56 protein-coding genes, 4 tRNA genes and 1 rRNA gene are annotated in these 46,731 nt (G+C 45.2%); 8 read left to right on the top strand and 53 right to left on the bottom strand.

The window, feature by feature from the left end; translation table 11 throughout:
* Window positions 1-318: 318 nt before the first annotated feature.
* From FS373_RS30940 to FS373_RS30925, 4 genes are read right to left on the bottom strand one after another with little or no spacing between them, the layout of a single operon-like run.
* A complete protein-coding gene (locus FS373_RS30940) occupies window positions 319-900 on the bottom strand; it encodes a TlpA disulfide reductase family protein (protein WP_152831471.1) in 582 nt (193 codons plus the stop codon).
* On the bottom strand, window positions 897-1,376 hold the full coding sequence (gene nrfF / locus FS373_RS30935) for a heme lyase NrfEFG subunit NrfF (protein WP_144048488.1): 480 nt from the start codon (window positions 1,374-1,376) through the stop codon (window positions 897-899). Before nrfF ends, FS373_RS30940 begins: the two co-directional genes overlap by 4 nt.
* Window positions 1,373-1,927: a DsbE family thiol:disulfide interchange protein gene (locus FS373_RS30930; RefSeq protein ID WP_144048489.1), complete on the bottom strand. Its 555-nt coding sequence runs from the start codon at window positions 1,925-1,927 to the stop codon at window positions 1,373-1,375. The genes nrfF and FS373_RS30930 overlap by 4 nt, the downstream gene beginning before the upstream one ends.
* A gap of 17 nt (window positions 1,928-1,944) precedes the next feature.
* Complete coding sequence (locus FS373_RS30925; protein WP_144048490.1) at window positions 1,945-3,924, bottom strand: heme lyase CcmF/NrfE family subunit; 1,980 nt, start codon at window positions 3,922-3,924, stop codon at window positions 1,945-1,947.
* A 417-nt stretch (window positions 3,925-4,341) separates the two neighbouring features.
* Here FS373_RS30925 and ccmI point away from each other — a divergent pair, with 417 nt between their 5' ends.
* Complete coding sequence (gene ccmI, locus FS373_RS30920) at window positions 4,342-5,589, top strand: c-type cytochrome biogenesis protein CcmI (protein WP_144048491.1); 1,248 nt, start codon at window positions 4,342-4,344, stop codon at window positions 5,587-5,589.
* A 142-nt stretch (window positions 5,590-5,731) separates the two neighbouring features.
* On the opposite strand, the gene FS373_RS30915 is transcribed toward ccmI, so the two are convergent.
* Window positions 5,732-6,025, bottom strand: coding sequence for a c-type cytochrome (locus FS373_RS30915; protein WP_144048492.1), 294 nt, complete (start codon window positions 6,023-6,025; stop codon window positions 5,732-5,734).
* A 381-nt stretch (window positions 6,026-6,406) separates the two neighbouring features.
* On the opposite strand from FS373_RS30915, the gene ccmA reads away from it, so the two are divergent.
* From ccmA to FS373_RS30885, 6 genes are all read left to right on the top strand, one after another.
* Window positions 6,407-7,042, top strand: coding sequence for a cytochrome c biogenesis heme-transporting ATPase CcmA (ccmA, locus tag FS373_RS30910; RefSeq protein ID WP_144048493.1), 636 nt, complete (start codon window positions 6,407-6,409; stop codon window positions 7,040-7,042).
* Between the two features lie 10 nt (window positions 7,043-7,052).
* Complete coding sequence (ccmB, locus tag FS373_RS30905) at window positions 7,053-7,739, top strand: heme exporter protein CcmB (RefSeq protein ID WP_144048494.1); 687 nt, start codon at window positions 7,053-7,055, stop codon at window positions 7,737-7,739.
* A gap of 1 nt (window position 7,740) precedes the next feature.
* Window positions 7,741-8,487, top strand: a complete 747-nt coding sequence (locus FS373_RS30900; protein ID WP_144048495.1) for a heme ABC transporter permease — start codon at window positions 7,741-7,743, stop codon at window positions 8,485-8,487.
* Window positions 8,487-8,684, top strand: coding sequence for a heme exporter protein CcmD (ccmD, locus tag FS373_RS30895; RefSeq protein WP_112351047.1), 198 nt, complete (start codon window positions 8,487-8,489; stop codon window positions 8,682-8,684). The genes FS373_RS30900 and ccmD overlap by 1 nt, the downstream gene beginning before the upstream one ends.
* Complete coding sequence (ccmE, locus tag FS373_RS30890; RefSeq protein ID WP_144048496.1) at window positions 8,684-9,169, top strand: cytochrome c maturation protein CcmE; 486 nt, start codon at window positions 8,684-8,686, stop codon at window positions 9,167-9,169. The genes ccmD and ccmE overlap by 1 nt, the downstream gene beginning before the upstream one ends.
* A gap of 106 nt (window positions 9,170-9,275) precedes the next feature.
* Window positions 9,276-10,262 (top strand): ABC transporter substrate-binding protein, encoded by a 987-nt coding sequence (locus tag FS373_RS30885; protein WP_152831469.1) that lies wholly within the window; start codon window positions 9,276-9,278, stop codon window positions 10,260-10,262.
* Between the two features lie 51 nt (window positions 10,263-10,313).
* Here the strand turns inward: FS373_RS30885 and rplQ are convergent, their stop codons facing one another.
* From rplQ to FS373_RS30665, 44 genes are all read right to left on the bottom strand, one after another.
* Window positions 10,314-10,709 carry a 50S ribosomal protein L17 gene (gene rplQ / locus FS373_RS30880; RefSeq protein ID WP_005502465.1) on the bottom strand — a complete coding sequence of 132 codons (396 nt, stop codon included), beginning with the start codon at window positions 10,707-10,709 and terminating at the stop codon, window positions 10,314-10,316.
* Window positions 10,710-10,748: 39 nt separating this feature from the next.
* The gene (locus FS373_RS30875) at window positions 10,749-11,738 is read right to left on the bottom strand and encodes a DNA-directed RNA polymerase subunit alpha (protein WP_013053398.1); all 990 of its coding nucleotides are present in this window, start codon (window positions 11,736-11,738) and stop codon (window positions 10,749-10,751) included.
* 24 nt (window positions 11,739-11,762) lie between these two features.
* Window positions 11,763-12,383 carry a 30S ribosomal protein S4 gene (gene rpsD / locus FS373_RS30870; protein WP_144048498.1) on the bottom strand — a complete coding sequence of 207 codons (621 nt, stop codon included), beginning with the start codon at window positions 12,381-12,383 and terminating at the stop codon, window positions 11,763-11,765.
* Window positions 12,384-12,419: 36 nt separating this feature from the next.
* On the bottom strand, window positions 12,420-12,812 hold the full coding sequence (gene rpsK / locus FS373_RS30865; protein ID WP_012327241.1) for a 30S ribosomal protein S11: 393 nt from the start codon (window positions 12,810-12,812) through the stop codon (window positions 12,420-12,422).
* A 14-nt stretch (window positions 12,813-12,826) separates the two neighbouring features.
* Entirely contained in the window at window positions 12,827-13,183 is a 357-nt protein-coding gene (rpsM, locus tag FS373_RS30860; protein WP_144048499.1) for a 30S ribosomal protein S13, read from the bottom strand.
* A 113-nt stretch (window positions 13,184-13,296) separates the two neighbouring features.
* Window positions 13,297-13,410, bottom strand: coding sequence for a 50S ribosomal protein L36 (rpmJ, locus tag FS373_RS30855; RefSeq protein ID WP_013053401.1), 114 nt, complete (start codon window positions 13,408-13,410; stop codon window positions 13,297-13,299).
* Window positions 13,411-13,433: 23 nt separating this feature from the next.
* Complete coding sequence (secY, locus tag FS373_RS30850; protein WP_144048500.1) at window positions 13,434-14,774, bottom strand: preprotein translocase subunit SecY; 1,341 nt, start codon at window positions 14,772-14,774, stop codon at window positions 13,434-13,436.
* 7 nt (window positions 14,775-14,781) lie between these two features.
* The gene (gene rplO / locus FS373_RS30845; protein ID WP_005503661.1) at window positions 14,782-15,216 is read right to left on the bottom strand and encodes a 50S ribosomal protein L15; all 435 of its coding nucleotides are present in this window, start codon (window positions 15,214-15,216) and stop codon (window positions 14,782-14,784) included.
* A gap of 1 nt (window position 15,217) precedes the next feature.
* A complete protein-coding gene (rpmD, locus tag FS373_RS30840) occupies window positions 15,218-15,403 on the bottom strand; it encodes a 50S ribosomal protein L30 (protein WP_005503660.1) in 186 nt (61 codons plus the stop codon).
* A gap of 6 nt (window positions 15,404-15,409) precedes the next feature.
* A complete protein-coding gene (gene rpsE / locus FS373_RS30835; protein WP_144048501.1) occupies window positions 15,410-15,913 on the bottom strand; it encodes a 30S ribosomal protein S5 in 504 nt (167 codons plus the stop codon).
* Window positions 15,914-15,926: 13 nt separating this feature from the next.
* A complete protein-coding gene (rplR, locus tag FS373_RS30830; protein ID WP_144048502.1) occupies window positions 15,927-16,277 on the bottom strand; it encodes a 50S ribosomal protein L18 in 351 nt (116 codons plus the stop codon).
* Between the two features lie 10 nt (window positions 16,278-16,287).
* Window positions 16,288-16,818 carry a 50S ribosomal protein L6 gene (gene rplF / locus FS373_RS30825; protein ID WP_144048503.1) on the bottom strand — a complete coding sequence of 177 codons (531 nt, stop codon included), beginning with the start codon at window positions 16,816-16,818 and terminating at the stop codon, window positions 16,288-16,290.
* A gap of 11 nt (window positions 16,819-16,829) precedes the next feature.
* The gene (gene rpsH, locus FS373_RS30820; protein ID WP_144048504.1) at window positions 16,830-17,222 is read right to left on the bottom strand and encodes a 30S ribosomal protein S8; all 393 of its coding nucleotides are present in this window, start codon (window positions 17,220-17,222) and stop codon (window positions 16,830-16,832) included.
* A 24-nt stretch (window positions 17,223-17,246) separates the two neighbouring features.
* On the bottom strand, window positions 17,247-17,552 hold the full coding sequence (gene rpsN, locus FS373_RS30815) for a 30S ribosomal protein S14 (protein ID WP_144048505.1): 306 nt from the start codon (window positions 17,550-17,552) through the stop codon (window positions 17,247-17,249).
* A 10-nt stretch (window positions 17,553-17,562) separates the two neighbouring features.
* Window positions 17,563-18,102: a 50S ribosomal protein L5 gene (gene rplE, locus FS373_RS30810; RefSeq protein ID WP_144048506.1), complete on the bottom strand. Its 540-nt coding sequence runs from the start codon at window positions 18,100-18,102 to the stop codon at window positions 17,563-17,565.
* Window positions 18,103-18,114: 12 nt separating this feature from the next.
* Window positions 18,115-18,429 carry a 50S ribosomal protein L24 gene (rplX, locus tag FS373_RS30805; protein WP_152831467.1) on the bottom strand — a complete coding sequence of 105 codons (315 nt, stop codon included), beginning with the start codon at window positions 18,427-18,429 and terminating at the stop codon, window positions 18,115-18,117.
* Window positions 18,430-18,440: 11 nt separating this feature from the next.
* Window positions 18,441-18,809 carry a 50S ribosomal protein L14 gene (rplN, locus tag FS373_RS30800; RefSeq protein WP_013053412.1) on the bottom strand — a complete coding sequence of 123 codons (369 nt, stop codon included), beginning with the start codon at window positions 18,807-18,809 and terminating at the stop codon, window positions 18,441-18,443.
* 178 nt (window positions 18,810-18,987) lie between these two features.
* Complete coding sequence (gene rpsQ, locus FS373_RS30795; RefSeq protein ID WP_144048507.1) at window positions 18,988-19,236, bottom strand: 30S ribosomal protein S17; 249 nt, start codon at window positions 19,234-19,236, stop codon at window positions 18,988-18,990.
* Window positions 19,236-19,427, bottom strand: a complete 192-nt coding sequence (gene rpmC, locus FS373_RS30790; protein ID WP_005503550.1) for a 50S ribosomal protein L29 — start codon at window positions 19,425-19,427, stop codon at window positions 19,236-19,238. Before rpmC ends, rpsQ begins: the two co-directional genes overlap by 1 nt.
* Window positions 19,427-19,837, bottom strand: coding sequence for a 50S ribosomal protein L16 (rplP, locus tag FS373_RS30785; RefSeq protein WP_076416790.1), 411 nt, complete (start codon window positions 19,835-19,837; stop codon window positions 19,427-19,429). The genes rpmC and rplP overlap by 1 nt, the downstream gene beginning before the upstream one ends.
* An 11-nt stretch (window positions 19,838-19,848) precedes the next feature.
* Window positions 19,849-20,538, bottom strand: a complete 690-nt coding sequence (gene rpsC, locus FS373_RS30780) for a 30S ribosomal protein S3 (protein WP_144048508.1) — start codon at window positions 20,536-20,538, stop codon at window positions 19,849-19,851.
* 9 nt (window positions 20,539-20,547) lie between these two features.
* Window positions 20,548-20,880 carry a 50S ribosomal protein L22 gene (gene rplV / locus FS373_RS30775; protein ID WP_012144645.1) on the bottom strand — a complete coding sequence of 111 codons (333 nt, stop codon included), beginning with the start codon at window positions 20,878-20,880 and terminating at the stop codon, window positions 20,548-20,550.
* A gap of 15 nt (window positions 20,881-20,895) precedes the next feature.
* Window positions 20,896-21,174 (bottom strand): 30S ribosomal protein S19, encoded by a 279-nt coding sequence (rpsS, locus tag FS373_RS30770; protein ID WP_006083596.1) that lies wholly within the window; start codon window positions 21,172-21,174, stop codon window positions 20,896-20,898.
* An 11-nt stretch (window positions 21,175-21,185) separates the two neighbouring features.
* Entirely contained in the window at window positions 21,186-22,013 is an 828-nt protein-coding gene (gene rplB, locus FS373_RS30765) for a 50S ribosomal protein L2 (RefSeq protein WP_152831465.1), read from the bottom strand.
* Window positions 22,014-22,029: 16 nt separating this feature from the next.
* Complete coding sequence (rplW, locus tag FS373_RS30760) at window positions 22,030-22,329, bottom strand: 50S ribosomal protein L23 (RefSeq protein ID WP_076416786.1); 300 nt, start codon at window positions 22,327-22,329, stop codon at window positions 22,030-22,032.
* Window positions 22,326-22,931 (bottom strand): 50S ribosomal protein L4, encoded by a 606-nt coding sequence (gene rplD, locus FS373_RS30755; RefSeq protein WP_144048510.1) that lies wholly within the window; start codon window positions 22,929-22,931, stop codon window positions 22,326-22,328. The genes rplW and rplD overlap by 4 nt, the downstream gene beginning before the upstream one ends.
* Window positions 22,932-22,947: 16 nt before the next feature.
* Entirely contained in the window at window positions 22,948-23,586 is a 639-nt protein-coding gene (gene rplC, locus FS373_RS30750; RefSeq protein ID WP_144048511.1) for a 50S ribosomal protein L3, read from the bottom strand.
* 15 nt (window positions 23,587-23,601) lie between these two features.
* Window positions 23,602-23,913, bottom strand: a complete 312-nt coding sequence (rpsJ, locus tag FS373_RS30745; protein WP_005503530.1) for a 30S ribosomal protein S10 — start codon at window positions 23,911-23,913, stop codon at window positions 23,602-23,604.
* A gap of 402 nt (window positions 23,914-24,315) precedes the next feature.
* Complete coding sequence (tuf, locus tag FS373_RS30740; RefSeq protein ID WP_144048512.1) at window positions 24,316-25,500, bottom strand: elongation factor Tu; 1,185 nt, start codon at window positions 25,498-25,500, stop codon at window positions 24,316-24,318.
* An 81-nt stretch (window positions 25,501-25,581) separates the two neighbouring features.
* A complete protein-coding gene (fusA, locus tag FS373_RS30735) occupies window positions 25,582-27,678 on the bottom strand; it encodes an elongation factor G (protein WP_322619591.1) in 2,097 nt (698 codons plus the stop codon).
* 75 nt (window positions 27,679-27,753) lie between these two features.
* Complete coding sequence (rpsG, locus tag FS373_RS30730; protein WP_144048514.1) at window positions 27,754-28,224, bottom strand: 30S ribosomal protein S7; 471 nt, start codon at window positions 28,222-28,224, stop codon at window positions 27,754-27,756.
* Window positions 28,225-28,301: 77 nt separating this feature from the next.
* On the bottom strand, window positions 28,302-28,676 hold the full coding sequence (rpsL, locus tag FS373_RS30725) for a 30S ribosomal protein S12 (protein WP_144048515.1): 375 nt from the start codon (window positions 28,674-28,676) through the stop codon (window positions 28,302-28,304).
* 189 nt (window positions 28,677-28,865) lie between these two features.
* A complete protein-coding gene (gene rpoC, locus FS373_RS30720; RefSeq protein WP_322619590.1) occupies window positions 28,866-33,092 on the bottom strand; it encodes a DNA-directed RNA polymerase subunit beta' in 4,227 nt (1,408 codons plus the stop codon).
* A gap of 80 nt (window positions 33,093-33,172) precedes the next feature.
* The gene (rpoB, locus tag FS373_RS30715; RefSeq protein WP_152831463.1) at window positions 33,173-37,204 is read right to left on the bottom strand and encodes a DNA-directed RNA polymerase subunit beta; all 4,032 of its coding nucleotides are present in this window, start codon (window positions 37,202-37,204) and stop codon (window positions 33,173-33,175) included.
* Between the two features lie 234 nt (window positions 37,205-37,438).
* On the bottom strand, window positions 37,439-37,807 hold the full coding sequence (rplL, locus tag FS373_RS30710; protein ID WP_144048518.1) for a 50S ribosomal protein L7/L12: 369 nt from the start codon (window positions 37,805-37,807) through the stop codon (window positions 37,439-37,441).
* Between the two features lie 46 nt (window positions 37,808-37,853).
* Window positions 37,854-38,354, bottom strand: a complete 501-nt coding sequence (rplJ, locus tag FS373_RS30705; protein ID WP_144049154.1) for a 50S ribosomal protein L10 — start codon at window positions 38,352-38,354, stop codon at window positions 37,854-37,856.
* Between the two features lie 265 nt (window positions 38,355-38,619).
* Entirely contained in the window at window positions 38,620-39,321 is a 702-nt protein-coding gene (gene rplA / locus FS373_RS30700) for a 50S ribosomal protein L1 (RefSeq protein WP_144048519.1), read from the bottom strand.
* A gap of 4 nt (window positions 39,322-39,325) precedes the next feature.
* The gene (gene rplK / locus FS373_RS30695) at window positions 39,326-39,754 is read right to left on the bottom strand and encodes a 50S ribosomal protein L11 (RefSeq protein WP_144048520.1); all 429 of its coding nucleotides are present in this window, start codon (window positions 39,752-39,754) and stop codon (window positions 39,326-39,328) included.
* A gap of 125 nt (window positions 39,755-39,879) precedes the next feature.
* Entirely contained in the window at window positions 39,880-40,431 is a 552-nt protein-coding gene (nusG, locus tag FS373_RS30690) for a transcription termination/antitermination protein NusG (protein WP_144048521.1), read from the bottom strand.
* Window positions 40,432-40,440: 9 nt separating this feature from the next.
* On the bottom strand, window positions 40,441-40,812 hold the full coding sequence (secE, locus tag FS373_RS30685; protein ID WP_144048522.1) for a preprotein translocase subunit SecE: 372 nt from the start codon (window positions 40,810-40,812) through the stop codon (window positions 40,441-40,443).
* Between the two features lie 263 nt (window positions 40,813-41,075).
* Window positions 41,076-42,260 carry an elongation factor Tu gene (tuf, locus tag FS373_RS30680; protein WP_144048512.1) on the bottom strand — a complete coding sequence of 395 codons (1,185 nt, stop codon included), beginning with the start codon at window positions 42,258-42,260 and terminating at the stop codon, window positions 41,076-41,078.
* 186 nt (window positions 42,261-42,446) lie between these two features.
* A tRNA-Gly gene (locus tag FS373_RS30675) sits at window positions 42,447-42,520 on the bottom strand.
* A 35-nt stretch (window positions 42,521-42,555) separates the two neighbouring features.
* Window positions 42,556-42,640 (bottom strand) — tRNA-Tyr (locus FS373_RS30670).
* 7 nt (window positions 42,641-42,647) lie between these two features.
* Window positions 42,648-42,723, bottom strand: a tRNA-Thr gene (locus FS373_RS30665).
* A gap of 232 nt (window positions 42,724-42,955) precedes the next feature.
* Between FS373_RS30665 and coaA the strand changes: the two genes are divergently transcribed.
* Complete coding sequence (gene coaA / locus FS373_RS30660) at window positions 42,956-43,906, top strand: type I pantothenate kinase (protein WP_144048523.1); 951 nt, start codon at window positions 42,956-42,958, stop codon at window positions 43,904-43,906.
* Window positions 43,907-43,920: 14 nt separating this feature from the next.
* On the opposite strand, the gene birA is transcribed toward coaA, so the two are convergent.
* The 4 genes from birA to rrf form a co-directional block, all read right to left on the bottom strand.
* Complete coding sequence (birA, locus tag FS373_RS30655) at window positions 43,921-44,883, bottom strand: bifunctional biotin--[acetyl-CoA-carboxylase] ligase/biotin operon repressor BirA (protein ID WP_152831461.1); 963 nt, start codon at window positions 44,881-44,883, stop codon at window positions 43,921-43,923.
* Window positions 44,876-45,907: a UDP-N-acetylmuramate dehydrogenase gene (murB, locus tag FS373_RS30650; RefSeq protein WP_152831459.1), complete on the bottom strand. Its 1,032-nt coding sequence runs from the start codon at window positions 45,905-45,907 to the stop codon at window positions 44,876-44,878. The genes birA and murB overlap by 8 nt, the downstream gene beginning before the upstream one ends.
* Before the next feature lie 264 nt (window positions 45,908-46,171).
* A tRNA-Asp gene (locus FS373_RS30645) sits at window positions 46,172-46,248 on the bottom strand.
* Window positions 46,249-46,343: 95 nt separating this feature from the next.
* A 5S ribosomal RNA gene (gene rrf, locus FS373_RS30640) occupies window positions 46,344-46,459 on the bottom strand.
* Window positions 46,460-46,731 lie beyond the last annotated feature (272 nt).

Here is a 46,731-nt window from a genome sequence, read left to right as displayed (position 1 = left end):
TTTAAAAATTAACTTTTTAACCGCTTACTTATTGCCCTGACTGGGTTTCAGCTTCGTTTAAGAAGACTGGTTTGCCGTGTCAGTGGATGCGCATTATAGGGATGTCAGCCCAGAGCGCAAGTGCTATTTACAAGTATATTCCAATTAACTTAATGACCGCATATTTATCAATCGAAACGGTGATTAATAGCACTCAGACCGCCTCTTTAACAGTCACTACTGGGTTCAAAACACAAAAAAGGGACCTAAGGTCCCTTTTAAAGAAGTGATAATGCCAACTCGTGCTTTATCAATACTGATATTTCTATAGTTCGTGGTCTATATAGGTTTATCTATAAAGCTCTGGATCAATTCAACCGCTTTCTCATCATCCCAGTCTACAAAGGTGCGTACAAAAGCAATTAGTTCACCTTCTTCATTTAAGATAAATGTCGCGGGAATAGTGTCGAGTGGGAACACCTGACCTAGCTGCTGCTTCTCATCATAATAAGACGTGAAACCTTCCATTCCTAACTCTTTAAGGAAAGGCTCAACTTTTTCTTTTCCATCAAGATCGATAGAAATTGGTAAGACTTCGAATTTTGCTTTATCGAACTTAGATGATAAGCGTTCTATTGCAGGTAATTCACGCACACATGGTGGGCACCAAGTCGCCCACATGTTAACCATGATAACCTTGCCTCGATATTGACTGAAGTCCACAGGCTTACCATTGCCATCACTGAACGGAACAACATCGATTGGATAGGTTTCAGGCAATACACTGATAAGGTCTATACTCGACTGAGCAACCCCTTCGTCTTTTTTGTGCATCCCTGGATACGCCATAGCCGCACCGATAGATAATGAAGTGAGTGCTAACAGAGAAACTGTTAGCACTTTAGTCAAACCTTTATTCATTGGTCGTCTCGATTGAGTAACCTGTCTAACTCTTTCTGCTCTTCGGCGCTGATATCTTGCTCTTCGACTTGAGAGATACGCTGTTTACGTACGAAGAAGAAACCGATAAGTAAGCCAACGACTAATAACCCGAAAGGACCTAACCATAAGACATATGTTTTGGGTTCCATTCTCGGCTTATAGAGGACGAAATCACCATAGCGACTAGTCATAAACTCTATCACTTCGTCATAGTCTTTCCCGGCATCAACCATCTGGTAAACTTCGAGACGAAGATCCTGAGCTACCGGCGAATTAGAATCGATTAAATTTTGATTCTGACACTGAGGGCAACGAAGTGAGTGCGCTAGTTCCAGCGCTCGCTTCTGGTTTTCTACTGACTTGAACTCATAGGTATCAACTGGCGTCGCATAAACTGATATCACAGTTAATGACAGGAGTATTGCTCCCATGAGTTTGAATACTGATTTCATCATGAAGCTCCCTCCTGCTTTGCAACGGCTTGCAGCTGTTTAATCATTGGCAGCAATGTCTCATTCCATACGCGCTGATCAATTGGGCCTGCATATCTGAACCTGATGATACCGTTGTGATCAACTAAGAAGCTTTCAGGCGCGCCATAAACACCAAGATCCAGACCGAGACGCCCGTCATGATCGAAAATATTCTTAGTATAGGGATCTCCCTGCCTATTCAATTCTCGAATCGCCAGTGCCCGTTCATCACGGTAATTAATACCATAGATAGGTAAAGTATTCTGTCTTGCAAAACGCATCAGATAAGGGTGCTCGTATTTACACGATGGGCACCATGTCGCCCATACGTTTAATAATGACACTTTACCTTTCAAGGTTTCATTTGTGATTATCTCGCTACTATCTTCCAAACGCTCTAACTGAAAAACCGGGATAGGTTTTCCTTCGAGAGCCGAATCTAATTGTTGTGGGTTGAGGAAGAGTCCCTTATAAAGGAACGCTCCCATACCCATCACTAAGATCAGTGGAATAAATAATACCAGCTTCTTCATACTTGCCCCAATTCAAGTTAGGCCGTAGCCAATTTCTCTTTTTCCGCGTCGAGCTTAGATGTTTGCGGTGCCTTCTTCGTACGATACCGCTTATCCGATGCAGCAAAGAAGCCACCTACCATCATAAAGATGCTTCCGAACCATAACCAACGAACAAATGGCTTATAGTTAATACGTACAGCAAACTCGGTACGACTAATTGGATCGCCCATGGTGACATATAAATCACGGAAGAGTCCCCAGTCGATACCAGCTTCTGTCATGTCCATAGTACGCACATTGTACTGGCGACGATCCGGCTTTAGCAAGGTGATAAATTCACCATCTTTAGACACTTCAATCTGTCCTTGTAAAGCCGTATAGTTTGGTCCAACAACATTCTTAGTTTCGATGTAATTAAAAGTGTAACCTGCCAGCTCTTGGCTAATACCAGGCCCCATGCGTACGCTCTTTTCGATCGAGTAGTTTGAAACAATAGTGCCGCCCACAACCGATACTGCTATGCCTAAGTGAGCAATGATCATACCCAGTTGGCTACGACCCAGTCGAGCCAAACTAAGAGAGCCATCTTTCGACTTAATCAGATCGTATCCCGCTCTAAGTGTCATGAGTGTAACCCAAGTAGCCGTACCGATTCCTAAAACGACCCAGATATTGAACTTACCATCCGCCAGGAATGGCGCCGCGACACCAACAGTAGTAGCAACGGCTGCAGGTACTAAGACTTTCGCTTTCATCGCGCCAGGCTTAGCTTTCTTCCAACGTATATTCGGACCTATGCCCATAAATACGAATAGCACTAGGATGATTGGTACGAACACGGCATTAAAATATGGAGGTCCTACCGAAATTTTACCCATATTCAAAGCATCTATGAGTAGCGGATAGAGGGTACCTAGTAGTACGGTGCCACATGCCACTGTAAGTAGAATATTACAGATAAGCAGCATAGTTTCTTTAGACCATAAATCGAAACGTGCCGGACTCTTCATTTGACTAGCTCTGAAAGCGAATAGTGTCAATGAGCCACCGACAGCCAATCCCAATAACAGCAGAATAAACATGCCTCGACTAGGATCTGCGGCAAAAGAGTGCACCGAAGTAAGCACTCCGGAACGAACAATGAAAGTACCTAACAAACTTAGCGAGAATGCGGTGATAGAGAGTAGTACAGTCCAGTTACGGAAAGCAGCGCGTTTCTCGGTCACGATAACCGAATGAAGCAGTGCAGTGCCGATTAGCCAAGGCATGAATGAAGCATTCTCGACTGGATCCCAGAACCACCAACCGCCCCAACCTAATTCATAATATGCCCACCAAGAACCGAGAGAAATACCACCAGTTAGGAATACCCAAGCAGCCAAAGTCCATGGTCGGCTCCAGCGTGCCCATGCTGAATCAAGACTACCGCCCATTAAGGCTGAAATAGCGAAGGCAAAACTCACAGAGAAGCCTACATAACCAAGATATAGCATAGGAGGGTGGAAAATCAGACCCACGTCTTGCAACATTGGGTTTAGATCACGGCCTTCCATAGGGATCGGGAATAAGCGCTCGAAAGGATTGGAAGTCAAGACCATGAATAATGCAAAACCGATCACGATGAAGGCCAGTACCGATAATACCCTGGCAGTAAACACCTCTTCTAGGCTTTTACTAAAATAGGCAACAGCCGCTGTCCAGCCGGAAAGTGCAAACACCCAGAAGAGTAAAGATCCTTCATGTCCACCCCATACTGCTGCTATCTTAAAGAAGATAGGCAACTGAGAGTTTGAGTGATGCGCTACATAAGCAACTGAAAAGTCATCAACCGCAAAGCTGTAGCCTAGTACAATAACGGATAGGAAGATAAAGAAGAACATACCGTAAGTTAGTGGCCAAGCATAGCGCACTAGGTATTGGTCTTTGCGTGCAACACCAATTAAAGGAACGCTAGCTAAAAGGAAGGCAAAAGCCAAACCGATTATCAGCGATAGGTGTCCTAATTCTGGGATCATGAGTTTTCCTCAGTACTTTAGATTATTTGTTAAGCTTACGCCCAATTCAATCACTCAACATACTTAAGCAAGTAATAATTTAGCTGCCTAAGGTTTAAAATTTGAGTCATTTTAGTATTTGCTGTTGTATCTGTCTGCTTCTTTCGTACAAATATGGGTGACCAGTCGCATTTATTGGCTAATCATCAAGTCTGTAACAGATGTAAAATGAACCTGATTCTATGATCAGACCCTTATGTGAAACTTAAGTTTCAGCCTCTTTTAAAAAATAGAATCGAACTGTGAACCAGTGCCCAACTATCACTATTTACCTGACTCATCTCCTTATATTACTGTTCAATGAATAATCTTTACGTATAATCCTATCCCTAGCCCAGCGGTTGATCCGCTTTTTATAACTAATGTGAAAAAGAAATAATGACCACTCTCTGGATTTTTATTGCGCTTTTTGTGTTAGTCAGCCTAGTGCTGATTTGGTTTCCTCATTTTCGTCAGCATAAGATGTTGCAGACGGAAGAAGCAGGTGTTCGTAAACAAACTAACCTTGAGCTGTTTAACAATCGTCTCATCATTCTAGAGAACGAACTAGAAGAAGAGCTTCTTGATCAACAGGAGTTCGACGTACTTAAGAAAGAGTTAGAGATAAGTCTGCTTCAGGATATGAAGCAAGGTGAAGATGAATCTCTGGTCAACAAAATTAAGCCAAAAGGTTTGATATGGCCTACCTTAATGTCTGTGGTCATTATAGGTCTTTCTGGTTATTTCTATGCCACACTTGGAGCCTACGCTAAATTAGATCAGCCAGCTCCAGCAAGTCCACATGCAGGAATGGATGCCGAGCAAATAATGCAGCAGCGTCTAGAGATGATGGAAGCTCAAGTGAAATCTGAGCCTGAAAATAGTCAGCTTCTCTTTAGTCTTGGCCACATATATATATCTGCGAGTCGTTATAACGATGCTATAGCAACCTTTGATCAAGCTATGGAGCTCGTTGGTACACATGCCGAGTTATTGGGTCCAAAAGCAACCGCCATGTATTACAGGGCGAATCAACAGATGACACCTGCCATCCAGGCTATTATCGATCAATCTTTAGCGCTCGACCCAGAAGATCCTTCGACTCTGTTGCTTAAAGGTATGGACGCTTTCTTTACGGCTCATTATCAAATTGCCATCGATGCTTGGCAAGTCATACTCGATAGCGAAAGAAAAGATGTCGATCGAAGTGCAATCATCAATGCTATCGATAGTGCCAGGATGAGAATTCAGGCCGAGACAAGTGAGATACCTGATGACGCAGCACACGCAAGTGTAAAAGCTACGACTAAAAGCGTTAACGTTGAAGTTTCTGTATCTGATGAGCTAGCGGCCCAAGTGGCTAGTTCAGATATGCTGTTCATCTTTGCCCGTAGTACTGAAGGCCCGAAAGTCCCTCTAGCGGCGATTAAGGTCTCGGCTAAATCACTACCAACCACTATCACCTTAGATGATAGTACTTCTATGGGTGGCGATGTGAAACTGAGTGGGGCTAAGAATGTCGAGATTATCGCAGTCCTCTCTAAGCATGGTAGCGTGAAACCGCAGTCTGGTGATCTTCAAGGTCGGCTTGCCATGGTGAAAGTGGGTGATACCGTCCAGCTTGTCATAGATACGCAAGTTAAATAGCGACATAAAAATTGAAGTGGGTCTGCAAACGCAGACCCTTTTTATTGCCTGATGTTCCGCTACGATTAACTAGAAAAGACAGACATAAAAAAACCGGCTAATTGCCGGTTTTTTTATGCTCAACTCTCGAGCTAGATAAAGATTACTTAGACATGTACTCGATAGCGTTCTTGTAATCTTCATCGGTACAATCAGTACACATGCCACCTGGTGGCATTGCGCCTTTACCAGTTTTGATTGTAGATACTAATGTATCCATTCCTTGAGCAAGACGTGGCTCCCAAGCAGCAGCATCATGTGATTTGGGAGCGCCAGCGACACCCATGCTGTGGCATATGTGGCATGCCTTGTCGTATACAGCCTTACCTTCTTGTGCAAATGCGTTTGCAGACAAAGTCAAAGCAGCGACCGCAGTCATAGCTAACAATTTTTTCATGTTCGATGTTCCTAATGCAAGTTCTAACAAAGCTCAACGCCACCCTTATTACTCTCATCAATGAGTAAGGCAGACTATTTTTATACCTGCTCTAGAATACATTAAACTTCAACAAAACTCACCTTTTTGTGATTCCTATCAAAGCTTGGACACTATAAACACAACTAATAGCACAAATTAGATATTATATTAGCAAGGGTTAAAAAATGTTTATTGAGAAAAAGAAAAAGTTCAAAAATTCTGTTAAAAGGTTTCAATTATTGGAAGCACATCAAATTGCTGACACATAGAGCAAAGCAGTACTAAACCCCCTATTGTGATTGTGTTAGGATCCCTTGTGATTACTTAAGGCTTGATGTAGAGGACTCAGTGGTAGAACAGATGACAAAGACCCTAATTTCAGCCAAGGAATTGACCTGCATTCGTGAGGAGCGCATCTTATTCGATGAGCTTTGTTTCGACATTACTGAAGGTGAGATCGTTCAAATTGAAGGTCCTAATGGCTCTGGTAAAACCAGTCTACTTAGGATTCTCGCAGGACTTTCACGCCCCTACGCAGGCGATGTTCATTATAAGAATCAAAATATAAATCGTTATAGAGACGAATATAATGAGGACCTGCTCTACATAGGTCACCTCGCAGGTGTTAAGAGTGAATTAACCGCAGAGGAAAATCTTAACTTCAATTTAAGCATTAGTGGTTATAATGATTTCAATACTCAAGATATTCTCGCCAAAGTAAATCTAGCAGGCTTCGAAGAAGCACTCGCAGGACACCTTTCAGCCGGGCAACATAGACGTACGGCCTTGGCTCGACTCTGGCATACCGATTGTAAAATTTGGTTGTTAGACGAACCTTTTACCGCTATCGACAAGAAAGGTGTCGAAGAACTTGAGTATCTATTCCTTGAACACGCTAAACGTGGTGGATGTGTCATCTTGACGACACATCAAGATATGGGAATTATCGGAGACGATATTCTGCGAAAGATTAGCCTTGAATATCGCTTTGTATAAAGGTCAAAAAATGAAAAAAGGCATCAGCTTCAGACAAGCATTTTTTACACTACTAAAACGCGATCTACAGATTGCAATTCGTCATAAGGGCGACATATTTAATCCACTATTGTTTTTTATCTTGATAGTCACCTTATTTCCATTGGCTATAGGACCCGAACCGAAAATATTATCTCGAGTCGCCCCAGGCATTATTTGGGTCGCGGCCTTGCTAGCCTCTATGCTGTCCCTAGAGAGGTTGTTTAAGGCCGATTATGTCGACGGTAGTCTTGAACAGATGCTGCTCAGCCCACAACCTTTGCCTTTGATGGTTCTGGCAAAAGTGCTCGCTCATTGGATATTAACCGGAGTACCACTAATTCTGGTCGCGCCGCTTTTAGCCGTATTACTTCATTTAGACGCTAATAGCTACGGCGCGCTGATGGCAACCTTAGCCTTAGGGACACCGGTGTTAAGTTTACTCGGGGCTATTGGCGTCGCGTTAACCGTAGGACTACATAAAGGAGGAGTGCTACTTAGCTTACTCATCTTACCTTTATATATTCCAGTATTAATCTTTGCCACGACAGCCATAGACGCTGCCGGGTTAAATCTACCTTATGATGGCCATCTCGCTATAATTGCAGCGATGTTGGTCGGTTCATTAACGTTAGCACCATTCGCAATTGGTGCATCTTTAAGAGTGAGTACTAACTGATATGTGGAAATGGCTACATAGTTACGCGGATCCAGAACGAGCGTATAACCTTTCTGGAAAACTCCTCCCTTGGTTCGCTATGTTAGCGATTGCGCTGATCGGTATAGGATCAGTGTGGGGATTAGCTTTTGCACCAAGTGATTATCAACAAGGTGACAGTTACCGGATCATCTTCATCCATGTTCCTGCAGCCTCTATGTCTATGGCCGCATATATGGGCATGGCAACGTCTGCATTTATCGGCCTGGTATGGCAGATAAAATCGGCAGACTGGGCCGCTGCAGCCATTGCACCAATAGGAGCCGTGATCACCTTTATCGCCTTAGTCACTGGCGCTACCTGGGGTAAGCCTATGTGGGGAACTTGGTGGGTATGGGATGCACGTTTGACAGCCGAACTGGTCCTCTTGTTTCTTTATCTGGGTGTTATTGCACTTTACGCCTCTTTTGAAGATAAGGTATTAGCTGCACGAGCCGCCGGTATTTTAGCTATAGTCGGTGTGATTAACATCCCGATTATTAAATACTCAGTTGAATGGTGGAGCTCACTGCATCAACCATCGACGATTAGAATTACAGAAAAATCGACTATGCCTACTGAGATGCTGTATCCATTGCTAATAAACATCTTAGGTTTCGGCCTAATGATAGGCGCTATAACCTTAATCCGTTTTAGATCTGAGGTTTTGGCACGCAACAGTATGCGACCTTGGGTTCGTACTCTAGCTAAAGCCCAAGGAGTTAAATAATGCAATTTGATTCATTGAGTGATTTTTTAAATATGGGTGGCTACGCCTTCTATGTGTGGCTAGCTTATGGTGTGACATTTGGTTCTTTAGGGATACTTGTCATACAGAGCATGGGACAGAAACGTAAAGTGTTGACTGAAATAGCAAAAAAGATTCAGCGAGAAGAACGCCTCAAAGAAAACCGGAGTAATAAATAGTGAACACAAGACGTAAAAAAAGACTCGCTCTAGCAGTAGCCTTAATTGGTGGTGTAGCCGCAATAGCATCACTATTACTGTACGCATTGAACTCTAACTTAAACCTTTTCTACACTCCGACAGAAATAGTACAAGGCAAAAAAGACACCGGCGTGTTACCTGAAATAGGCCAGCGCATACGCGTCGGCGGTATGGTGACTATGGGCTCTATGGTAAGAGATCCTGAAAGCTTACATGTTGAATTTGCCATCCATGATTCCTTAGGCGGTGAGATCATAGTAACTTATGACGATCTACTACCAGATCTTTTCCGTGAAGGCCAAGGCATCGTCGCTCAGGGTGTACTAATAGAAGGTGGCAAATTGCAGGCAACTGAAGTACTCGCTAAGCATGATGAGAACTACATGCCTCCAGAAGTAGCCGAAGCTATGGGACAGACCCATGAGAAGCTAGATTACAAAACAGAGCAAAAAAGCGGTTACTAAGACTTGCTGATTGAAAGGGCCTCTAACGAGGCCTTTTTTATACCTCTAAAACACCGTTAGAGAATAAATAGACTATAACTAGGTATATGCCTAGGAGATACTCAAGATGCGCCTGACAGTGCTCTTATTGCTTGTGATATATATCCTAGCTAGAGGAGAAGCCACTGCGGCATCGATTCTAATTATTGAGAGCTACCATAAAGAGTATGCTTGGGATGAAAGCTATAATCGTGGCATAAAGTCGATTGTTGATGAGAGCAACACCTTTTCACATTTCTACATGAATACCAAAACTATCCCTACTGAACAGTTTCCAAAGCAAGCCAGCTTAGCCTGGCAGGTATACATCGAACAAAAACCTGACCTGGTGGTACTCTGCGATGACAACGCGATAAGCCTATTATCCCAGAAATTTGGACAGACTGATGTACCAGTTGTCTTTCTGGGACTCAATAGCAACCCTAGAGATTATGGTTTGACTAAGCTGTCAAACTTTACCGGCGTACTGGAGCGACCGATATTTAAACGTTCGATTATTCTAGCCGATCAAATATTGCCTAAAAAATCAGACAGAAAAATACTTGTAGTATTTGATGACAGTGAAACCTCTAAGGCCTCTATCGAGCCGATAAGCCCAAAGTTGAGCACTATAAACATAGGCAAGATTAGTGTTGATTTCAGGCTGTTGAATAAATTTGTTGAATGGCAGCAGGCTGTCAGTAGCGCAAAAGAAGGTGGCTATGATGCGATCTTTGTCGGTCTCTATCACACCTTGCTAGATGCTGATAATCGGCACGTCTCCCCCGATGAAGTGATCCTTTGGACAAAGGAAAATTCTCCCCTACCCCACTTCGGTTTTTGGGATTTTTCAATCGGTGCACAGAGAAATATTGGCGGTTACGTCTTAGATGGCTATCTTCATGGCCAGCTAGCAGGGCAACTTATCTCACAGATCTTACAAGGCAAGAATCCAGATGATCTAACTTACGAATTCGATAGGAAAGGCAGCTATCTATTTAGCTTAGAAGGCCTTAAACGATGGCAACTAGTTTTACCCCCGAGAGTAAAAACCCAGAGTCACTGGACAAAATAAAGATATAAAAAAAGCCGGGCAAGCCCGGCTTTTTTGCAATGAAACCCTTAATTACTCAGCGTCGTCAGCTTCAACAGCTTCTGCAGCTTCAGGGCGACCTACTAGTTCAATATACGCCATAGGCGCTTTATCACCAGTACGTAGACCGCACTTAAGGATGCGGGTATATCCACCAGGACGTTCCTGATAGCGTGGACCCAATTCATTAAATAACTTACCTACGACTTCAGCGTCGCGAGTACGAGCAAATGCCAAACGGCGATTTGCAACGCTATCACTCTTAGCAAGCGTTATTAGAGGTTCAACTACGCGACGCAGTTCTTTCGCTTTAGCTACAGTAGTCTTGATCACTTCGTGACGGACTAAAGAGCTTGCCATGTTACGAAACATAGCTTGGCGATGACTGCTGTTACGGTTTAGTTGACGACCACTCTTACGATGGCGCATGACCTAATCCTTATTACCTTATCTGTACAAAATCTGGAGTTAAAGGTCGTCGACTAGGCTGGCTGGAGGCCAGTTTTCTAGACGCATACCCAACGACAGTCCGCGAGAAGCCAAAACATCCTTAATTTCAGTAAGAGATTTCTTACCTAGGTTAGGTGTTTTAAGCAGCTCAACTTCAGTGCGCTGAACCAGATCTCCGATATAATGAATCGCCTCAGCCTTCAAACAGTTAGCTGAACGTACAGTTAGCTCTAAATCGTCCACAGGACGCAACAGAATCGGATCGAATTCCGGCTTCTCTTCTTTCTGCTCTGGCTCAGTGACATCGCGAAGCTCCACAAACGCATCTAGCTGTTCAGCCAAGATGGTTGCAGCACGACGGATAGCTTCCTCAGGATCGAGAGTACCGTTTGTGGTCATATCGATAACGAGTTTATCTAAGTCAGTGCGCTGTTCAACACGTGCAGCTTCTACATTGTAGGCTATACGAGCGACAGGCGAGAAAGAAGCATCCACCAACAGGCGACCAATAGGACGATCATCGTCTTCGGTTTGTGCACGGGCAGAAGCCGGTACATAACCACGACCACGTTCTACACGGATACGCATGCTGATTTCATTGTTACCTGTCAAATGACAGACAACATGCTCAGGATTCATGATTGTAACATCACCATCATGGGTGATATCTGCTGCAGTAACAGGGCCTGCGCCTGACTTACTTAAAGTAAGCATAGCTTCGTCTTTCCCTTCGATCACTACTGCTAAACCTTTAAGGTTTAGTAGGATCTCAAGGATATCCTCTTGCACGCCTTCCTTGCTACTGTATTCATGCAGTACACCATCAATCTCTACTTCGGTTACCGCGCAGCCTGGCATAGACGACAATAGGATACGACGCAACGCGTTACCTAAAGTGTGACCGAAACCACGTTCAAGCGGCTCAAGTGTAACTTTGGCACGTGTTGGATTAACCTGCTCGATATCAACGAGACGCGGTCTAAGAAATTCTGTAACAGAACCCTGCATTGTGTCCTCTCTTTTGTGTTAACTTTACTTAGAGTAAAGTTCGACGATAAGCTGTTCGTTAATTTCCGCAGATAAATCACTACGCTCAGGTAGACGCTTGAAAGCACCTTCCATCTTAGTGTTATCAACTTCAACCCATGTTGGCTTTTCGCGTTGAGAAGCAACTTCCAAAGCAGCTACGATACGCGCTTGCTTCTTAGACTTCTCACGAATGCTAATTACATCATTCGCAGACACTTTGAATGATGGAATGTTAACAACGCTGCCATTAACCATAATTGACTTATGGCTAACTAACTGACGAGATTCAGCGCGTGTAGCACCAAAACCCATACGGTAAACAACGTTATCAAGACGGGTTTCTAAAAGAGTAAGCAGGTTCTCACCTGTGTTACCTTTTTGACGTGCAGCGTCTTTGTAGTAGTTACGGAATTGCTTTTCTAGCACACCGTAAGTACGACGAACTTTTTGTTTCTCGCGTAGCTGAACGCCATACTCAGACAGACGGGTCTTACGAGCGCCGTGTTGTCCAGGTGCAGTATCAAGCTTACACTTCGAATCGATTGCTCTCACGCCGCTTTTTAGGAAAAGGTCTGTACCTTCTCTGCGGCTGAGCTTGAGCTTTGGACCCAAGTATCTTGCCATGTTCTTTCTCCAACTATCCTATTTAAAAACGACGAATTAAACGCGACGTTTCTTAGGAGGACGACAACCATTATGAGGGATAGGCGTCACATCGGTAATGTTAGTTATCTTATAACCAACCGAATTCAGTGCACGAATCGCAGATTCGCGTCCTGGACCTGGACCCTTTACAAAAACTTCAAGGTTTTTAACACCGTAATCCTGAGCGGCAACACCTGCACGCTCAGCAGCAACCTGTGCAGCAAAAGGAGTAGATTTACGTGAACCACGGAAACCTGAACCACCTGAAGTTGCCCAAGACAGTGCATTACCTTGACGATCAGTAATGGTAATAATTGTGTTGTTGAAAGACGCATGGATATGAGCCATACCATCAGCAACCTGTTTACGTACACGCTTACGCGGAGAACGTGACGGACTTTTAGCCATATTGGATTACCCCGTTACTTTCTGATTGGTTTACGTGGACCTTTACGCGTACGCGCATTAGTCTTAGTACGTTGCCCACGAAGGGGCAGGCTACGACGGTGACGTATTCCACGGTAACAACCAAGGTCCATAAGACGCTTGATGTTCATAGAAACTTCACGACGCAAATCACCTTCTACTGTGTATTCGGCAACTGCTTCACGTAGTATATCAATTTGAGCTTCGCTCAATTCCTTGATCTTAGCTTCTTCAGCAATTGAAGTAGCCGCGCAGATTGCTCTAGCGCGAGTACGGCCAATGCCGAAGATTCCAGTCAATGCAATGACTGTGTGCTTCTGATCAGGAATGTTAATGCCAGCGATACGGGCCACTATGCACTCCTCAATAGTTAATGGTCATCTGTGAAAAGCCCGGTAGGATACTCGACAGACGACAGTTTTGCAAATAATATTTTGCTCAGCCCGGACAGGGCTGAGCAAATGTTTTAGCCTTGACGCTGTTTGTGTTTAGGTTCAACACAAAGTACGCGTACAACGCCCTTACGCTTGACGATCTTACAATTACGACAGATCCTCTTAACGGAAGCTCGAACTTTCATTTCATCACTCCGTAAAAGCTAGCTTAGCGTCCAAAGCGATCTAAATTCGCTTTGTTAACCAGATTAGCTTTCTTCATAACAGACTCATATTGATGAGACATCATATGGGTCTGAACTTGAGCCATGAAGTCCATGATTACGACTACCATAATAAGTAGTGAAGTACCGCCAAAATAGAACTGTACTTGCCACGTAATTAACATGAACTCCGGAATTAAACAGATAAAAGTAATGTACAAGGCGCCTGCTAATGTCAGGCGAGTCATTACTTTATCAATGTAACGCGAAGTCTGTTCTCCAGGACGGATCCCAGGAATAAACGCACCACTTTTCTTCAAGTTATCAGCCGTCTCGCGAGGGTTAAACACCAACGCGGTATAGAAGAAACAGAAGAAAATAATTGCCGTTGCATACAATAATGAGTAAAGCGGCTGTCCCGGTGACACGGCCAGAGCAAAATCACTCAACCATGAAAGGGACTCATTTTGACCAAACCACTGAGCCAGTGTACCTGGAAACAAAATGATGCTTGACGCAAAAATTGGTGGTATCACACCAGCCATATTAACCTTAAGCGGTAAATGTGTGCTTTGTGCAGCAAAAACCTTACGGCCCTGCTGACGCTTAGCATAGTTAACGACGATACGACGCTGACCACGTTCCACAAATACAACAAAAAAGGTTACAGCAAATACGATAACTACAATCAACAATAATACCAGCACGCTCAAGTCACCTTGACGCGCCTGCTCAGCCGTTTGGCCGATAGCAGATGGTAGACCAGCGACAATACCTGCGAAAATTAATATCGAGATACCGTTACCTATGCCTCGTTCGGTAATCTGCTCACCTAACCACATGAGGAACATAGTTCCCGTGACTAGACTCACAACAGCAACGAAGTAAAAACTAAACCCTAGATTTACAACTAAACCTGGGATCAAGTTAGGTAGACCCGTTGCGATACCGATTGCCTGGAATGTACCCAGGACCAATGTGCCGTATCGTGTATATTGACTGATCTTCTTACGTCCTGATTCGCCTTCCTTCTTGAGTTCAGCGAGTGCAGGATGTACCACAGTCAATAACTGCATTATGATTGATGCCGAGATGTACGGCATAATACCTAATGCAAAGATAGAAGCACGTTCAAGAGCACCACCAGAGAACATGTTAAACATGCCTAAGATGGTACCCTTCTGCTGATTGAACAGCTCTGCTAATACAGCAGCGTCAATACCAGGAATTGGTACAAACGAACCGGCTCTAAAGACGATAATCGCACCAATCACGAACAGGAGGCGAGTCTTCAGTTCAGAAAATCCACCTTTCGCGCTTTTTAAATTAAGTCCTGGTTTTGCCATCGACGTATTATTCCTCGATCTTTCCGCCGGCAGCTTCTATAGCTGCACGAGCACCTTTGGTTGCCTTCAGACCTTTAACGGTCACTGGGCGCTCAATGGTACCTGAAAGAACGATTTTAGCAAACTGAATGTTGCGAGTGACAAGATTTGCATCTTTCAACGCATTCAAGTCGACAACATCACCGTTAACTTTTGCAAGTTCGCTGATACGAACTTCCGCAGTTACCAAAGCCTTACGCGAGGTAAAACCAAATTTAGGCAGACGGATCTTAAGCGGCATTTGACCACCTTCGAAACCGATGCGTACGCCGCCACCTGAACGAGACTTCTGACCCTTGTGGCCGCGACCACAAGTTTTACCAGTGCCTGAACCGATACCGCGACCTACACGCTTAGCTGCTGATTTAGCACCTGCAGCAGGTGATAGAGTATTTAGACGCATCTTATACTTCCTCCACCGAAACCATGTAGTAAACCTTGTTAACCATACCGCGAACTGAAGGAGTATCTTCAAGTTCAACAGTGTGGTTAATACGGCGTAAACCTAGACCAGTCAAAGTTGCACGATGCTTAGGCAAACGTCCAATTGAACTTTTAGTCTGAGTAACTTTTAATGTTTTCTTAGCCATGGTGCATTAACCTCGAATTTCATTAACATTGAGGCCGCGCTTAGCTGCAATTTGTGCTGGTGACTTCATCAGTACCAACGCATTTACAGTCGCACGAACAACGTTAATCGGGTTAGTTGAACCGTATGCTTTCGACAGAACGTTATGTACGCCTGCTACTTCCAATACGGCACGCATTGCGCCACCGGCAATAATACCGGTACCGTCAGAGGCTGGTTGCATGTAAACACGCGAACCAGTATGACGACCCTTTACAGGGTGGTGCAGAGTACCATTGATCAATTCAACAGAAACGATGTTACGACGAGCTTTTTCCATCGCTTTCTGAATTGCAGCAGGCACTTCACGCGCTTTACCATAACCAAAACCGACCTTACCATTACCATCACCGACTACAGTTAGTGCAGTGAAGCTAAAGATACGTCCGCCTTTAACTACTTTAGAAACACGATTTACTGCAACTAATTTCTCTTGCAGATCGTCTTTTTGCTGAGCTTCAAATTTAGCCATTTTTCATCATTCCTTAGAACTTGAGGCCAGCTTCACGAGCGGCGTCTGCTAATGCAGCTACACGTCCGTGATACTTGAAACCGGAACGATCGAATGCAACTACAGTCACGCCTTTTTCGATAGCACGCTCAGCAAGGGTTTTACCCACTACTTTAGCCGCATCTACGTTGCCTGTGTACTTTAGCTGCTCTGATACTGCTTTCTCAGCAGTAGAAGCTGACGCCAAAACCTGTGAATCAGGGCTGATTACCTGAGCATAGGTGTGACGTGGTGTACGATGTACAACCAGACGGTTAACGCCCAGCTCTTGGATCTTCTTACGGGCGCGTAATGCGCGGCGTAAGCGAGATGTTTTCTTATCCATATCGCGTTACCTACTTCTTCTTAGCCTCTTTACGACGTACTTGCTCGTCGGTATAACGTACACCCTTGCCCTTATAAGGCTCTGGTGGACGATATCCGCGAATCTCAGCTGCTACTTGACCAACTAACTGCTTATCTGTACCCGTAAGTACGATTTCAGTTTGTGAAGGACAGGCTGCTGTTACGCCGTCAGGGAGTTTGTGTAAAACAGGGTGTGAGAAACCTAAAGTCAGATCGATATCTTTACCGACAAGCTTTGCTCGGTAACCAACACCAACTAGAGTTAGCTTTTTCTCAAAACCAGCTGTTACACCAACAACCATATTATTGATTAAAGCTCGAGCTGTACCTGCTTGAGCGTTATTTTTAACGCCTTCAACAGAACTACACTTGATTTCGTTGTTTTCAACAACAACAGAAACATCAGTGTTAATCACTCGAGTCAAACTACCTTTAGTACCTTTTACGGTGATAGTTTGTTCGTTTAAAGTCACTTCTACGTCTGCAGGGATAGCGACTGGTGCTTTTGCGACACGAGACATTTGCTAGCTCCTTATGCTACGTAGCAGATAACTTCCCCACCCATGCCATTTTGGCGGGCGGTACGATCAGTCATCAAACCTTTAGAAGTGGATACAATTGCGACACCCAGTCCGCCCATAACCCTTGGAAGTTCGTCTTTACCTTTGTAAATACGAAGACCAGGACGGCTGACGCGCTGGATAGTCTCAACGACTGGTTGACCTTGGAAATACTTAAGAGTGATTTCTAGAGTCGGTTTGACTTCATCTGCTACGGCGTAGTCAGTGATATAACCTTCTTCTTTAAGTGTCTGTGCAATAGCAACTTTCAACTTATTAGAAGGCATAGATACTGATACTTTGTTAGCAGCTTGGCCATTACGAATACGTGTTAACATATCCGCTATAGGATCTTGCATGCTCATATTAGCTTACTCCGTGACAAGTGCTTACCAGCTGGCCTTGCGTAGACCAGGAACTTCACCGCGCATAGTTGCTTCACGTAATTTGATACGGCTAAGGCCGAATTTACGTAAAAAACCATGTGGGCGACCAGTTTGACTACAGCGATTACGCTGACGCGCAGCGCTAGAGTCACGTGGTAGACCTTGCAACTTAAGAACGGCATCCCAACGATCTTCATCAGATGTAGTCGGGCTACTAATGATAGCCTTAAGAGCTTGACGCTTTTCAGCGAACTTAGCCACGAGCTTGGCACGTTTTACTTCACGTGCTTTCATTGAACTTTTTGCCATTTCGCTACCCTTATTTCTTGAATGGGAAGTTAAAGCCTTCAAGCAAAGCTCGGCCTTCTTCATCATTCTTCGCTGAAGTAGTGATCACAACATCCATACCACGGATTTTATCGATTTTATCGTACTCGATTTCCGGGAAGATAATCTGCTCACGTACACCCATCGCATAGTTACCACGGCCATCGAACGACTTAGCGCTCATGCCACGGAAATCACGGATACGCGGGATTGCGATTTCAACTAAACGCTCTAAGAATTCCCACATACGCTCACCGCGCAGTGTAACCTTACAGCCTATCGGGTAGCCATCACGGATTTTAAAACCAGCCACTGACTTACGTGCTACAGTCACTACTGGCTTTTGACCAGCAATAGCAGTCATATCACGGAGCGCATGCTCCATAACTTTCTTATCTGCTACAGCTTCGCCAACACCCATGTTTAGGGTGATTTTCTCAATCCGAGGGACTTGCATGACACTGGTGTAACCAAACTTTTTGACAAGTTCAGGACTCACAGTCTCTTGATATTTATCATGCAGTTTCGCCATCGTTTACTCCAATTACTTAATGAGTTCACTGTTCGACTTAAAGAAACGGACTTTTTTGCCGTCTTCAAATCGGAAACCAACGCGATCAGCTTTGCCAGTGGCAGAGTTGAAAAGCGCTACGTTTGATGTTTGTATCGGTGCTTCTTTCTCAACAATACCACCAGTCACACCCAGTTGAGGGTTAGGCTTCTGGTGTTTCTTGACAAGATTAATGCCTTCAACAATTAATTTACCAGTAGTAAGAACCTGAGAAACTTTTGCACGTTTCCCTTTATCTTTACCTGCTAGTACTATTACTTCGTCTTCACGACGGATTTTAGCTGCCATTTGAAGCTCCTTTACAGTACTTCTGGTGCCAGAGAAACAATTTTCATAAATTGTTCGTTACGCAATTCACGCGTCACTGGGCCAAAGATACGAGTACCAATCGGTGCATTGTTTGCATTAAGCAAAACAGCTGCGTTCCGATCGAAGCGAATGACAGATCCGTCTGGACGACGAACGCCTTTCTTAGTACGAACCACAACCGCTGTATAAACATCACCTTTCTTCGCTTTACCGCGAGGAATAGCTTCTTTAACAGAAACCTTAATGATGTCGCCGATACCGGCATAACGACGGTGAGATCCACCTAAGACCTTAATACACTGAACTCTACGAGCGCCACTATTACAGGCTACATCTAGAGTAGATTGCATTTGGATCATTGTAAATGCTCCGCTAAACGTTACTTCACATCCCTAATTGGGACTACTATTTCGCCACTTTTCGACTAACATTTAGTCTAAAAAGGCGCGCAAGTATACCACCCGATTTTGGGAATAGATAGTGTTAAAATAAAAACGGCTCCTATAGCAGGAGCCGTTTAACTAAACCTAAAATAAATTAGGCCTTTGTTACTACTTCAACCAGAGTCCAAGACTTAGTCTTAGACAGAGGACGACATTCGCTAATAGTTACGAGATCGCCTTCATTACACTGGTTTGTTTCGTCGTGTGCATGGATCTTAGTAGTGCGCTTAAGGTACTTCCCGTATAAAGGATGCTTAACCTTACGCTCAATAGCTACAGTGATAGACTTGTCCATCTTGTTGCTAAGTACACGACCCTGCAAAGTACGGATTTTATCAGACATTACGCACCCGCCTTAGAAGTAATAATGGTCTTAACGCGCGCAACATTGCGACGCACGATTTTCAGCTGATGAGTCTGAGTCAACTGACCAGTTGCGTGTTGCATGCGCAGATTAAACTGCTCACGCAGCAGACCAAGCAGTTCAGCGTTCAATTCTTCAACGCTCTTTTCTGTTAGTTCGCTCGCTTTCATTACATCACCGACTTAGTTACGAAGGTCGTTTTAAGAGGTAGCTTAGCGGCAGCAAGAGCGAAAGCTTCACGAGCTAGCTCCTCTGAAACACCATCCATCTCATAAAGAACCTTACCTGGTTGAATCTGGCAAACCCAGTATTCAACGTTACCCTTACCTTTACCCATACGCACTTCAAGAGGCTTAGAGGTGATCGGCTTATCAGGGAAAACGCGGATCCAGATCTGACCTTGACGTTTAATGTGACGTGTCATTGCACGACGCGCAGCTTCGATTTGACGAGCAGTTAGACGACCACGTCCAACAGCCTTTAAACCGAAATCACCGAAGCTCACTTCAGTGCCGTTCGCAAGACCACGGTTGCGGCCTTTGAACATTTTGCGAAACTTAGTTCGTTTTGGTTGCAGCATTGCCAGCTCTCCTATTTACCGCGAGGCTTACGCTTCGGCTGCTGTTTCGGCTCTTCATGTGCAGGTACGATTCCGTCTAGAACTTCACCTTTGAAGACCCAAACTTTAACGCCGATCACACCGTATTGGGTATGACTTTCTGCTGTTGAATAGTCGATATCAGCACGAAGTGTATGTAGAGGTACGCGACCTTCACGATACCACTCATAACGCGCTATTTCAGCTCCGCCTAAACGGCCACTAACTTGAACCTTGATACCTTTAGCGCCAAGACGCATTGCATTTTGTACCGCGCGCTTCATAGCACGACGGAACATAACACGACGCTCTAGCTGCGAAGCGATGCCATCGGCAACAAGCTTAGCATCTAGCTCAGGCTTACGGATCTCAGCGATGTTAATCTGAGCTGGAATACCAGTTAGCTTAGCAACTGCGTTGCGTAGCTTCTCAACGTCTTCGCCTTTCTTCCCAATCACAACACCTGGACGGGCAGTGTGAATAGTAACGCGAACACTCTTTGCTGGACGCTCGATAACTATCTTAGATACTGATGCTTGCTTAAGTTTCTTTTCTAGAAACTTACGCACTTCCCAGTCACTGTTCAAGTTGTTGGCATAGTCTGACTTGTCAGCGTACCAGGTCGAGATCCAAGGCTTAGTGATACCCAGACGGATACCATTAGGATGTACTTTCTGTCCCATTGCTAACTCCTAGCGATCTGATACAACCACAGTAATGTGGCTGGTACGCTTGATTATACGATCAGCACGGCCTTTGGCACGTGGCATGATACGCTTCATAGTTGGACCTTCATCGATCATAATCGCTCCAACTCGTAATTCGTCAATGTCAGCACCTTCATTGTGCTCAGCATTAGCGATTGCAGAGTCCAGTACTTTTTTAACAAGTACTGCAGCTTTTTTAGGGCTGAAAGTTAATATTTCGAGAGCCTTAGCAACAGGCAGTCCACGGATTTGATCTGCAACCAAACGACACTTTTGAGGCGACGTACGGGCAAAACGATGTTTAGCTAAAACTTCCATCTTATTCCTCCCGTATTAACGCTTCTTCGCTTTCTTATCAGCAGCATGGCCGCGATAAGTGCGAGTTGGTGAAAATTCACCAAGCTTGTGGCCGATCATTTCGTCAGTTACGAACACAGGTACGTGCTGACGACCATTATGGACAGCGATGGTCAAACCTATCATGTTAGGTATGATCATAGAGCGACGAGACCAAGTCTTAATAGGCTTCTTGTCTCCCGCTTCCATCGCTTTCTCTACCTTCTTCAGCAAGTGCAGGTCAATGAATGGACCTTTCTTGAGAGAACGTGGCATGGCGAATCCTCTTACTTTTTATTGCGACGACGTACAATGTACTTGTCGGTGCGTTTGTTACTACGAGTCTTATAACCCTTAGTTGGGACACCCGTTGGGGATACTGGATGACGGCCACCCGAAGTACGGCCTTCACCACCACCATGGGGATGATCTACTGGGTTCATTGCAACACCACGCACTGTTGGGCGTATGCCTCTCCAGCGGTTAGCACCTGCTTTACCTAACTGGCGTAGCATGTGTTCGGCATTACCAACTTCACCTAGAGTCGCGCGGCAATCTACTGGTACTTTACGCATTTCGCCAGAGCGAAGACGTAGAGTAGCGTAGGCGCCATCACGAGCTACAACTTGTACATAAGTACCTGCTGAACGAGCGATCTGAGCACCTTTACCAGGTTTCATCTCGACTGCGTGTACAACACTACCTATAGGCATGTTGCGTAATGGCAAAGTGTTACCCACTTTGATTTCAGCATCGATACCTGACTGGATCTTATCACCAGCTTGCATGCCTTTAGCAGCAAGGATATAACGACGCTCACCATCAGCATACAAAACAAGTGCGATGTTAGCTGTGCGGTTTGGATCATATTCCAAACGCTCAACTTTTGCAGGGATACCGTCTTTATTGCGTTTAAAGTCAATAATACGGTAATGCTGCTTGTGTCCACCACCTATGTGACGAACAGTGATACGACCCGTATTGTTACGGCCACCACTTTTAGATTTCTTAGCCAGCAAGGCTGCAAAAGGTTTACCCTTGTGCAGGTCCTTGTTCACCACTTTTACTAAGTGGCGACGACCTGGAGAGGTAGGCTTACACTTAACAATTGCCATGATAATTCTCCTTTGCTTACTCAGCGCCGACGAAATCGATGTCAGCACCTTCAGCTAAAGTTACATAGGCTTTTTTCCAATCTACACGACGACCCATACGGGCACCGGTACGCTTGGTTTTGCCTTTGTTAACTAGAGTGCGAACTGAATCAACTTCAACTTCGAACAACTTAGCGACTGCAGCTTTAATTTCAGCTTTAGTGGCGTCGATAGCTACACGGAAAACTACCGTGTTGTTATTTTCTGCACAAACAGTACTCTTTTCAGAGATATGTGGTGCAAGAATAACTTTTAGCAAACGTTCTTCGCTTATCATCCCAGCATCTCCTCGATTTGCTTAACAGCATCGGCAGTTACTAGTACTTTGTTGAATGCGATAAGACTTACTGGATCGATGCCAGCTACGTCACGCACGTCAACTTTGTACAAGTTGCGAGCTGCCAAGAACAAGTTCTCGTCAATTTCTGGAGTAACAATCAACACATCTTCCAGGTTCATAGCAGCCAATTTAGCTTTCAGCTCTTTAGTTTTAGGAGCTTCAACACTAAACGACTCAACCACGATTAGACGGTCTTGACGTACCAACTCAGAGAAAATGCTTTTCAGCGCTCCGCGGTACATCTTCTTGTTAACTTTTTGGCTATGATCTTGTGTTTTAGCAGCGAATGTTACGCCACCGCCACGCCAGATTGGGCCTTTAACAGTACCGGCACGTGCTCGGCCAGTACCTTTTTGGCGCCATGGCTTTTTGCCAGAACCAATTACTTCTGCGCGAGTCTTCTGAGCACGAGTGCCCTGACGCGCATTTGCAGCATATGCTACAACTACCTGATGAACCAGTGCTTCATTAAAGTCACGGCCGAAGGTAGTTTCGGAAACTTCCAGAGCACTTTGTGCGTCTTTCAATACCAATTCCATTACTATCTCCTCAGACCTAAGCTTTAACGGCAGGTTTGATGATCAGGTTGCCATTAGTAGCACCCGGAACAGCACCCTTAACCAATAGCAAGTTACGTTCAGCATCTACACGTATAACGTCTAGATTCTGCGTAGTAACACGCTCTGCACCCATGTGACCAGACATTTTCTTACCTTTGAAAACGCGACCAGGTGTTTGGTTTTGACCGATAGAACCGTTGGATCTATGTGCCAGTGAGTTACCATGTGTCATATCTTGTGCATGGAAGTTCCAACGCTTAATACCGCCTTGGAAGCCCTTACCTTTAGATTGACCAGTAACATCAACTTTCGCTATGTCAGCGAAGATATCAACATTTAGCTCGGCACCAACTTCAATGCCTTCGCCTTCATCATCTGCCAAACGCACTTCCCATAAACCACGACCGGCTTCAACGCCTGCCTTAGCAAAGTGACCTGCTTCTGGTTTAGTGATGCGATTAGCTTTTTTGGTACCAGTAGTAACTTGAAGAGCACGGTAACCGTCAGTTTCTAAGGTTTTCACCTGAGTAACGCGGTTAGACGTGATTTCAATTACTGTAACCGGGACAGAGACTCCATCTTCACAGAAGATGCGAGTCATACCCACTTTACGACCGATAAGACCGATAGCCATCTCGAAAACCTCTTATTAACCCAAGCTAATCTGAACGTCAACACCAGCCGCAAGATCGAGACGCATAAGTGCATCTACAGTCTTTTCAGTTGGCTCAACGATGTCAACTAGACGTTTGTGAGTACGAAGTTCGTACTGATCACGCGCATCTTTATTAACGTGTGGAGAAGTCAAAATGGTATAACGTTCTTTACGCGTTGGTAGTGGAATTGGACCACGTACCTGCGCGCCTGTACGCTTAGCAGTTTCAACGATTTCCGCAGTAGATTGATCGATCAGACGATGATCAAATCCTTTTAAGCGGATACGGATTCTTTGGTTCTGCATTGACCAGAGCTCCTAAAATGGACACATAAAAAATCACCCTCTTGCACTTCCTATAGGAACGCAGAGCGAGATGATTTAACCGTTCGACTCCCAATCGGAGCCGCTGTTTTTTGAATTAAACTTTAAAAGTCTAATTAGTAATTCGCCTAATGGTTAAGGCGAAGGGGTATTATACTGATTTACGTTAATAGATCAACCCCGTTGTCTGAAATAACACCGATAGGACATTATTCAACTAAATAGCAGCTTCAAGCAGTCTGCTGAGTCAATATCAATAAAAGGTGTTTTCAACAAAGTGGCGGGATTATACCCAATACCAACCTATGTTGCCGACAAACTTCAGACAATAAAAAAGGAAGCCGAAGCTTCCTTTTTTTGATGTTCAGTTAAGAGTCTATGCGATTAAGCAAGGATCTTAGCTACAACACCTGCACCAACAGTACGGCCACCTTCACGGATAGCGAAGCGTAAACCTTCATCCATCGCGATTGGGCAGATTAGTGTTACTACCATCTGAACGTTATCACCAGGCATTACCATCTCTACGCCTTCTGGAAGCTCGATAGTACCGGTTACGTCTGTTGTACGGAAGTAGAACTGTGGACGATAGCCTTTGAAGAATGGAGTGTGACGTCCGCCTTCTTCTTTTGACAGAACATAGATTTCTGATTCAAAAGTTGTGTGTGGAGTAATTGAACCAGGAGCAGCAAGAACCTGACCACGTTCAACGTCTTCACGCTTAATACCACGTAGAAGAACACCACAGTTCTCGCCTGCACGACCTTCGTCAAGCAGCTTACGGAACATTTCAACACCAGTACAAGTTGAACGAGTAGTATCTTTGATACCAACGATTTCAACTTCTTCACCAACCTTGATGATACCGCGCTCTACACGACCAGTTACAACTGTACCACGGCCTGAGATTGAGAATACATCTTCGATTGGAAGAATGAATGCACCATCGATAGCACGCTCTGGCTCTGGGATATAAGTATCCAAAGCTTCTGCAAGCTCAAGGATCTTAGCTTCCCATTCAGCTTCGCCTTCAAGGGCTTTAAGTGCTGAACCTTGGATAACTGGAAGGTCATCACCTGGGAAGTCATATTCAGAAAGAAGTTCACGAACTTCCATTTCTACTAGCTCAAGTAGCTCTTCGTCATCAACCATGTCACATTTGTTCATGAATACGATGATGAAAGGGACGCCAACCTGACGAGAAAGCAGGATGTGCTCACGAGTCTGTGGCATTGGGCCATCTGTAGAAGCAACTACTAGAATCGCGCCGTCCATTTGAGCAGCACCAGTGATCATGTTTTTAACATAATCGGCGTGACCAGGACAATCTACGTGTGCGTAGTGACGTGCTGGAGTGTCATATTCGATGTGAGAGGTATTAATTGTAATACCGCGCTCACGCTCTTCAGGAGCGTTATCGATCTGTGAGAAATCTTTAACATCACCACCGTAAGTCTTTGCCAAAACAGCAGAGATAGCAGCAGTTAGAGTTGTCTTACCATGATCCACGTGTCCGATAGTACCGACGTTTACATGGGGTTTAACGCGTTCAAATTTTTCTTTAGCCACGATATATTCCTTTCTTTTCAGAAATGCCCGGCTTGACACCGAGCAATAGCAATTAATTTTTAGTTATGGTTGCCTGGGCAATTAGCCTCGAGCATCCATAATAGCTTTCGCAATGTTTTGCGGCGCGTCGGAATACTTCAAAAACTCCATAGAGTATGAAGCACGTCCTTGAGTCGCGCTGCGCAAATCAGTTGCATACCCAAACATTTCAGATAGAGGCACGGTAGCATGAACGAGCTTGACGCCGGCAATGCCGTCGTCCATTCCTTCGATCAAGCCACGACGCCTGTTCAAGTCTCCGACAACATCTCCCATGTAATTTTCAGGAGTGGTGACTTCAACTTTCATGCAAGGTTCCAGGAGCGTAGGGTCTGCTTCGAGAGCGCCCTTCTTAAAGCCCATGGAAGCCGCAACTTTAAAGGCCATCTCATTAGAGTCCACATCATGATATGAACCATCAAAGAGAGTAACCTTGACGTCCAAGATAGGGAAGCCGGCGAGTACGCCGCTCTTCATCTGCTCTTGAATACCTTTATCTACTGAGGGGATGTATTCTTTCGGAACAGCACCACCAACAATCTCGTTAACAAATTCATAGCCGAAGCCCTCTTCTTGAGGCTCCAGTTTCAACCAAACGTGACCGAATTGACCTCGACCACCAGATTGACGTACAAACTTACCTTCGACTTCTACATTCGAGCGAATAGTTTCACGATACGCTACCTGAGGTTTACCCACATTACACTCGACACTGAATTCGCGACGCATACGGTCGACAATAATGTCTAAGTGTAGCTCACCCATGCCAGAGATCAGTGTCTGACCCGATTCAGGATCGGTTTCAACACGGAAAGAGGGATCTTCCGCTGCAAGCTTTTGCAACGCAATACCCATCTTCTGTTCATCGGCTTGAGATCTGGGTTCCACGGCAATCGTAATCACGGGCTCAGGGAATTCCATGCGTTCCAGGATGATTTTATGATCAATATCACAAAGAGTATCACCCGTAGTCACGTCCTTAAGGCCAATAGCAGCCGCGATGTCACCAGCGCGAACTTCTTTGATCTCTTGGCGATCGTTAGCATGCATTTGCACCATACGACCCACTCGTTCCTTCTTCTGTTTGACCGAGTTATACACGCCAGAACCTGTTGCCAATACACCCGAATATACGCGTATAAAGGTCAAAGTTCCAACGAATGGATCCGTCGCTATCTTAAATGCCAACGCAGAGAAAGGAGCATTGTCGTCCGCAGTGCGTTCAACCTCTTCCTCATTGTCATCTATGCCTTTAATAGCAGGCACTTCGACTGGCGATGGTAGATACTCGATAACGGCATCTAAAACTGCTTGCACACCTTTGTTCTTAAATGCAGAACCACAAGTAGCAAGTACAATTTCATTTGCCAGAGTCCGTTGACGCAGCGCCTTCTTGATCTCTTCTTCTGATAGTTCGCCCTCATCGAGGTACTTCTCCATCAGTTCATCCGAGGCCTCGGCGGCAGCTTCAACCAGATATTCACGCATCTCACTCGCCTTATCAACAAGCTCAGCTGGAATATCTTCATAGGTGAATGTTGTACCATTATCTTCTTCGGACCAGTTAATGGCCTTCATCTTGATCAGGTCAACAACACCTCTAAACTCCTCTTCTGCACCAATATTCATTTGAATTGGCACACAAGTCGCACCCAAACGGTCACGAATCTGTTCGACGACACTATCAAAGTCAGCACCAGCACGATCCATCTTATTGACGAATACTATGCGGGGTACATGATACTTATCGGCTTGACGCCAAACAGTCTCAGATTGTGGTTCAACACCCGATGCACCACAGAACACAACAACGGCACCATCGAGTACTCGCAGAGAACGTTCGACTTCAATAGTGAAATCAACGTGACCAGGAGTATCTATGATATTGATACGGTGCTCAGCAAACTGGGCTTCCATACCGAGCCAGAACGTGGTCGTTGCCGCAGAAGTAATGGTAATACCACGCTCCTGCTCCTGTTCCATCCAATCCATGGTGGCTGCGCCATCATGAACTTCACCAATCTTATGAGAAACACCGGTGTAGAACAAAACACGTTCTGTCGTTGTGGTTTTACCTGCGTCGACATGAGCAACAATACCAATATTTCGGTAGCGCTCAATCGGAGTTGTACGAGCCACGTTTAAACCCTCTTGACTAAGGCTAATGCCTTAGAGATGTAGAATATGGAGCTGGCAACAGCCAGCTCCATCAGATTACCAGCGGTAATGAGCGAACGCTTTGTTCGCTTCTGCCATACGATGCACGTCTTCGCGCTTCTTAACAGCAGTACCTTTGTTTTCTGAAGCGTCTAGCAATTCACCGGCTAGACGTAGAGCCATAGATTTTTCACCACGCTTACGAGCAGCTTCAACTAACCAACGCATACCCAATGCATTACGACGAACTGGGCGTACTTCACATGGTACCTGGTAAGTAGAACCACCAACACGACGAGACTTAACCTCGACTGAAGGGCGAACGTTATCCAGGGCTGCTTCAAGGATCACTAGATGGTCTTCGCCTTTCTTTTCGAAAGCGGTATCTAGTGCCTTGTAAATAATTTTTTCTGCAGTCGACTTTTTGCCGTCCTGCATGATGACGTTGATGAACTTAGCCAGCAACTCACTGTTGAACTTTGGATCTGGTAGGATTTTACGTTGTCCTACAACGCGACGTCTTGGCATAACAATTTCTCCGTATGCTTCAGGGACCCCAAAACTGGAATCTTAATATCTAGCTTGGCCTTACTTAACGGAAAGCGTTAAGACTTAGGACGCTTAGCTCCGTACTTAGAACGACCTTGACGACGGTCACTCACGCCAGCACAATCTAATGCGCCACGGATAGTGTGGTAACGCACACCGGGTAGATCTTTAACACGACCACCACGGATTAGAATTACGCTGTGTTCCTGCAGGTTGTGGCCTTCACCGCCGATGTACGAAGTTACTTCGAAACCGTTAGTTAGACGCACACGAGCTACTTTACGTAGTGCAGAGTTAGGTTTTTTTGGTGTGGTTGTGTATACGCGAGTACAAACACCACGTTTTTGTGGACACGCATTCAACGCTGGCACATTAGTCTTGACGACTTTTGGCGAGCGAGGATTACGGACCAACTGGTTTACAGTTGCCATGTATAGCTCCGAATCAGTTGATAAACTCAACAGTAAGGTGTGAAAAATCTATATCCCACAGGTGTGGGACGCGAAATTTTAGAAAGGTAATGGCATTCTGTCAAGAAATAGACAACTTTTAACCAATATAAAGTAAAAAAAAGGCGCCAAAGGCGCCTTTTTTACAATTTATTTACTTTTCAGCCCGATTTAATCAGAACTTCCGGCAAGATTTAGCAGGTCAGCTAAGTTTTGCTCAGCTTCACTTGCAGTAATTGCGGATGGCTGTTCAGACGTCTTACCCGATGCTTTAGCCGCTAATGCAGCATTACGCTTCTGATGGTAAGCATAACCGGTACCAGCAGGGATCAAGCGACCCACTATCACGTTCTCTTTCAGACCGCGTAGTTTATCGCTCTTACCGCCTACAGCAGCTTCCGTAAGTACGCGGGTAGTTTCCTGGAACGATGCAGCAGAGATAAACGACTCTGTTGCAAGCGATGCCTTGGTGATACCCAACAGCTCACGGTCGAAGGTCGCAGGCTTCTTACCCTGAGCTTCAAGCTCACGGTTAGCGATCTTGACGCGGGCCACTTCAGCTTGCTCACCAGCAAGGAACTTACTGTCGCCTGCATCTGTGATCAAACACTTACGTAGCATCTGACGGATAATCACTTCGATGTGCTTATCGTTAATCTTTACGCCCTGTAGACGGTAAACGTCTTGAACTTCATTAACGATATAGTTAGCCACTTTATGAATACCACGAAGACGTAGAATATCATGAGCGGCCTCGGCACCATCGGCAATAACTTCACCACGTTCGACTTTTTCACCTTCGAACACGTTAAGGTTACGCCACTTAGGGATCATCTCTTCGTAAGGCTTGCCACCATCGGCAGGCGTGATCAACAGACGACGCTTACCTTTAGTCTCTTTACCAAACGAGATAGTACCTGAGTACTCGGCAAGAATTGCCGGCTCTTTCGGCTTACGCGCTTCGAACAAGTCGGCAACGCGAGGTAGACCACCGGTAATATCACGAGTCTTAGATGACTCCTGTGGGATACGCGCTAACGCATCACCGACATTAATCGCGGCGTTATCGTCCTGGTTGACAATCGCTTTACCAGGCAAGAAGTATTGTGCAGGTACTTCTGTACCCGGAATCTTCAAGTCTTCACCGCTAGCATCCAGAAGACGAATCGAAGGACGCATCTCTTTACCAGCTGTTGGACGTTGACCTACTTCCATAACCACGATTGAAGATAGACCCGTAAGATCATCTGTTTGACGTGTCATGGTGACACCTTCAATCATATCGACGAACTTAATGGTACCCGCAACCTCAGAGATAATTGGGTGAGTATGGGGATCCCAGTTAGCGATGATTTCGCCAGCTGCTACAGTCGCTTCTTCTAGTTTCTCCAGAATCGTACCGTAAGGAACCTTATAACGCTCTTTCTCACGACCAAGCTCATCGATAATCGCGATCTCAGATGAACGAGAAACGATAACTAACTTGCCTTCACTGTTCGTGACATGTTTAGCGTTATGTAGCTTAACTGTACCAGTGTTCTTAACCTGAATGTTGTTTTCAGCAGAAGCTCGAGAAGCCGCACCACCAATGTGGAAGGTACGCATCGTTAGCTGTGTTCCTGGCTCACCAATTGACTGAGCAGCAACAACACCAATAGCTTCACCTTGGTTGATGATATGACCACGAGCCAAATCACGACCATAACAGGCTTTACAAACACCGAAATCGGTATTACAGCTAATTACAGAACGAACGATAACTTCATCGATTGAGTTCTCTTCCAAGGCGTCACACCAGGCTTCATCGAGCAGAGTGTTACGAGGAGCAAGAACCTTCTCTGAACCAGGATAGAACACATCGAGAGCAACCACACGACCAAGTACACGCTCACGTAGCGGCTCAACAACATCACCACCTTCGATAAGCGGCTTCATTGTCAGACCTTCGAATGTGCCACAATCATCTTCGATAACGACGAGATCTTGGGCAACATCAACCAGACGACGAGTCAGGTAACCAGAGTTAGCTGTCTTCAATGCGGTATCGGCTAGACCCTTACGCGCACCGTGAGTCGAGATGAAGTACTGAGATACGTTCAAACCTTCACGGAAGTTAGCCACAATCGGGGTTTCGATGATTGAGCCATCTGGCTTAGCCATCAAACCACGCATACCAGCTAACTGGCGAATCTGTGCAGCACTACCACGAGCGCCCGAGTCAGCCATCATATAGATGCTATTAAATGACTCTTGCTCTTCCTCTTCACCGTCACGGTTAATCACTGTCTCTGTCGACAGGTTATCCATCATGGCTTTAGAGATCTTCTCGTTGGCACTGGCCCAGATATCGATGACCTTGTTGTAACGCTCACCTGCGGTAACAAGACCCGACTGGAACTGCTCTTGAATCTCAAGCACTTCAGCTTCGGCGTCCGCAACTAAGGTGTACTTAGCAGCTGGAATAACCATATCATCGATGCCTACAGAAGCACCCGATACTGTTGCATAGTGGAAACCGGCATACATCAATTGGTCGGCGAAGATAACGGTATCTTTAAGACCTAATTGACGATAACAAGTGTTCAGTAGTTTACCTATCTGCTTCTTACCCATATTCTGGTTAACCAGATCGAAAGACAAGCCTTTCGGTAAGATGCGAGAAAGTAGTGAACGACCCACAGTAGTATCTACGATACGACGTGCCTCGGTACGCTCGCCATTTTCGGCAATATGAGTCTCGGTAATACGCACTTTGATTTGAGCATGAATAGCGGCGAAACCAGTACGATAAGCTTTTTCAACTTCATCGATGGATTCGAACACCATGCCTTCACCTTTGCCGTTAACACACTTACGGCTGGCGTAGTACAGACCCAATACAACATCCTGTGACGGTGTGATAACCGGCTCGCCGTTTGCTGGCGATAGAATGTTGTTAGTAGACATCATTAACGAACGTGCTTCTAACTGAGCTTCAAGCGTCAGTGGCACGTGAACAGCCATTTGGTCACCATCGAAATCGGCGTTGTACGCCGCACATACGAGTGGGTGAAGCTGAATCGCTTTACCTTCAATCAGTACCGGCTCAAATGCCTGAATACCTAGACGGTGAAGTGTGGGTGCACGGTTAAGCATGACCGGATGTTCACGAATGACTTCGTCCAATACATCCCATACTTCGGCAACTTCACGTTCAACCATCTTCTTAGCTGCTTTAATCGTTGTCGCTAGACCACGACCTTCAAGCTTGCCATAGATGAAAGGCTTAAATAGCTCGAGTGCCATCTTCTTAGGAAGACCACACTGATGCAGGCGAAGCGTTGGACCTACGGTAATCACCGAACGACCAGAGTAATCAACACGCTTACCTAGCAAGTTCTGACGGAAACGACCTTGCTTACCTTTGATCATATCGGCCAAAGATTTAAGCGGACGCTTGTTAGAACCTGTAATAGCACGACCACGACGACCGTTATCCAGTAGCGCATCCACAGACTCTTGCAACATACGCTTTTCGTTGCGTACTATGATGTCTGGTGCAGCTAGATCTAACAGACGCTTAAGACGGTTGTTACGGTTGATCACACGACGATAAAGGTCGTTAAGATCAGACGTAGCGAAACGTCCACCATCTAGTGGAACCAGAGGGCGTAGATCAGGTGGCAGAACCGGTAGCACTTTAAGGATCATCCACTCAGGCTTGTTACCCGATTGGAAGAAAGCCTCAATAAGCTTAAGACGCTTAGTCATCTTCTTGCGACGAGTCTCAGAATTGATTGATGGCAATTCTTCACGCATCATCTCAATTTCTTTCTCAAGCTCGATAGCACGTAGCAATTCCAGAACTGCTTCGGCACCCATCTTAGCTTCGAATTCGTCACCGTACTCTTCTAACGCGTCGAGGTAGTTCTCTTCGGTTAGCATCTGTCCGCGCTCAAGACTGGTCATGCCAGGCTCGATCACAACAAATGATTCGAAGTAAAGCACACGTTCGATGTCACGCAGAGTCATATCCAGCATCAAACCGATACGAGACGGCAGTGATTTAAGGAACCAGATATGTGCTACTGGGCTGGCTAGATCTATGTGACCCATACGCTCACGACGTACTTTAGTCTGTGTAACTTCAACGCCACACTTTTCACAGATCACACCACGGTGCTTTAAGCGCTTATATTTACCACATAAACACTCATAATCTTTTACTGGACCAAAAATACGCGCACAGAACAAGCCTTCACGCTCCGGCTTGAAGGTACGGTAGTTAATGGTTTCTGGCTTCTTAACTTCACCAAATGACCAAGAGCGGATCAGATCTGGCGACGCTAGTCCGATCTTGATACCGTTAAATTCTTCGGTCTTGCTTTGCTGTTTCAGAAACTTTAATAAGTCTTTCACGTTTCTCTCCTGAAGGAGTTAAACCGAGTGCCCCGCTAATGCAGGACACCAATTTATTGCCAAATTAACCTAAGCTAATTTTAGTCTTGATCCAACTCGATATTAATACCGAGTGAACGGATTTCCTTCAACAGTACGTTGAATGACTCTGGCATGCCTGGTTGCATCTGGTGATTACCGTCGACGATGTTCTTATACATCTGAGTACGACCGTTAACATCATCAGACTTAACGGTTAGCATCTCTTGAAGAGTATATGCAGCACCGTATGCTTCTAGTGCCCATACTTCCATCTCTCCGAAACGCTGACCACCAAACTGAGCTTTACCACCCAATGGCTGTTGAGTAACAAGACTGTACGAACCCGTAGAACGAGCATGCATCTTGTCGTCAACCAAGTGGTTAAGCTTGAGCATATACATGTAACCTACGGTTACCTGACGCTCAAACTCATTACCGGTACGACCATCATACAAGGTACGTTGACCAGAGGTAGGAAGCTTAGCAAGTGCAAGCATTTCCTTGATCTCTTTCTCTTTCGCACCATCGAATGCTGGAGTCGCAATCGGAATACCACCCTTAAGGTTCTTAGCCAGACGCAATACTTCATCATCGGTAAACGAATCGATATCGACGCGCTGCTGCACCTCGTCACCTAACTCATAAACTTCTTTGATATAAGCGCGAATTTCGGCTAATTGACGCTGCTCTTCAAGCATTGCGGTGATCTGATCACCGATACCTTTAGCTGCAGCGCCCATGTGAACCTCTAAGATCTGACCGATGTTCATACGAGATGGTACACCGAGCGGGTTCAATACGATGTCGATTGGGTTACCATTCTCATCGTAAGGCATGTCTTCAACAGGGTTAATCTTAGAGATAACACCCTTGTTACCATGACGACCCGCCATCTTATCACCAGGCTGGATAGTACGTTTAACAGCAAGGTAAACCTTAACTATCTTAAGTACGCCAGGTGCTAAGTCATCACCTTGGGTGATTTTACGACGCTTGATCTCAAACTTCTTATCGAAGTCGGCTTTCAATTCGTCATGCTGCTCGGCAAGCTGCTCAAGTTCGGTCTGCTTAGCTTCATCTTCAATTGTCTGAACCAGCAACTGAGAACGAGGAATAGCATCGAGTTGCGCCTGATCGAAGCCTGCATTCAATAGCAGCTTACGTGCACGTCCATAAACACCCTCTTCGAGGATTTTGAACTCTTCGGTCAGATCTTTCTTAGCCTGAGCGATATGCATCTCTTCGATTTCAACCGCACGCTTGTCTTTCTCAACGCCGTCACGGGTAAACACCTGGACGTCGATGATAGTACCTTTCACTGAGTTAGGTACACGTAGCGAGCTGTCTTTAACGTCAGAGGCCTTCTCACCGAAAATAGCTCGGAGGAGTTTCTCTTCTGGAGTCAGCTGAGTTTCACCCTTAGGTGTCACCTTACCAACCAGGATGTCGCCACCCTTAACTTCGGCACCGATATAAACGATACCTGATTCGTCCAGCTTAGAAAGCGCAGACTCACCCACGTTTGGAATATCAGCAGTGATCTCTTCACTACCCAACTTAGTATCACGAGCGATACAAGAAAGCTCCTGAATGTGGATAGTGGTGAAGCGATCTTCCTGAGCTACACGCTCAGAGATGAGGATTGAATCCTCGAAGTTGTAACCGTTCCAAGGCATAAACGCGATACGCATGTTCTGACCAAGAGCCAGATCACCCAGATCCGTTGAAGGACCATCGGCCAATACATCACCACGAACCACAGGATCACCAACAGAACAACAAGGACGTTGGTTAATACAGGTGTTCTGGTTAGAACGTGTGTACTTAGTCAGGTTATAGATATCGATACCGGCTTCGCCTGGGCGTAGCTCAGATTCGTTAACTTTGACCACGATACGGCTGGCATCGACATAATCGACACTACCACCACGTTTAGCAGAAACCACAACGCCTGAATCGACCGCAATAATACGCTCGATACCAGTACCTACTAATGGCTTATCGGCTCTTAGTGTTGGTACTGCTTGACGTTGCATGTTCGCGCCCATCAAGGCACGGTTAGCATCATCGTGTTCCAGGAACGGAATCAGTGAGGCTGCTACAGAGATAATCTGCTGCGGTGATACATCCATATACTGGATATCGGTAGCACGCATAAAGGTTGAATCACCCTTATGACGACAAGCAACCAGCTCTTCGAGTAGACGTCCGCTCTTATCTATATCTATGTTCGCCTGAGCGATAACATAACGACCTTCTTCGATTGCCGACAGATAATCTATCTGATCGGTAACCACACCTTCTTCTACCTTGCGGTAAGGTGTTTCGAGGAAACCGTATGAGTTAGTACGCGCGAAACTGGCTAACGAGTTGATCAGACCAATGTTCGGGCCTTCCGGAGTTTCGATTGGACACAAACGACCGTAGTGAGTCGGGTGTACATCTCGAACTTCGAAGCCGGCACGTTCACGAGTCAAACCACCTGGACCAAGAGCCGAAATACGGCGCTTGTGAGTCACTTCTGAAAGTGGGTTGTTCTGATCCATAAACTGAGACAGCTGGGAAGAACCGAAGAACTCTTTAACTGCGGCAGAGATTGGCTTAGCATTGATAAGATCTTGAGGCATTAGCTCATTAAGATCACCAAGGCTTAAACGTTCACGTACGGCACGTTCTACACGAACTAGACCAACACGGAACTGGTTCTCAGCCATTTCGCCAACGCTACGGATACGACGGTTACCCAAGTGATCGATATCATCGACCTCATCGCCACCGTTACGAATAGTAATGATGTTCTTCATTACCGCAACGATGTCTTCCTTAGATAGGATACCTGAACCTTCGTCTTCGCCGATGCTTAGACGACGGTTGAACTTCATACGACCGACTTTAGACAGGTCATAACGCTCTTCACTGAAGAACAAGTTCTGGAATAGGCCTTCGGCCGCATCTTTAGTTGGTGGCTCGCCAGGACGCATCATACGATAGATCTCAACCAGCGCCTCGAGGCGGTTAGTTGTAGAGTCAATACGTAGGGTATCTGACATATAAGCACCGTTATCAAGGTCGTTGATATATAGAGTGCTTATCTCTTTGATGCCAGCCAACGAAAGCTTGGCAAGATCTTCCAGGGTGATCTCTGCATTGGCAGAAACCAATACTTCACCTGTGTCCGGATCTATGTAGTCCTGACCCGCAATCTTACCCGCGATATAATCTACCGGTACTTCTAACTCAGTAGTCTTTGACTTCTCTAGCTGACGAATGTGACGTGCAGTAATGCGGCGTCCCTTCTCAACTAAGATACTGCCGTCTGCATCTTTAATGTCGTAACTTGCAGTCTCGCCGCGAAGACGCTCTGCAACAAGATCCATCACTAATGAATCTTTCTTGATCTTGAAGTTTACACGATCAAAGAACAGATCCAGAATATCCTGAGTCGAATAATCTAATGCACGCAACATGATAGACGCCGGAAGTTTACGACGGCGATCGATACGTACGAAAAGTGCATCTTTTGGATCGAATTCAAAATCTAACCAAGAACCACGGTAAGGAATGATACGTGCGTTATATAACACTTTACCTGAAGAGTGGGTCTTGCCACGGTCATGATCGAAGAACACACCGGGTGAACGGTGTAACTGAGATACGATAACACGCTCAGTACCATTGATAACAAAAGTACCGTTGTCAGTCATTAGAGGGATATCCCCCATGTAGACTTCTTGTTCTTTAATGTCTTTGACTGTGCCGGGGGCAGCTTCACGATCATACAAGACCATACGCAATTTAACGCGCAGTGGTGCTGCGTATGTAATACCGCGGATCTGACACTCTTTCACATCAAAAACAGGCTCACCTAACTTATAGCTGACATACTGCAGCTCTGAGTTACCAGAAAAGCTCTTGATGGGAAAAACGCTACGGAAAGCGGCTTCAAAGCCACGTTCACCAGTAGGATCTTGATCAGTGAACTTCTTAAATGAGTCCAACTGTATTGAGAGTAGGTAAGGGATATCCAAAACTTTTGGACGTTTACCAAAATCTTTACGAATACGCTTCTTTTCAGAATAGGAGTAAACCATGGGTTTCCTCTGATTTCGAGATGTGACCAAGACTGATTCAAAAAATTGAAACAGCGCGTTTGCCCATCACCGTTGATGGCAAGAACCTAACCAGTAATCTCTGTTAGGAACTGCATGATCTGGCGACAAACGGTGAAAAAAAAATCGCCTACGCTTACAGCGCAAAAAAGGCCGACGGTTAAAAAACCGCCAGCCTTCACCCGATGACTCGGGCGGAGTAAGTTAAATTATAACTTACTTGATCTCTACAGAAGCACCAGCTTCTTCAAGAAGAGTCTTAAGTGCTTCAGCTTCTTCTTTAGAAATAGCTTCTTTAACAGCTACTGGAGATGCTTCAGCCATAGCTTTAGCTTCTTTCAGGCCAAGACCTGTAGCGCTACGAAGAGCTTTAATTACTTTAACCTTGTTCTCACCGAACGAAGTCATCATAACGTCAAATTCAGTCTGCTCAGCAGCAGCGCCGCCTTCAGCAGCTCCGCCAGCAACAACTGCAGCAGCTGCAGATACGCCGAACTTCTCTTCCATTGACTCGATTAGTTCAACAACTTCCATTACAGACATTTCTGCAACAGCGTTTAAGATATCGTCTTTAGTGATAGACATAACAAAAAATTCCTATTGTTCTGAATTTAAGCGGCTAAGTATAAACTTAAGCTGCTTCTTCTTTTTGATCGCGAAGGGCGGCCAGTGTACGAACTAGCTTGCCAGCAGATGCTTCTTTCATTGTCATCATCAACTGAGCAATTGCTTCGTCGAATGTTGGCAGTTTCGCTAAGCGATCTATATCGGCTGCAGGGATTAACTCCCCTTCAAAGGCTGCTGCTTTGATTTCAAACATCTCTTGCTCACCAGCGAAGTCTTTAAGAAGACGCGCGGCTGCACCTGGGTGCTCGTTAGAGAAGGCAATCAAAGTAGGACCGGTAAACGTATCGCTAAGGCACTCAAAATCAGTACCTACAACTGCGCGTTTAGCTAATGTATTACGTACAACTTTAACGAATACACCAGCTTCGCGAGCTGCTCTACGCAGACCGGTCATATCACCTACAGTTACACCGCGTGAATCGGCTACAACTGCAGATAAAGCACCTTTGGCAGCTTCGTTGACTTCAGCAACAATCGCTTTTTTGTCTTCGAGTCCTAATGCCATTGGCTTTACTCCTGGATTAAATCTAGGGAATTCCCTAGCAATTACCATACTAATCATAAATATGACTAGTGATTTACGGTGCTTATCCAGCAGAACAAAATCTTTCTGGGGTTCGACACCGTCTACGTAGGAAATTAAGTCAGCCATTAAGCCGACACCTACGGTCTTGGACGGAAGTCTAAGATTTGACCATCTAAATGGCTAAATTATAGACCTCAACCCACAAGGTGCGCGCATTATAGACTAATACGCTAACCTTGTAAAATTACTTAGCGTCTTCCAGAGTACTCTGGTCAACTGCAACACCTGCGCCCATAGTGGTCGAGATGCTGATTTTCTTAAGGAAAATACCTTTAGCAGCTGCAGGCTTAGCTTTCACTAATGCCGCAACAAGTGCTTCCAAGTTTTCCTTTAGCTTAGCAGTTTCGAAGTCCACTTTACCGATAGTAGTGTGGATGATACCGTTCTTATCTGTACGGTAACGAACCTGACCAGCTTTTGCGTTCTTAACTGCTTCAGCAACATTTGGTGTTACTGTGCCAGTCTTAGGGTTAGGCATTAGACCACGTGGGCCTAAGATCTGACCTAGTTGACCAACAACACGCATTGCATCTGGAGAAGCAATAACAACGTCGAAGTTCATTTCACCAGCTTTAACTTGTGCAGCAAGCTCGTCCATACCGACTAGCTCAGCACCAGCAGCTAGCGCAGCTTCTGCATTAGCACCTTGTGTGAACACGGCAACACGAACGTCACGACCAGTACCGTGTGGCAACACAGTTGCTCCACGAACGTTTTGGTCAGATTTACGTGGGTCTACACCAAGGTTTACAGCAACATCAACACTCTCAACGAACTTAGCAGTCGCTAGTTCTTTAAGAAGCTCAACAGCCTCATTGATGTCGTAGTTTTTAGTTACTTCTACTTTCTCGCGAATGATACGAGCGCGCTTAGTTAGTTTTGCCATTTTCTTAATCCTCTACTACCAAACCCATTGAACGAGCAGTACCTTCAATTGTGCGAGTCATCGCATCAATATCAGATCCAGTCATGTCAGCAGCTTTTGTCTCAGCAATTTCCTGGACAGCGCTACGCTTGATAGTTCCCACTTTTTCAGTGTTAGGACGACCAGAACCAGACTTCAAACCTGCTGCCTTAAGCAGTAGGAAAGATGCAGGTGGTGTCTTAGTTTCAAAAGTGAACGAACGGTCAGTATAAACCGTGATAACAACAGGAATTGGCATGCCTTTCTCGAACTTTTCAGTACGAGCATTGAATGCTTTACAGAATTCCATGATGTTAACACCTTTCTGACCTAGAGCAGGCCCGACTGGTGGCGACGGATTTGCAGCACCAGCTGCGACTTGTAGTTTGATGTAACCATCAACTTTCTTAGCCATGAGTATTTCCTCAGTTTGGGTTCAAACGCCACTGACAAGATGTCAGCAAGCTCCCCGAAAAACAATGGGTGCGGATTTTATAACAAATCCGCACCCATTCCAAATAAAATTTGTGTTTAATTTAATCAGCTCTTTTCGATCTGACTAAAGTCTAGCTCGACTGGTGTTGAACGGCCGAAGATCATCACAGAAACCTTGACGCGGTTCTTCTCATAATCGACTTCTTCAACAGTACCGTTAAAGTCAGCAAACGGACCATCGGTAACGCGAACCACTTCACCAGGTTCAAACATCACGCGATGTGTTGGAGACTCGGTAGTTTCCTGTAGACGCTGTAGAATTCTATCAGCTTCAACATCAGAAATAGGAGCAGGACGATCCGAAGTGCCGCCGATGAAACCCATCACACGAGGGATGCTCTTCACCAAGTGCCAGCTCTCATCGTTCATTTCCATCTGGACTAGTACATATCCAGGGAAGAACTTGCGCTCGCTCTTACGACGCTGACCGGCTCTCATCTCGACAACTTCTTCAGTTGGGACGAGAATCTCACCAAAGTAGTGTTCCATCTTGTGCATCTGAATATATTCATTCAGAGTCTTAAGTACACGCCCTTCATAACCAGAAAAGGCCTGGACCACATACCATCTTTTTTTAGCTTCAGTTGCTTCAGTCATTCGAAGTGCCTATACGCCTGTAATAAAATTGACAATTCTCAGCAATACTGCGTCCATACCCCAAAGGATCAACGCAAGAACACCGGTCGCGGCTAATACAATAAATGTTGTATTTAGCGCTTCTTGACGCGTAGGCCAAACTACCTTACGTACTTCAATTTGTGCTTCACGAGCAAAGACTAGCGCTTGCTTGCCTTTCTCTGTTTGCAATGCAATAAATCCCGCTACAGCAAAAGCTGCAACAACACTAATTGCACGTACTAATACACTGGCTTCACTATACAGCTGATTGCCGATAATAGCTGTTGCCAACAAAATAGCGACTAGAGCCCACTTTACGATATCCAGAGAATTACCCTGGCTTTCTGTATTTGTTGTCATCGATTAATTCCGTTACTCACTACGACCTAAGGTGGTATCAGGTTGATCGCATTTTAATAAAATACTATCTAACCACTTAATTCCGAGCTTACTCTCGATGTGCTTAATGGTAAGCCCAAAGGGTCAAAAATCGGCCATAGATTGTATTCTTATTCTGACGAGTAATCAAGAATACAAGCAAGCTTGAACCGAGTAAAATTAAAAATAACAAAAAAGGAAGCCGAAGCTTCCTTTTTTTGATGTTCAGTTAAGAGTCTATGCGATTAAGCAAGGATCTTAGCTACAACACCAGCACCAACAGTACGGCCACCTTCACGGATAGCGAAGCGTAAACCTTCATCCATCGCGATTGGGCAGATTAGTGTTACTACCATCTGAACGTTATCACCAGGCATTACCATCTCTACGCCTTCTGGAAGCTCGATAGTACCGGTTACGTCTGTTGTACGGAAGTAGAACTGTGGACGATAGCCTTTGAAGAATGGAGTGTGACGTCCGCCTTCTTCTTTTGACAGAACATAGATTTCTGATTCAAAAGTTGTGTGTGGAGTAATTGAACCAGGAGCAGCAAGAACCTGACCACGTTCAACGTCTTCACGCTTAATACCACGTAGAAGAACACCACAGTTCTCGCCTGCACGACCTTCGTCAAGCAGCTTACGGAACATTTCAACACCAGTACAAGTTGAACGAGTAGTATCTTTGATACCAACGATTTCAACTTCTTCACCAACCTTGATGATACCGCGCTCTACACGACCAGTTACAACTGTACCACGGCCTGAGATTGAGAATACATCTTCGATTGGAAGAATGAATGCACCATCGATAGCACGCTCTGGCTCTGGGATATAAGTATCCAAAGCTTCTGCAAGCTCAAGGATCTTAGCTTCCCATTCAGCTTCGCCTTCAAGGGCTTTAAGTGCTGAACCTTGGATAACTGGAAGGTCATCACCTGGGAAGTCATATTCAGAAAGAAGTTCACGAACTTCCATTTCTACTAGCTCAAGTAGCTCTTCGTCATCAACCATGTCACATTTGTTCATGAATACGATGATGAAAGGGACGCCAACCTGACGAGAAAGCAGGATGTGCTCACGAGTCTGTGGCATTGGGCCATCTGTAGAAGCAACTACTAGAATCGCGCCGTCCATTTGAGCAGCACCAGTGATCATGTTTTTAACATAATCGGCGTGACCAGGACAATCTACGTGTGCGTAGTGACGTGCTGGAGTGTCATATTCGATGTGAGAGGTATTAATTGTAATACCGCGCTCACGCTCTTCAGGAGCGTTATCGATCTGTGAGAAATCTTTAACATCACCACCGTAAGTCTTTGCCAAAACAGCAGAGATAGCAGCAGTTAGAGTAGTCTTACCATGGTCAACGTGACCGATGGTGCCCACGTTTACGTGGGGTTTAACGCGTTCAAATTTTTCTTTAGCCATGGTATTGCCCCAATCAGATATCTTGGTGATGAAACCGACATACAACAAAAAATCCGATGCATAAATGTCATCGAATCAATTAGATTTAGAATAGGATATTTGAAGAAGGCTGGCGCTGATGGCAGTGACTTAAAACCTCACCCTTTATCAGGGCGTGCTCTTAAGGGTGAGCACATCAGCGAAAATTGGAGCGGATGGCGGGAATCGAACCCGCGTTATCAGCTTGGAAGGCTGGAGTAATACCATTATACGACATCCGCGCAACCTACTTCAGGTTACCTAACTACCTAGAAAATGGTGGAGGGAGAAGGATTCGAACCTTCGAAGGCTGAGCCGTCAGATTTACAGTCTGATCCCTTTGGCCACTCGGGAACCCCTCCAGAGAAATGGTGCCGGCACCAAGAGTCGAACTCGGGACCTACTGATTACAAGTCAGTTGCTCTACCAACTGAGCTATGCCGGCGTGTCATTTCGGTAGCGGATATTATGGAAATGTGAGCACAAGTGCAATAGCTATTTGTAAAAAAACCTAAAAAAAATGCCGAATGTTGTTTTTTCGTCCATAAAAACAGCCTTTAGATGTTTTTTTGGACATCCTTTTAGTCAATGGTCAAACAGCGAGCATCTTAGCTGGCTTTCATATTGTTCATCTTAAACTGTTAGTGTACTGTTCCTCCCTCAAAGGGAGATAAGCAATGCCAACAGAAAATCCAATTCATAATGCACTGTATCTTGCATTCCAAAGATCTCAGTGGGCCGAATTACGTGAATCGGTCCCCTTGACCCTAATCGAATCTGAACTCAAGAAGCTACGCGGCATAAACGAGAGGCTCTCTCTGACCGAAGTCACCGATATCTATCTTCCTTTGAGTCGGCTACTTAACCTGATTGTCGGCGCCAAGCAAAAACGTGGCCTGGTTCTCAACAAGTTCTTAGGCAGGATACCTCCTAAGCGCCCCTATATCATCAGTATTGCCGGTAGCGTCGCCGTAGGAAAGAGCACTACGGCTCGAATTCTCCAGGCGCTATTGAGCCAATGGCCTGAACACCCCAGAGTCGACCTCGTCACTACCGATGGTTTTCTTTATCCACTGGCGGAGCTAAAACGTCGAGGCCTTCTTCAGCGCAAAGGCTTTCCAGAAAGCTATGATATGAAGATGCTGGTGAAGTTTATTTCTCAAATCAAAGCCGGAGAGCCCTACGTCCGGGCACCAATCTATTCTCACCTCAGCTATGATCGCATCATAGACAAGCAGCAAATAATAGAACAACCAGACATACTGATTATCGAAGGGCTAAATGTACTACAAACGGGTCAAGATGCCGCAGTTGGCATACAACAACCCTTCGTTTCCGACTTTGTCGATTTCTCAATTTATGTCGATGCTGAGGAAGCATTACTGAAGAAGTGGTATGTAGATAGGTTTCTCCAATTTAGAGGAGGCGCCTTTAGCGATGAAAAATCTTACTTCCACCACTATTCAAAACTGGACGACGATGAAGCGACTAGCATAGCCTCCAACATCTGGGATAGCATCAACGGTCCAAATCTAAAATTGAATATTGAACCCACCAGAGATCGTGCCCACCTTATTTTGCAGAAAGGCAATGATCACCTGATGAGTCAGGTCTTACTACGAAAATAGCCGATTTAGCAACACTAGGTCGCGCTTCGAAGGCTAATTTCGCCACCCACAAACGCTTTAATGCCTTCATCGGTTTCAAGTAGAATGGCACCGGATTCATCTACTCCTTTACAGATACCCAGTATCTGGTTATCACCCATCAAGAGTCTTACTTGCTTACCGAAGAACACATCGACCTCCTGCCAGCGCGCTAAGAAGGCTGTTAACCCTAGCTGTTCAAAAGTAGAAAAGTCTTGGTGTAACTGTTTTTGTAGCGCTATTGCCAATTCAGTTTTACTCGGACAAGAAGGATTGGCAGAAAGGTCACTCCAGGCTTGATCGATTTTATCTCCCTGAGACTGAGACATGGAAATATTGATTCCTATCCCCACAACCAGATGACATTCGCTGTCGGCCTGTCCGCTCATCTCAATCAAAACGCCAGCTAACTTCTTGTTATTCAAATAGATGTCGTTTGGCCATTTTACCCCTAAGTCTTCGATACCAAAATTTTGCAGTACCTTAACTAATGAGCAAGCAACTACCAGGCTGAGCCCCGAGGCCTGAGACATTCCCTGTTCCAACTTCCAATACATGGAGCAATACAGATGACATCCATAGGGTGAAACCCAACTACGGCCACGGCGCCCTCGGCCTGCTGACTGATACTCTGCGATGCAGATATCACCTGATGTTAATTCGTGAACATGTTTCAACAGAAAGGCGTTAGTGCTCGCTAGTTCATCAAAATAGAAGCACCTGTGATTAAGTGAGCGGGTCAATTGATCTTCATCGATCAAAGAAACTGGATTAGCTAACTTATAACCCTTGCCCTTAACACTGAATATCTCGACACCATAGTCTTCAAGCGAATCTATATGTTTACTAATCGCAGTTCTCGATATACCAGCTTGTTTAGCTAGCTCTTCACCGGAAACAAACTGTGCACCAGCTAATGCCGTTAATATCTCTCTCTTACGTCCCCACTGTTCAATCATCTGCTAATTCCTTTTCACCGTTCGCACCAATAATTCTAGGCTCTGCTGCTAATTTAATGCCATATCGCTCTACTATCGCGCTAATGACTTTCTTAGCCAACCGAGTGACATCTGTACCTGTTGCATGGCCCATATTAACCAAAACCAGAGCCTGCTGCTCATGCACTGCCGCACCTCCGACCTTAAGACCCTTTAACCCAGCCCTGTCTATTAACCATCCAGCTGCCAATTTAACTGAATTTTCATCTACAGCGAAACCTACTATACCCGGATGATTTTCAACTAAGGAATCGAATACAACACTTGAAACTAATGGATTCTTAAAGAAACTCCCAGCATTACCCAGTACACAGGGGTTAGGAAGCTTAGTATTTCTCATATTACAGATACAATCGAATATCTGTTTAGCGGTCACACGTCCTTTCTCAAACGTCCTCAGTGGACCGTAAGATATCACCGGCTCCCAATCCTTACGCAGCTTGAATCCAACCGCTGTAATCACAGCACAGGTGAGAAGCTCCCCCTTAAAAATTGAATCTCTATATCTAAAATGACACTCATCGGTTGCTAAGCGTTTCAATTCACCTGTTCTGAGATCAAGATACTCTACCCAATCACATACCTGCATCAACTCGACACCATAAGCACCAATATTCTGAATTGGCGCCGCCCCAACAGTCCCGGGTATCAAGGCTAAATTCTCGAGGCCTGATATAGATCTTGAAAGCGTGGTCTCGACTAACTCGTGCCAATTTTCGCCAGCTGCCACGCTGAGGTAATGATATTCATCATCCTCGGAAAACTCTATGCCCTTAGTCTCCACACGAACAACAGTACCTAGGTAGTCATCAGTCAGTACAACATTACTCCCCCCACCAAGAATCAAAAAATCTTGCTCACTTCGATAGAGTTCCAGGCAAGTAGAAATCAGTTCAGCTTTAGATTTCGCATGGATCAACTCTGCGCAGCTATGGTCAATCTGAAAGGTATTGTAGGATTTTAATGAATAAGGTACTGCAGGCATAGATAGAAACTTCTAGAGAGCATTAAAGCGGCATTGTAGCGTATTTAGCTAGCAGAAAGAATTGGCTCGACATTACAGCGCGATTTATGAACATAAATTCACTCAAATAATACCATCAGCTTGCGAACAATAGGAATGGATGGTCGGGAGTGACCGCTCCTTTAACAAAGTGCTTTTGCAGAATGCTGAATATTTTTCGTCGTTTCCACTCAAAAAGTGAACACGAAAAAGCCCTAACATTGCTGTTAGGGCTTATCGTAATGTTGGCGGAGCGGACGGGACTCGAACCCGCGACCCCCGGCGTGACAGGCCGGTATTCTAACCAACTGAACTACCGCTCCTTTAGCAAATTGCCGAAGCATTCTGCTAAATTCTTTTATCGTCGCTAGCTTGTCAGGGCTAGGAGACTCGCTTTAATCAATAAAGCTAAATAGGCGCCTGGAAATGACCTACTCTCACATGGGGAGACCCCACACTACCATCGGCGCGATTGCGTTTCACTTCTGAGTTCGAGATGGATTCAGGTGGGGCCACAATGCTATGGTTTCCAGACTAATTCTTACTGGTTAATTATCCGTCTGACGGTATTGTTTCCTCGCTCTAGTGCTCATGTACTGGAGTACACTCCGCGCTTCACTCGTCACGGCTTTGTCAGCCTAACAATTACCTGCGTAATTAACTAAAATAATAAAAATTAGAAAGCTATAAATAATTGGGTTTAGTACACGGATGTACTGTATGTCATAAATGCAGGAGCATTTTATGACCAACTTAAATCAAGTTCGTATTCTTTTGTGCTTATGAAGTAACACACACACTAACTA

The sequence above is a fragment of the Shewanella sp. YLB-07 genome, from assembly GCF_009377275.1.
Note: the sequence above shows the minus strand (reverse complement) of the source record. Positions and strands in the feature narration are given on the sequence as shown.

Coding starts and splice junctions, on each gene's coding strand:
- FS373_RS30940 (WP_152831471.1), bottom strand. CDS start 900: ATGAATAAAGGTTTGACTAAAGTGCTAACAGTTTCTCTGTTAGCACTC.
- nrfF (WP_144048488.1), bottom strand. CDS start 1,376: ATGATGAAATCAGTATTCAAACTCATGGGAGCAATACTCCTGTCATTA.
- FS373_RS30930 (WP_144048489.1), bottom strand. CDS start 1,927: ATGAAGAAGCTGGTATTATTTATTCCACTGATCTTAGTGATGGGTATG.
- FS373_RS30925 (WP_144048490.1), bottom strand. CDS start 3,924: ATGATCCCAGAATTAGGACACCTATCGCTGATAATCGGTTTGGCTTTT.
- ccmI (WP_144048491.1), top strand. CDS start 4,342: ATGACCACTCTCTGGATTTTTATTGCGCTTTTTGTGTTAGTCAGCCTA.
- FS373_RS30915 (WP_144048492.1), bottom strand. CDS start 6,025: ATGAAAAAATTGTTAGCTATGACTGCGGTCGCTGCTTTGACTTTGTCT.
- ccmA (WP_144048493.1), top strand. CDS start 6,407: ATGACAAAGACCCTAATTTCAGCCAAGGAATTGACCTGCATTCGTGAG.
- ccmB (WP_144048494.1), top strand. CDS start 7,053: ATGAAAAAAGGCATCAGCTTCAGACAAGCATTTTTTACACTACTAAAA.
- FS373_RS30900 (WP_144048495.1), top strand. CDS start 7,741: ATGTGGAAATGGCTACATAGTTACGCGGATCCAGAACGAGCGTATAAC.
- ccmD (WP_112351047.1), top strand. CDS start 8,487: ATGCAATTTGATTCATTGAGTGATTTTTTAAATATGGGTGGCTACGCC.
- FS373_RS30885 (WP_152831469.1), top strand. CDS start 9,276: ATGCGCCTGACAGTGCTCTTATTGCTTGTGATATATATCCTAGCTAGA.
- rplQ (WP_005502465.1), bottom strand. CDS start 10,709: ATGCGCCATCGTAAGAGTGGTCGTCAACTAAACCGTAACAGCAGTCAT.
- FS373_RS30875 (WP_013053398.1), bottom strand. CDS start 11,738: ATGCAGGGTTCTGTTACAGAATTTCTTAGACCGCGTCTCGTTGATATC.
- rpsD (WP_144048498.1), bottom strand. CDS start 12,383: ATGGCAAGATACTTGGGTCCAAAGCTCAAGCTCAGCCGCAGAGAAGGT.
- rpsK (WP_012327241.1), bottom strand. CDS start 12,812: ATGGCTAAAAGTCCGTCACGTTCTCCGCGTAAGCGTGTACGTAAACAG.
- rpmJ (WP_013053401.1), bottom strand. CDS start 13,410: ATGAAAGTTCGAGCTTCCGTTAAGAGGATCTGTCGTAATTGTAAGATC.
- secY (WP_144048500.1), bottom strand. CDS start 14,774: ATGGCAAAACCAGGACTTAATTTAAAAAGCGCGAAAGGTGGATTTTCT.
- rplO (WP_005503661.1), bottom strand. CDS start 15,216: ATGCGTCTAAATACTCTATCACCTGCTGCAGGTGCTAAATCAGCAGCT.
- rpmD (WP_005503660.1), bottom strand. CDS start 15,403: ATGGCTAAGAAAACATTAAAAGTTACTCAGACTAAAAGTTCAATTGGA.
- rpsE (WP_144048501.1), bottom strand. CDS start 15,913: ATGGCTAAATTTGAAGCTCAGCAAAAAGACGATCTGCAAGAGAAATTA.
- rplR (WP_144048502.1), bottom strand. CDS start 16,277: ATGGATAAGAAAACATCTCGCTTACGCCGCGCATTACGCGCCCGTAAG.
- rplF (WP_144048503.1), bottom strand. CDS start 16,818: ATGTCTCGTGTCGCAAAAGCACCAGTCGCTATCCCTGCAGACGTAGAA.
- rpsH (WP_144048504.1), bottom strand. CDS start 17,222: ATGAGCATGCAAGATCCTATAGCGGATATGTTAACACGTATTCGTAAT.
- rpsN (WP_144048505.1), bottom strand. CDS start 17,552: ATGGCAAAAAGTTCAATGAAAGCACGTGAAGTAAAACGTGCCAAGCTC.
- rplE (WP_144048506.1), bottom strand. CDS start 18,102: ATGGCGAAACTGCATGATAAATATCAAGAGACTGTGAGTCCTGAACTT.
- rplX (WP_152831467.1), bottom strand. CDS start 18,429: ATGGCAGCTAAAATCCGTCGTGAAGACGAAGTAATAGTACTAGCAGGT.
- rplN (WP_013053412.1), bottom strand. CDS start 18,809: ATGATCCAAATGCAATCTACTCTAGATGTAGCCTGTAATAGTGGCGCT.
- rpsQ (WP_144048507.1), bottom strand. CDS start 19,236: ATGTCTGATAAAATCCGTACTTTGCAGGGTCGTGTACTTAGCAACAAG.
- rpmC (WP_005503550.1), bottom strand. CDS start 19,427: ATGAAAGCGAGCGAACTAACAGAAAAGAGCGTTGAAGAATTGAACGCT.
- rplP (WP_076416790.1), bottom strand. CDS start 19,837: ATGCTGCAACCAAAACGAACTAAGTTTCGCAAAATGTTCAAAGGCCGC.
- rpsC (WP_144048508.1), bottom strand. CDS start 20,538: ATGGGACAGAAAGTACATCCTAATGGTATCCGTCTGGGTATCACTAAG.
- rplV (WP_012144645.1), bottom strand. CDS start 20,880: ATGGAAGTTTTAGCTAAACATCGTTTTGCCCGTACGTCGCCTCAAAAG.
- rpsS (WP_006083596.1), bottom strand. CDS start 21,174: ATGCCACGTTCTCTCAAGAAAGGTCCATTCATTGACCTGCACTTGCTG.
- rplB (WP_152831465.1), bottom strand. CDS start 22,013: ATGGCAATTGTTAAGTGTAAGCCTACCTCTCCAGGTCGTCGCCACTTA.
- rplW (WP_076416786.1), bottom strand. CDS start 22,329: ATGATAAGCGAAGAACGTTTGCTAAAAGTTATTCTTGCACCACATATC.
- rplD (WP_144048510.1), bottom strand. CDS start 22,931: ATGGAATTGGTATTGAAAGACGCACAAAGTGCTCTGGAAGTTTCCGAA.
- rplC (WP_144048511.1), bottom strand. CDS start 23,586: ATGGCTATCGGTCTTATCGGTCGTAAAGTGGGTATGACTCGCATCTTC.
- rpsJ (WP_005503530.1), bottom strand. CDS start 23,913: ATGCAGAACCAAAGAATCCGTATCCGCTTAAAAGGATTTGATCATCGT.
- rpsG (WP_144048514.1), bottom strand. CDS start 28,224: ATGCCAAGACGTCGCGTTGTAGGACAACGTAAAATCCTACCAGATCCA.
- rpsL (WP_144048515.1), bottom strand. CDS start 28,676: ATGGCAACTGTAAACCAGTTGGTCCGTAATCCTCGCTCGCCAAAAGTC.
- rpoB (WP_152831463.1), bottom strand. CDS start 37,204: ATGGTTTACTCCTATTCTGAAAAGAAGCGTATTCGTAAAGATTTTGGT.
- rplL (WP_144048518.1), bottom strand. CDS start 37,807: ATGTCTATCACTAAAGACGATATCTTAAACGCTGTTGCAGAAATGTCT.
- rplJ (WP_144049154.1), bottom strand. CDS start 38,354: ATGGCATTAGGACTCGAAGACAAAAAAGCGATTGTTGCTGAAGTCAAC.
- rplA (WP_144048519.1), bottom strand. CDS start 39,321: ATGGCAAAACTAACTAAGCGCGCTCGTATCATTCGCGAGAAAGTAGAA.
- rplK (WP_144048520.1), bottom strand. CDS start 39,754: ATGGCTAAGAAAGTTGATGGTTACATCAAACTACAAGTCGCAGCTGGT.
- nusG (WP_144048521.1), bottom strand. CDS start 40,431: ATGACTGAAGCAACTGAAGCTAAAAAAAGATGGTATGTGGTCCAGGCC.
- secE (WP_144048522.1), bottom strand. CDS start 40,812: ATGACAACAAATACAGAAAGCCAGGGTAATTCTCTGGATATCGTAAAG.
- tuf (WP_144048512.1), bottom strand. CDS start 42,260: ATGGCTAAAGAAAAATTTGAACGCGTTAAACCCCACGTAAACGTGGGC.
- coaA (WP_144048523.1), top strand. CDS start 42,956: ATGCCAACAGAAAATCCAATTCATAATGCACTGTATCTTGCATTCCAA.
- birA (WP_152831461.1), bottom strand. CDS start 44,883: ATGATTGAACAGTGGGGACGTAAGAGAGAGATATTAACGGCATTAGCT.
- murB (WP_152831459.1), bottom strand. CDS start 45,907: ATGCCTGCAGTACCTTATTCATTAAAATCCTACAATACCTTTCAGATT.